The sequence below is a fragment of the Bacillus sp. K7 genome (assembly GCF_053903245.1).
Map to the genome: position 1 here is coordinate 3,565,254 of NZ_CP096406.1, position 57,296 is coordinate 3,622,549.

At 45.8% G+C, this 57,296-nt stretch carries 60 protein-coding genes and 2 pseudogenes (2 of these 62 cut by a window edge); 14 read left to right on the forward strand and 48 right to left on the reverse strand.

Translation table 11 applies throughout. The features are described from left to right. The 16 genes and pseudogenes from bacD to spsA form a co-directional block, all read right to left on the reverse strand. Positions 1-1,093: the 5' portion of an alanine--anticapsin ligase gene (gene bacD, locus M1D98_RS18230; RefSeq protein WP_268534612.1), read on the reverse strand. Its footprint begins 326 nt before the window's first position; the window shows 1,093 of its 1,419 coding nt (coding positions 1-1,093); the start codon lies at positions 1,091-1,093; its stop codon lies beyond the left edge, outside the window. An 18-nt stretch (positions 1,094-1,111) separates the two neighbouring features. Beyond that, complete coding sequence (gene bacC / locus M1D98_RS18235) at positions 1,112-1,873, reverse strand: dihydroanticapsin 7-dehydrogenase (RefSeq protein WP_010328996.1); 762 nt, start codon at positions 1,871-1,873, stop codon at positions 1,112-1,114. After that, positions 1,870-2,583 carry a 3-((4R)-4-hydroxycyclohexa-1,5-dien-1-yl)-2-oxopropanoate isomerase gene (bacB, locus tag M1D98_RS18240; RefSeq protein ID WP_456279817.1) on the reverse strand — a complete coding sequence of 238 codons (714 nt, stop codon included), beginning with the start codon at positions 2,581-2,583 and terminating at the stop codon, positions 1,870-1,872. The genes bacC and bacB overlap by 4 nt, the downstream gene beginning before the upstream one ends. Then, a complete protein-coding gene (gene bacA / locus M1D98_RS18245; RefSeq protein ID WP_456279818.1) occupies positions 2,573-3,187 on the reverse strand; it encodes a prephenate decarboxylase in 615 nt (204 codons plus the stop codon). Before bacA ends, bacB begins: the two co-directional genes overlap by 11 nt. 407 nt (positions 3,188-3,594) lie before the next feature. Next, positions 3,595-4,833, reverse strand: coding sequence for an MFS transporter (locus M1D98_RS18250; protein WP_456279819.1), 1,239 nt, complete (start codon positions 4,831-4,833; stop codon positions 3,595-3,597). A 427-nt stretch (positions 4,834-5,260) separates the two neighbouring features. Beyond that, positions 5,261-6,808 (reverse strand): L-glutamate gamma-semialdehyde dehydrogenase, encoded by a 1,548-nt coding sequence (pruA, locus tag M1D98_RS18255; RefSeq protein ID WP_456279820.1) that lies wholly within the window; start codon positions 6,806-6,808, stop codon positions 5,261-5,263. Positions 6,809-7,047: 239 nt separating this feature from the next. Then, a complete protein-coding gene (rocG, locus tag M1D98_RS18260) occupies positions 7,048-8,319 on the reverse strand; it encodes a glutamate dehydrogenase (RefSeq protein ID WP_456279821.1) in 1,272 nt (423 codons plus the stop codon). Between the two features lie 171 nt (positions 8,320-8,490). Beyond that, positions 8,491-8,955, reverse strand: coding sequence for a biofilm surface layer hydrophobin BslB (gene bslB / locus M1D98_RS18265; protein ID WP_003222098.1), 465 nt, complete (start codon positions 8,953-8,955; stop codon positions 8,491-8,493). Positions 8,956-9,278: 323 nt separating this feature from the next. Continuing rightward, positions 9,279-9,734 carry a dTDP-4-dehydrorhamnose 3,5-epimerase family protein gene (locus M1D98_RS18270; protein WP_456279822.1) on the reverse strand — a complete coding sequence of 152 codons (456 nt, stop codon included), beginning with the start codon at positions 9,732-9,734 and terminating at the stop codon, positions 9,279-9,281. Then, positions 9,727-10,578 carry a dTDP-4-dehydrorhamnose reductase gene (gene rfbD, locus M1D98_RS18275; RefSeq protein WP_456279823.1) on the reverse strand — a complete coding sequence of 284 codons (852 nt, stop codon included), beginning with the start codon at positions 10,576-10,578 and terminating at the stop codon, positions 9,727-9,729. Before rfbD ends, M1D98_RS18270 begins: the two co-directional genes overlap by 8 nt. Before the next feature lie 12 nt (positions 10,579-10,590). Continuing rightward, the gene (gene rfbB / locus M1D98_RS18280) at positions 10,591-11,538 is read right to left on the reverse strand and encodes a dTDP-glucose 4,6-dehydratase (protein ID WP_456279824.1); all 948 of its coding nucleotides are present in this window, start codon (positions 11,536-11,538) and stop codon (positions 10,591-10,593) included. After that, positions 11,538-12,278: a sugar phosphate nucleotidyltransferase gene (locus M1D98_RS18285; protein WP_010329005.1), complete on the reverse strand. Its 741-nt coding sequence runs from the start codon at positions 12,276-12,278 to the stop codon at positions 11,538-11,540. The genes rfbB and M1D98_RS18285 overlap by 1 nt, the downstream gene beginning before the upstream one ends. A 471-nt stretch (positions 12,279-12,749) precedes the next feature. Further along, positions 12,750-13,619: a GNAT family N-acetyltransferase gene (locus M1D98_RS18290; RefSeq protein ID WP_456279825.1), complete on the reverse strand. Its 870-nt coding sequence runs from the start codon at positions 13,617-13,619 to the stop codon at positions 12,750-12,752. A gap of 93 nt (positions 13,620-13,712) precedes the next feature. Continuing rightward, positions 13,713-13,817: pseudogene (locus M1D98_RS18295) on the reverse strand (hypothetical protein); the annotation flags it as partial. Positions 13,818-13,839: 22 nt separating this feature from the next. Beyond that, positions 13,840-15,264, reverse strand: a complete 1,425-nt coding sequence (locus M1D98_RS18300) for a CDP-glycerol glycerophosphotransferase family protein (protein ID WP_456279826.1) — start codon at positions 15,262-15,264, stop codon at positions 13,840-13,842. Between the two features lie 4 nt (positions 15,265-15,268). Beyond that, complete coding sequence (spsA, locus tag M1D98_RS18305) at positions 15,269-16,039, reverse strand: spore coat dTDP-glycosyltransferase SpsA (protein ID WP_456279827.1); 771 nt, start codon at positions 16,037-16,039, stop codon at positions 15,269-15,271. 319 nt (positions 16,040-16,358) lie between these two features. Here spsA and gerQ point away from each other — a divergent pair, with 319 nt between their 5' ends. After that, a complete protein-coding gene (gene gerQ / locus M1D98_RS18310; RefSeq protein WP_010329010.1) occupies positions 16,359-16,892 on the forward strand; it encodes a spore coat protein GerQ in 534 nt (177 codons plus the stop codon). Positions 16,893-16,934: 42 nt separating this feature from the next. Here the strand turns inward: gerQ and M1D98_RS18315 are convergent, their stop codons facing one another. The 3 genes from M1D98_RS18315 to M1D98_RS18325 form a co-directional block, all read right to left on the reverse strand. After that, the gene (locus tag M1D98_RS18315) at positions 16,935-17,306 is read right to left on the reverse strand and encodes a DUF423 domain-containing protein (protein ID WP_456279828.1); all 372 of its coding nucleotides are present in this window, start codon (positions 17,304-17,306) and stop codon (positions 16,935-16,937) included. Between the two features lie 61 nt (positions 17,307-17,367). Then, positions 17,368-18,693 (reverse strand): purine/pyrimidine permease, encoded by a 1,326-nt coding sequence (locus M1D98_RS18320; protein ID WP_456279829.1) that lies wholly within the window; start codon positions 18,691-18,693, stop codon positions 17,368-17,370. A gap of 20 nt (positions 18,694-18,713) precedes the next feature. Next, positions 18,714-19,031 carry a YwdI family protein gene (locus M1D98_RS18325; RefSeq protein ID WP_010329013.1) on the reverse strand — a complete coding sequence of 106 codons (318 nt, stop codon included), beginning with the start codon at positions 19,029-19,031 and terminating at the stop codon, positions 18,714-18,716. A 167-nt stretch (positions 19,032-19,198) separates the two neighbouring features. Here M1D98_RS18325 and M1D98_RS18330 point away from each other — a divergent pair, with 167 nt between their 5' ends. After that, a complete protein-coding gene (locus M1D98_RS18330; protein ID WP_268523832.1) occupies positions 19,199-20,569 on the forward strand; it encodes an aldehyde dehydrogenase in 1,371 nt (456 codons plus the stop codon). A 25-nt stretch (positions 20,570-20,594) separates the two neighbouring features. On the opposite strand, the gene M1D98_RS18335 is transcribed toward M1D98_RS18330, so the two are convergent. From M1D98_RS18335 to M1D98_RS18355, 5 genes are all read right to left on the reverse strand, one after another. Next, a complete protein-coding gene (locus M1D98_RS18335) occupies positions 20,595-21,272 on the reverse strand; it encodes a uracil-DNA glycosylase (protein ID WP_010329016.1) in 678 nt (225 codons plus the stop codon). 14 nt (positions 21,273-21,286) lie between these two features. Continuing rightward, on the reverse strand, positions 21,287-22,093 hold the full coding sequence (locus M1D98_RS18340; RefSeq protein ID WP_010329017.1) for a glycosyltransferase family 2 protein: 807 nt from the start codon (positions 22,091-22,093) through the stop codon (positions 21,287-21,289). Between the two features lie 89 nt (positions 22,094-22,182). Then, the gene (locus M1D98_RS18345) at positions 22,183-22,716 is read right to left on the reverse strand and encodes a hypothetical protein (RefSeq protein ID WP_010329018.1); all 534 of its coding nucleotides are present in this window, start codon (positions 22,714-22,716) and stop codon (positions 22,183-22,185) included. A 47-nt stretch (positions 22,717-22,763) separates the two neighbouring features. Further along, on the reverse strand, positions 22,764-23,399 hold the full coding sequence (locus M1D98_RS18350; RefSeq protein ID WP_010329019.1) for a permease prefix domain 1-containing protein: 636 nt from the start codon (positions 23,397-23,399) through the stop codon (positions 22,764-22,766). Next, complete coding sequence (locus tag M1D98_RS18355) at positions 23,392-23,730, reverse strand: PadR family transcriptional regulator (RefSeq protein ID WP_010329020.1); 339 nt, start codon at positions 23,728-23,730, stop codon at positions 23,392-23,394. Before M1D98_RS18355 ends, M1D98_RS18350 begins: the two co-directional genes overlap by 8 nt. Before the next feature lie 143 nt (positions 23,731-23,873). On the opposite strand from M1D98_RS18355, the gene M1D98_RS18360 reads away from it, so the two are divergent. Next, the gene (locus M1D98_RS18360) at positions 23,874-24,689 is read left to right on the forward strand and encodes a bifunctional hydroxymethylpyrimidine kinase/phosphomethylpyrimidine kinase (RefSeq protein WP_010329021.1); all 816 of its coding nucleotides are present in this window, start codon (positions 23,874-23,876) and stop codon (positions 24,687-24,689) included. Between the two features lie 90 nt (positions 24,690-24,779). Here the strand turns inward: M1D98_RS18360 and M1D98_RS18365 are convergent, their stop codons facing one another. From M1D98_RS18365 to scrA, 3 genes are all read right to left on the reverse strand, one after another. Then, a complete protein-coding gene (locus M1D98_RS18365) occupies positions 24,780-25,028 on the reverse strand; it encodes a hypothetical protein (protein WP_010329022.1) in 249 nt (82 codons plus the stop codon). A gap of 93 nt (positions 25,029-25,121) precedes the next feature. Further along, positions 25,122-26,561: a sucrose-6-phosphate hydrolase gene (gene sacA, locus M1D98_RS18370; protein WP_268558840.1), complete on the reverse strand. Its 1,440-nt coding sequence runs from the start codon at positions 26,559-26,561 to the stop codon at positions 25,122-25,124. Further along, positions 26,558-27,943, reverse strand: a complete 1,386-nt coding sequence (gene scrA, locus M1D98_RS18375; protein WP_268526335.1) for a PTS system sucrose transporter subunit IIBC — start codon at positions 27,941-27,943, stop codon at positions 26,558-26,560. The genes sacA and scrA overlap by 4 nt, the downstream gene beginning before the upstream one ends. A 301-nt stretch (positions 27,944-28,244) precedes the next feature. Here scrA and M1D98_RS18380 point away from each other — a divergent pair, with 301 nt between their 5' ends. Continuing rightward, complete coding sequence (locus M1D98_RS18380) at positions 28,245-29,015, forward strand: formate/nitrite transporter family protein (RefSeq protein ID WP_121643533.1); 771 nt, start codon at positions 28,245-28,247, stop codon at positions 29,013-29,015. Between the two features lie 38 nt (positions 29,016-29,053). On the opposite strand, the gene sacT is transcribed toward M1D98_RS18380, so the two are convergent. Beyond that, entirely contained in the window at positions 29,054-29,884 is an 831-nt protein-coding gene (gene sacT / locus M1D98_RS18385) for a sac operon transcriptional antiterminator SacT (RefSeq protein WP_121643534.1), read from the reverse strand. A gap of 39 nt (positions 29,885-29,923) precedes the next feature. Beyond that, positions 29,924-30,226 carry a hypothetical protein gene (locus M1D98_RS18390; protein ID WP_010329027.1) on the reverse strand — a complete coding sequence of 101 codons (303 nt, stop codon included), beginning with the start codon at positions 30,224-30,226 and terminating at the stop codon, positions 29,924-29,926. Positions 30,227-30,754: 528 nt separating this feature from the next. Here M1D98_RS18390 and vpr point away from each other — a divergent pair. Next, the gene (gene vpr / locus M1D98_RS18395; RefSeq protein ID WP_456279830.1) at positions 30,755-33,175 is read left to right on the forward strand and encodes a serine protease Vpr; all 2,421 of its coding nucleotides are present in this window, start codon (positions 30,755-30,757) and stop codon (positions 33,173-33,175) included. A gap of 34 nt (positions 33,176-33,209) precedes the next feature. Here vpr and M1D98_RS18400 read toward each other — a convergent pair whose 3' ends face one another. The 3 genes from M1D98_RS18400 to rodA all read right to left on the reverse strand — a co-directional run bounded on the left by M1D98_RS18400 (position 33,210) and on the right by rodA (position 36,419). Continuing rightward, positions 33,210-34,211: an LLM class flavin-dependent oxidoreductase gene (locus tag M1D98_RS18400; protein ID WP_268558838.1), complete on the reverse strand. Its 1,002-nt coding sequence runs from the start codon at positions 34,209-34,211 to the stop codon at positions 33,210-33,212. Positions 34,212-34,385: 174 nt separating this feature from the next. Beyond that, entirely contained in the window at positions 34,386-35,135 is a 750-nt protein-coding gene (nfsA, locus tag M1D98_RS18405) for an oxygen-insensitive NADPH nitroreductase (protein ID WP_010329030.1), read from the reverse strand. Positions 35,136-35,240: 105 nt separating this feature from the next. Beyond that, complete coding sequence (gene rodA / locus M1D98_RS18410; RefSeq protein WP_268558837.1) at positions 35,241-36,419, reverse strand: cell shape-determining peptidoglycan glycosyltransferase RodA; 1,179 nt, start codon at positions 36,417-36,419, stop codon at positions 35,241-35,243. A gap of 494 nt (positions 36,420-36,913) precedes the next feature. Here rodA and ywcE point away from each other — a divergent pair, with 494 nt between their 5' ends. Then, on the forward strand, positions 36,914-37,180 hold the full coding sequence (gene ywcE, locus M1D98_RS18415; RefSeq protein ID WP_081638379.1) for a spore morphogenesis/germination protein YwcE: 267 nt from the start codon (positions 36,914-36,916) through the stop codon (positions 37,178-37,180). A 301-nt stretch (positions 37,181-37,481) separates the two neighbouring features. Here the strand turns inward: ywcE and qoxD are convergent, their stop codons facing one another. From qoxD to qoxA, 4 genes are read right to left on the reverse strand one after another with little or no spacing between them, the layout of a single operon-like run. Next, positions 37,482-37,856: a cytochrome aa3 quinol oxidase subunit IV gene (gene qoxD / locus M1D98_RS18420; protein ID WP_121643540.1), complete on the reverse strand. Its 375-nt coding sequence runs from the start codon at positions 37,854-37,856 to the stop codon at positions 37,482-37,484. 1 nt (position 37,857) lies between these two features. Continuing rightward, a complete protein-coding gene (gene qoxC, locus M1D98_RS18425) occupies positions 37,858-38,472 on the reverse strand; it encodes a cytochrome aa3 quinol oxidase subunit III (protein ID WP_010329034.1) in 615 nt (204 codons plus the stop codon). Positions 38,473-38,485: 13 nt separating this feature from the next. Beyond that, a complete protein-coding gene (gene qoxB / locus M1D98_RS18430) occupies positions 38,486-40,435 on the reverse strand; it encodes a cytochrome aa3 quinol oxidase subunit I (RefSeq protein WP_010329035.1) in 1,950 nt (649 codons plus the stop codon). Between the two features lie 27 nt (positions 40,436-40,462). Next, positions 40,463-41,428: a cytochrome aa3 quinol oxidase subunit II gene (qoxA, locus tag M1D98_RS18435; protein ID WP_082246315.1), complete on the reverse strand. Its 966-nt coding sequence runs from the start codon at positions 41,426-41,428 to the stop codon at positions 40,463-40,465. Positions 41,429-41,940: 512 nt separating this feature from the next. On the opposite strand from qoxA, the gene M1D98_RS18440 reads away from it, so the two are divergent. Next, positions 41,941-42,186: a GlsB/YeaQ/YmgE family stress response membrane protein gene (locus tag M1D98_RS18440; protein WP_003222176.1), complete on the forward strand. Its 246-nt coding sequence runs from the start codon at positions 41,941-41,943 to the stop codon at positions 42,184-42,186. Between the two features lie 69 nt (positions 42,187-42,255). On the opposite strand, the gene galT is transcribed toward M1D98_RS18440, so the two are convergent. The 4 genes from galT to M1D98_RS18460 all read right to left on the reverse strand — a co-directional run bounded on the left by galT (position 42,256) and on the right by M1D98_RS18460 (position 46,113). Beyond that, a complete protein-coding gene (gene galT, locus M1D98_RS18445; RefSeq protein ID WP_456279831.1) occupies positions 42,256-43,797 on the reverse strand; it encodes a UDP-glucose--hexose-1-phosphate uridylyltransferase in 1,542 nt (513 codons plus the stop codon). Positions 43,798-43,800: 3 nt separating this feature from the next. Next, positions 43,801-44,973 carry a galactokinase gene (locus M1D98_RS18450; protein WP_456279832.1) on the reverse strand — a complete coding sequence of 391 codons (1,173 nt, stop codon included), beginning with the start codon at positions 44,971-44,973 and terminating at the stop codon, positions 43,801-43,803. Positions 44,974-45,040: 67 nt separating this feature from the next. Beyond that, positions 45,041-45,424, reverse strand: a complete 384-nt coding sequence (locus M1D98_RS18455; RefSeq protein ID WP_100739933.1) for a GtrA family protein — start codon at positions 45,422-45,424, stop codon at positions 45,041-45,043. A gap of 17 nt (positions 45,425-45,441) precedes the next feature. Further along, positions 45,442-46,113 carry a TetR/AcrR family transcriptional regulator gene (locus tag M1D98_RS18460; RefSeq protein ID WP_121643542.1) on the reverse strand — a complete coding sequence of 224 codons (672 nt, stop codon included), beginning with the start codon at positions 46,111-46,113 and terminating at the stop codon, positions 45,442-45,444. A 351-nt stretch (positions 46,114-46,464) separates the two neighbouring features. Here M1D98_RS18460 and slrA point away from each other — a divergent pair, with 351 nt between their 5' ends. After that, positions 46,465-46,623 carry a transcriptional regulator SlrA gene (gene slrA, locus M1D98_RS18465; RefSeq protein WP_121643543.1) on the forward strand — a complete coding sequence of 53 codons (159 nt, stop codon included), beginning with the start codon at positions 46,465-46,467 and terminating at the stop codon, positions 46,621-46,623. Between the two features lie 170 nt (positions 46,624-46,793). Here slrA and M1D98_RS18470 read toward each other — a convergent pair whose 3' ends face one another. Then, entirely contained in the window at positions 46,794-46,934 is a 141-nt protein-coding gene (locus tag M1D98_RS18470) for a hypothetical protein (protein WP_162985568.1), read from the reverse strand. Between the two features lie 129 nt (positions 46,935-47,063). On the opposite strand from M1D98_RS18470, the gene M1D98_RS18475 reads away from it, so the two are divergent. Beyond that, positions 47,064-47,372: a DUF485 domain-containing protein gene (locus M1D98_RS18475; protein ID WP_268558836.1), complete on the forward strand. Its 309-nt coding sequence runs from the start codon at positions 47,064-47,066 to the stop codon at positions 47,370-47,372. Next, positions 47,369-48,910 carry a solute symporter family protein gene (locus tag M1D98_RS18480; protein WP_456279833.1) on the forward strand — a complete coding sequence of 514 codons (1,542 nt, stop codon included), beginning with the start codon at positions 47,369-47,371 and terminating at the stop codon, positions 48,908-48,910. The genes M1D98_RS18475 and M1D98_RS18480 overlap by 4 nt, the downstream gene beginning before the upstream one ends. An 87-nt stretch (positions 48,911-48,997) precedes the next feature. Here M1D98_RS18480 and M1D98_RS18485 read toward each other — a convergent pair whose 3' ends face one another. The 6 genes and pseudogenes from M1D98_RS18485 to cidR form a co-directional block, all read right to left on the reverse strand. Next, on the reverse strand, positions 48,998-49,600 hold the full coding sequence (locus M1D98_RS18485) for a DsbA family oxidoreductase (protein ID WP_121643546.1): 603 nt from the start codon (positions 49,598-49,600) through the stop codon (positions 48,998-49,000). Between the two features lie 91 nt (positions 49,601-49,691). After that, positions 49,692-50,942: an iron uptake transporter deferrochelatase/peroxidase subunit gene (gene efeB, locus M1D98_RS18490; RefSeq protein WP_456279834.1), complete on the reverse strand. Its 1,251-nt coding sequence runs from the start codon at positions 50,940-50,942 to the stop codon at positions 49,692-49,694. Positions 50,943-50,960: 18 nt separating this feature from the next. Next, positions 50,961-51,311, reverse strand: a pseudogene (locus M1D98_RS18495) (Efem/EfeO family lipoprotein); the annotation flags it as partial. A 179-nt stretch (positions 51,312-51,490) separates the two neighbouring features. Continuing rightward, positions 51,491-52,159, reverse strand: a complete 669-nt coding sequence (thiE, locus tag M1D98_RS18500) for a thiamine phosphate synthase (protein WP_039075100.1) — start codon at positions 52,157-52,159, stop codon at positions 51,491-51,493. Continuing rightward, the gene (thiM, locus tag M1D98_RS18505; RefSeq protein ID WP_456279835.1) at positions 52,159-52,974 is read right to left on the reverse strand and encodes a hydroxyethylthiazole kinase; all 816 of its coding nucleotides are present in this window, start codon (positions 52,972-52,974) and stop codon (positions 52,159-52,161) included. The genes thiE and thiM overlap by 1 nt, the downstream gene beginning before the upstream one ends. A gap of 7 nt (positions 52,975-52,981) precedes the next feature. Further along, positions 52,982-53,887 (reverse strand): cidABC operon transcriptional activator CidR, encoded by a 906-nt coding sequence (gene cidR, locus M1D98_RS18510; protein ID WP_039075098.1) that lies wholly within the window; start codon positions 53,885-53,887, stop codon positions 52,982-52,984. A gap of 105 nt (positions 53,888-53,992) precedes the next feature. On the opposite strand from cidR, the gene M1D98_RS18515 reads away from it, so the two are divergent. The 4 genes from M1D98_RS18515 (at position 53,993) to M1D98_RS18530 (ending at position 56,575) form a co-directional block, all read left to right on the forward strand. After that, positions 53,993-54,379, forward strand: coding sequence for a CidA/LrgA family holin-like protein (locus M1D98_RS18515; protein WP_015714922.1), 387 nt, complete (start codon positions 53,993-53,995; stop codon positions 54,377-54,379). Further along, positions 54,361-55,038, forward strand: a complete 678-nt coding sequence (locus M1D98_RS18520; RefSeq protein ID WP_039075097.1) for a CidB/LrgB family autolysis modulator — start codon at positions 54,361-54,363, stop codon at positions 55,036-55,038. The genes M1D98_RS18515 and M1D98_RS18520 overlap by 19 nt, the downstream gene beginning before the upstream one ends. A gap of 102 nt (positions 55,039-55,140) precedes the next feature. Next, a complete protein-coding gene (locus tag M1D98_RS18525) occupies positions 55,141-56,343 on the forward strand; it encodes an MFS transporter (protein WP_456279836.1) in 1,203 nt (400 codons plus the stop codon). Between the two features lie 34 nt (positions 56,344-56,377). After that, positions 56,378-56,575, forward strand: coding sequence for a YwbE family protein (locus M1D98_RS18530; protein ID WP_039075095.1), 198 nt, complete (start codon positions 56,378-56,380; stop codon positions 56,573-56,575). Between the two features lie 34 nt (positions 56,576-56,609). On the opposite strand, the gene M1D98_RS18535 is transcribed toward M1D98_RS18530, so the two are convergent. After that, positions 56,610-57,296 carry the 3' portion of a class I SAM-dependent rRNA methyltransferase gene (locus tag M1D98_RS18535; protein ID WP_268522678.1) on the reverse strand. Its footprint extends 501 nt past the window's final position, so 687 of the gene's 1,188 nt are visible here — the last part of the coding sequence; its start codon lies beyond the right edge, outside the window; the stop codon is at positions 56,610-56,612.

Consider the following 57,296-nt stretch of genomic DNA (forward strand, 5'->3'; position numbering starts at 1 on the left):
CGTTCGGGAGATCAGCGTCTTTCCCGAAACAAAGAACATCTAATAATAGTTGCGCCATATCAACGCCGAAGACTTTTTTAATATTAGGAATCATATTCCAGCCGGCGAATCTGGCTGCCGACTCTATTAAACCCGGTTCTCTGTTTTTCATTAGCTTGATTTCTGTATGTGTTGCGCAATTTTCCAGTCCAAGCCCTTCATTTGCCTTTTTGGCGGCTTCGACAATTTTCTTTTTCGCCTCTTCATCCAATATGGACGGCGTAATATGTGAGGTCTCTGTAAATCCGATTTGCGGCGTTTTGTCATGAATGGCAATCGGAAAATACTCCCCGTCCGCCATGATACCTTCTATACTGATATAGTCGGAGTAGCCTCCGGTTTGATACCAGTCTCCGTATTCACCCTGTAAAAATTCTTCAGCAATAAACGGCGCTTCAAACGTGACCGCCTTCGGCACGTTAATCGATTTTAGGTAGTCATTGACTCTGTTAAATTCAGATTCTGCCGTCTCAATGTCCGTAATCAGCGTGACGCCTATTGAACTCGCTAAGTATGTAGGCTTTAAGATTAGAGGTGTGCCGATTTCTTCAAGTGCGGCACGGAAATCTTCGAGAGTTGTGACCCGTTTGTTTTTGATCGATTTCACTCCCGCTTTATTAAAAGCGTCTCTCATTTTATTTTTATCTCTTGCATTTTCGGCAGCTTGCACTCCGGCACCCCTCAGGCCAAGGCGTTCACAGGCTTTCGCCATCGGGGCAATGAATAATTCATTGTTTGTGGTGATGGCGTCTGCTCCAAACATTTCGGCAACCTTAACAATTTGCTCGACGACCTCTTCTTCAGGCTTGTCATGATCCTCATGAGCCCAATAAATGGAATCAGGGTGCTCAAAATCAGCTAAGCTTTGAAAATAGTCCTTATCCTTTATGACCGCTACCGAGTATTTTTCAATCAGTGCTGCATGGGAGGCTGTAATTGCGAAAGGTCTTGGAATAAAGCTGACCAGGTTATATTTTTCAGCAGCGCTTTTATAAAACATATGCGGCGGGCAGCCTCCAAGATCAGCGATGACCAATACTGTTTTTCTCTCCATATGTAAAACACTCCTTCTCTATTGTGCGGTGTATCCTCCGTCTGCGGTGATGGCGCTTCCGGTCATATAGCTTGATAAATCTGAGGCTAAAAACAGCATTACGTTTGCGATTTCTTCCGGTTTCCCGAGCCTCAGCAGCGGATTTACCTTTGCCTTTTCTTTTTTGATCTCTTCAAGTGTGCCTTCGTTATTTTCAAGGAATGATTTTTCATTTAGCGGTGTGTCGATAATCCCCGGACATACGCAGTTGACGCGTATTTGATGTTTCGCATAATCAACGGCCATTGACCGCGTCAGCTGCAAAACGCCGCCTTTGCTGGCGTTATAGGCAGGAATGTCAGGCCATGCCACGACTCCGCCGACTGAGCACGTATTAATGATGTTGCCCTTGCCGGCAGCCAGCATATGTTTAAGTGCGTACTTGCTCATTAAAAACGTGCCGGTCAAATTGACTTGCAGCACCTTGTTCCAATCGCTGAGCTCCATCTCGTGAATGGGAGCCACGATTTCAATGCCCGCGTTATTAATCAATACATCCAATCCTCCAAATGTATCGACCGCCGATTGAACAGCTTGCTGACAGGCAGCTTCGTCTGTGATGTCCGTTTGCACAAAGTGCAGCCCGTCATGATTTTCTTTCCTGACCATTTCTTCTCCCTGCGCCTCGTCAATATCCGCCACAACCACGTTGGCCTTCTGTTTCAAAAAAGCCTGAACCGCCGCATAACCAATGCCAGATGCGCCTCCTGTTATGAGGACGGTTTTACCGATGAGGTTCATGATGACTCATCCGCCTTTATTTTTTTTGCTTTTACTCTGTTGTAGCGCGGCGGGAAGAAGATGTTAATGGATTTTGATTCTTTTTCTGAACGGTTGATGGCGCCGTGATCTTCTCGAGGCTCACAGAAATAGGCTGTACCGAATTTCATGTCTACCGTGCAGCCTTCGACCGTCATGTCGTAACCGCCGCCGATGCAGATGCCGATTTGTTCATTCCGATGTTTATGGAAGGGCATTTCACCGCCGTTTCCAGGGATTTTGGCCAGCATGATTTCCACCCAGTCCTCAACAAAGAACGTGACTTCCATGCCAGGCAATAGGTCTCTTGTTTTAAAAATAGTCAAAAAATAGTCCTCAGGACTTGTATAGGTTTCATCAGCTTTCAACCTCTTGATGTCAATCGCAATGACTTCTTGGTCTGTATCGTTTCTTGCCCCGTGAGGCACATGCGGCGGCGCGATATAGGCAGATTCCAAGGCCGTCATTTTTCTCGTCACATCTCCGACAGTCATCATCAGCTCGCCTGAAACGACCATACCGATTTGGACTTCCTTATGCTGATGGGGTTCTACATTGGTATGCGGGGGAACGTAAGACATTAATACCTCAGTGTCACCGCGTACGGTTGAATACTGTCTCACTCCGTTTTCCCATTCGATTACTTTCGGTGTCGGGAAATAAAGCTCCTGCATATCTTCTTTAGTTTTCATTATCAACGTCTCCTTTTCCGAATAATGACCAGCTCATAGGAATTGTTTTAAATGTTTTCACAAATGCAAGCCCGTACTTTTGCCGCGCAAGCTCATTGGTTAAGGCAATGTCATACAAGCCTTCTTTTACTTTTCTTGCAGCTTGGCTGGTCGAATTGACGAGTTTGAAACGTACATCTTTGCGGGTAAAATATTTGATTAAATTAATGGGTGAAGGATGTGAAACGATAACAGATGAATCAAGCATATCGTCGCTAAATTCAAAATTAGGACGAACAGCCAGGCCGTACATTGGTGTATCGCACCTGAAGATCTGCAAAAGCTGCAAATCCGGCCTCATGTAGAAATGCTTAATGCCGTCATAAGCATGTGGGACGATGGTATATTCCAGAGGGCTTTGAAGCGTCCTTTCGATGCACGATTCAAATGTATCATGCAAGGACAATTTACTGTTTAGCCCCTGTAGAAGAGTAAAATTGGAGATGAAATGTTTTGCTGCGTACTCACTGCTTGTCCCCTCAGGGCCGAGCGTGTTGACTGTAATGAGTTTGGATATCGAATCAGTTCTTTTTTTTGTCTGAATGCTATTATCCAATATGATCATGAGCACCAACCAATCTTTTAAATTTTAAGTAAATTTTATCCAGCGTTAATCAAACTGTCAACATTTTTTTGAAAATATTGATAATTATTCCCATACAAACAACAAAACCCCTTAAGAAAGGGTTTTGTTGTTTGTAGACAAAGTCCTAAAACGGTTTTTGTTTTAGGACTTTGTCATCTATTCAGCGTGATTGAAAACCCTTGAAGTCTAGGAAGGACGAGCATTGGAGCAGACTTTCACAGGATGTGATGACGGCTGTGTTTAGGCAGGACGCCTAAGCATTTAGCCGCCGTTCCTTTCGTAAGCCGTGAGCACAACGCGCAAAGCTGACAACGAATGCGAGAGTTTGTCGACACGCTGAAAAACCCTTAAGAAAGGGTTTTTGTTATAGGCATTTAGACTTTTATTTATTGAAATAAGGAATGATCTGCTTTCTGCTCATGCTTGCCGTACTTTTTATACGCGAATACACTGAGCACAAATCCGAGCACTGTGATGGCGGCGCAAATCAATCCTACGGCTGCATACCCGTATCCCACATATACAGGTCCCATTAAAGCAGATCCTAATGTCACAGCCAAATTCGAGGCGAGGCTGTAAAACACCATGATTTTCCCGCGATGATGCTCTGAACAGTCACTCAAAATGGTGCTAAGCAGCGTCACCGTCAAGCTTTGCATTAATCCCCAAATAAACAGGCTGGCCATTAATAGAAACATTGAAGCCGGCGCATATGCTAAACATGCCAGCAGCACGCTGATGACCCCCAGTGCAATAAATAGGGAACGCATTTTTCCGATGCGGTCGGCTATCTTTCCTGTAATGACACTCATGGAAAACCCAATGCCGTAAATCATGATAAATAAACCCGCAGCTGTATTTCCTCCGGTAAAAACGTCCTGAAGATAGGAGCCTAAAAATGAATACATACCGTAAAAACCAATCATATTACAAAAGGTGATCGTGATATAAACGGGTACGCGCGGAACTTTCAGCGCGTCCCGGAATGTTCCGGCCGGCTCTTCTTTTTCTTCCTTGCCGCTGTTCTTCTGTTTGGCGTGGCGGCGCATTTCAAGCAGGATCAGCAGAACAACCAGAACGCCCATCAAGGCGAAAATCCAAAATGTCCATCTCCAATGCAGGACGCCGCCGATAAATGATCCGAGCGGCACACCGAAGATCAGTGCCAGCGACCAGCTAGAAACGATCAGTCCCATCACCTTGCCCCGGTATGTATAAGGAACACGATCCCCGACAACTGCATAAGCGGTCGGCACAAATGCTCCCGCAGCCAATCCCGACAGCGCCCGGCCTAAAAAGAAGAAAAAGATATTTTGAGCTAAAGCGCAAATTACTGTTCCTATGATAAAGATCATAAGCCCCGCCATTACACTTAGTTCTCTGGAGTATTTATCGCCTAAAGGAACCAAGAGCGGCGCACCGATAAAAATCATCACGCCGTAAATACTGATAGATAACGCAAGGACACTGACATCTGAGTTGAAGGCTTTTGCTAAATCCGGCAGCAGCGGCGAGATGACAAGTTCTTCAGAGCCAGCCGCAAACACCCCCATTGTTAAAGCCAGTGCCAACAATAGCGGAAAATGATGTTTTGTTTTGATGTCATTGTTTTGTTTGCCATTCATTCTCCTACAAACACCTCTTCCATATTCTTCATAAAGTTGAATTCATTTTAGCATTGTTTTTACAACATTTACAATCCGAACGAAACCTTTATTATTTTTATTATTTTCATTTAAACATTAATATAAATTTAAATATTTCATTTAAAAATGCGGAAAAACTTTAATGCTACTAGGGGAAAGCAGAAGGCACTTAAGCGTATTCGGATGATCAGACGAATACGCAAAAAGCTCTCCGGTTCTCCGGAGAGCTTCAGATTGTTGACAAAGTCATAAAACGGTTTTTGTTTTATGACTTTGTCATCTTTTCAGCGTGATTGAAAACCCTTGAAGTCTAGGAAGGGGCCGAGCATCGGAGCACAGCGAATGTAGATATTCGTGAGCACCGACGTGCGGGCCGCTACAGAATCGCACGGTTTTGTTTCTTATATCAAAAAGCTTCGGACGTTGTTTTGGCTTGCATATGAAGAATTAAATAATCCGGGCCGCCTGCTTTAGAATCAGTTCCTGACATATTAAAACCGCCGAACGGCTGATAGCCGACAATCGCTCCGGTACAGCCTCTGTTGAAGTATAGGTTTCCGACATGAAAATCCTCTCGCGCCCGTTCAATATGCGCGCGGTTTTTCGTCAGCAGAGCGCCTGTTAATCCATATTCCGTGTTATTTGCAATCTCCAGCATATGATCGAAATCACGCGCTTTGCAGACCGCAACAACCGGGCCGAAAATTTCTTCTTGCATCAGGCGCGCGTTTTCATCAACATCTGCAAAGATCGTCGGCTGGATAAAGTAGCCTTTTGAATCATCACCTTCCCCGCCGGTCAACAGTTTGCCTTCTGAATTGCCGATTTCAATATATGACATGACTTTGTTATAGGACGCTTCATGAATGACTGGGCCCATATACGTATCAGGATCTTCCGGATTGCCGACAGTCAGGTTTTTGGTCAGCGCCACAGCTTTTTCCACCACTTCATCATAAACATCCTGATGGATGACCGCTCGGGAGCCTGCTGAACACTTCTGTCCTGAGAATCCAAACGCTGAATACACGATAGAGGATGCAGCAAGGTCGAGATCAGCGTCCTTGTCGACGAGCACCGTATCTTTGCCGCCCATCTCTGCAATGACCCGTTTCAGCCATTTTTGGCCCGGCTGCACTTTGGCGGCACGCTCATAAATCCGGCAGCCGACCGCTCGGGAACCTGTAAATGAGACAAAGCGCGTTTTCGGATGCTCTACTAAGAAATCACCGATTTCCGCCCCATCTCCGGGAATGTAATTCAGAACGCCGTTCGGCAAGCCCGCTTCCTCCATGACCTCGACAAACTTCGCAGCGACTACCGGGGCCGCGTCAGCCGGTTTTAAGAGAATCGTATTCCCTGTCACAATGGCAGCAGCCGCTGTACCTGCCATAATCGCAAGCGGGAAATTAAATGGAGAAATGACGATGCCGACGCCAAGCGCTTCATAATGGTATTGATTAAACTCGCCTGACCGGCTCTTCACCGGAGCCCCTTCCTTAAGGTGTAACATTTGGCGCGCGTAGAACTCCAAAAAATCTATCGCCTCAGCCGTGTCCGCATCTGCTTCCTTCCACGGTTTTCCCGCTTCCTTTACAAGATAGCTTGAAAATTCATGCTTTCTTCTGCGCAAAATAGCCGCTGCTTTAAAGAGGATATTCGCGCGGTGCTCCGGTCTTTGTTTTTTCCAAGATTGAAATGCCTGCAATGCGGCTTGCATCGCTTTTTCGGCAAGCGCTTGATCAGCTGCAGACGCATACCCAATGATCTCTTCTTTATTTGCCGGGTTAACGGAAACGATTTTGCGGTCCGTTTCTATTTTTTCTCCATTGATGACAAGCGGATAATGCTTGCTAAGCTGCGTGTTTACAAAGGCCAATGACTCTTGAAATGCTGTTTTATTCTTTGCTTCCGTAAAATCAGTAAATGGTTCGTGTGCGTATGAAACTGTCATATGTAATCCCCCTCATGTCATGAAAAATGTCTTCAATTGAATGAAAATGCAAGAACCATACCAATATCCTGTCTTTTGCTGAAAAAACTTGTTGAATCCTACAGAAATTTGTCAAGCAGGAGAGCACTTTTCTCTTTTTTCGATCACGAAACGCAAATTTCTTTTGCAGGTTTCGTTTTTACGAAAAGGTTAAACGCAAAATTTTTTTGCACCGAAAAGGGATATCTCTCCTTCCGTAATCATACCCATCCGCGGAACCGCGACGCTTCCGCCGATTTTCTGATGCCTGTCATGTAAGCCGCCAAGCGCATATCGACTTTATGTGTCGCTGCTGTCTGATAAATGGTTTCGAACGAATGGACCATGACGTTTCTCAGTTTTTCTGCGACCTCTTCCTCTGACCAATAATATCCTTGGTTGTTCTGCACCCATTCAAAATAAGAAACCGTGACGCCGCCGGCACTCGCCAGGATATCAGGCACGAGGAGCACGCCTCTTTCATTCAGGATTTTCGTGGCATCAATGGTTGTCGGGCCATTCGCTGCTTCGACGACGATTGACGCCTGAATGTTGTGTGCGTTTTTGGCTGTGATTTGATTGGCAATCGCCGCCGGCACTAAAATATCGCAATCCTTTTCAAGCAGCTCCTCATTCGTGATGACGTCTGTAAATAAGTTGGTAACCATGCCGAAGCTGTCACGCTTATCGAGCAAGTAAGGGATATCAAGACCGTCCGGATTGTAGAGCCCGCCATGGGCATCCGAGATCCCGATCACCTTCGCGCCCGCATCGTGCATAAATTTGGCCAGAAAGCTTCCCGCGTTTCCAAATCCCTGTATGATGATCCGTGCGTTTTGCAGCTTGATCCCTTTTTTCTTCACGGCCTCTTCAATACAAATCGTGACGCCCTGTGCCGTTGCCGTTTCCCGGCCTTGCGATCCGCCTAAAACGAGCGGTTTTCCTGTGATAAAGCCCGGAGAATCGAATTCACGCAGCCGGCTGTACTCATCCATCATCCACGCCATAATTTGCGAGTTGGTGTACACATCAGGAGCCGGAATATCCTTTGTCGGGCCGACGATCTGGCTGATGGCACGAACATATCCCCTGCTCAGCCTTTCCAGCTCTCCAAATGACATGGTCCGCGGATCACAAATAATACCGCCCTTTCCGCCGCCGTAAGGAAGATTGGCAATCCCGCATTTGAGCGTCATCCAAATGGATAATGCCTTGACTTCTTCTTCGTTGACTTCAGGATGGAAACGCACGCCTCCCTTAGTCGGACCGACCGCATCATTGTGCTGGGACCTGTAGCCTGTAAACACGTTGACACTCCCGTTATCCATTTTTACTGGAATGCGGACAGCAAGCATTCTCTGCGGCTCTTTCATGAGTTCATACATATCTTCCGGATAGCCAAGCTTCCGAATTGCTTCCTTAATGATCGTTTGGGTAGACAGAAATAAGTTAAGAGCTTCTTTTTCCTCGTCTTTCGTAACCTTTGCTGACATCATTTTTCACCTCATTGTTTGACCGTTTGAATTGTAAGCGCTTTAAAAAATGCGGACGGCCAATTTTTATCTGTTGGATTCCACCCTTATCATCATGCAAGATCCGTACCAGTTTTTTAAAACGACAAAAAAGAGACTGAAAACATCTCAGTCTCTGGTCATATCTATTGATTAACGAGGGTCAATCACCAGCTGCGTTTCAGCGTAAAAACTGCCGATTCCCAAACCGTTTACCACATCGCCTTTAATCGTGTAAGTGCCTGCGCGCGGAAGGGTTTTGCGCACCATGACGAGGTCAAATTCAGTTGCGCCTAATAAATCAAGCGTAAGCGGGAGTCTGACTGTTTTTCCATCGTTTAAAATCTGTGTTTCTTTCAGTGTTCTTCCATTCACTGAATCTCTTGTCGTGGCATGGAACCCGTCAGGAAATCGGAATTCTACCGCTCCTAGAGAAAGCACCGCGTTTGGTTTATACGTCACTTCAATATCGGAAGTGGTCCACTCTTTTGTGCTATTGATCGTTTTAGCTTCAATTGATGCAGACTGCGCATGAGCTTGGCCTGAAGGAAGCAAGATTGATAGTAAAACAGCTGAACTGATGAATAGTGAAGATACGAATGAAGTTCTTTTTAACATGACATTTCCCCCTCAAATCACAGTTAATATTTGGCCAGAGCGTCCTCTGCAGAAAAAGTGTTTTGCCCTAATTCGCGAATTATCTAACTTTTTCTTAGGAATTAATCTATCATCATTTTCCATGGAAGTAAATGCTTTTTTAGGAATATTAACACTCAAAATACTTTGAGAATTTCATCCTGCTTATACAAGGTTCTAATAGCCGATTTTTCTCTTTTTTTCTAGTCACACCCGCCTGTTGATCTCTATCTTTTATCCTATTTTGAAAAAGGCCAAAAAAAAGCGAAGATGCCTCCGCTCTTCGATTGATCATGTTCCTATCTTTATCTGAATTCGGTATTCCAGTCAAAACCGATCGTCTCATCATTCCACGGAATTCTTTTTTCATCCGGCTGATCCGGATTATACGACATGGTCGTGAAATAGATAATCGTCAGCGGTGTTTCTCCCAGCACTCTGTATCCGTGGGCAACCCCTTTAGGGATCAATAACAGCATCGGGTTGTCTTCGCCCATGTAATACACGTCGGTTTCTCCTTTTGTCTTTGAGCCCTCGCGCAGATCGTAAAGGACAACCTGAGCATGGCCTGTTGGGAAGAACCAAAGATCATCCTGTTTCTCATGATAATGAAATGCCTTAATCACACCCGGATAGCTTTTTGACCAAGAGGCCTGCCCAAAATGCTCAAGAAGGTTCTCATCATCCCGAACCAGCTCAGCAAAAAAGCCTCTGTCATCACTATGTTTCGTCAATTTTTTCACCTTGACTCCATCAAACACGTGCACTGCTCCTTTCCCCCAAATACTCCCGTAACGCTTCCCGCCAGTGGCGGGGGCGGATGCCGGCTTCTTCAATGGCCTGATGGCTCAGCACAGAATAAGCCGGACGGGGCGTTTTGTTCCCGTATGCTTCTGTTGTGACAGGCAAAATGACTGTGGCCAGCCCGCTTTCTTCCATAATGGCCTTCGCAAATTCATACCAGCTGCATATGCCTGAATTGCTGACATGATAGACGCCCGGCGAATGGCTGAACAGCGTGATGACCGCTTCTGCTAAATCCTTTGTGAATGTCGGCGATCCAATTTGATCACTTACAACCCGCAGCTCCTGTTTCGTTTCAGCAAGCTTTAACATCGTTTCAACGAAGTTGCTGCCGCCGTGTCCGTACACCCACGACGTTCTGATGATCGTGCTGTCTTTTGTCGCTAATCGAATCAGTTCTTCTCCGAGCTTTTTGCTTTTGCCGTAGATGGTGTTCGGATCGAGAGGATCGTCTTCCCTGTAAGGCTGGGTCCCTTTCCCGTCAAAAACGTAATCCGTACTGATATGAACATATTGAGCGCCGATGCGGGTTGCCTCCAGCGCCGTATAGTAAGCGCCGATTCCGTTAATCAAGTACGCTTTATCAAGTTCTGTCTCGCATTTATCAACCGATGTAAACGCGGCCGTATTGACTACGATATCCGGCTGATAATGGTCAAACGAATGCCGGACTGAGCGCTGATCAGCAATGTTCATCATCTTCTTTGTTAACGCAATGACCTCATATCCGGTTTGTTTCAGCTGGCGGCACAGTTCCCGGCCAAGCTGTCCTCCAGCACCAGTCACCAATACCTTTGTCATCGGATCACCTTCTCATCGGTCATTATCTATATACCAGCGAATCGTATGCGCAATGCCTTCTTCAAACGGCACTTCCTGCCGCCAGCCCAGTTCGTTTTTCAGCTTTGATGCATTGATCGCATAGCGCCGGTCATGCCCTTTTCTGTCTTCCACGTGAGCGAACAATTCCTCACAGCCCAGATGCTTCATGATGGTGCTCGCCAGCTCTTTGTTCGTGCGTTCATTTCCGCCGCCGATGTTATATACCTCACCGTCGGTTCCTTTTTCTAAAATCAGCTTGATGGCGCGGCAGTGGTCCTCCGCAAACAGCCAGTCTCGGATTTGAAGCCCATCGCCGTACAGCGGAACCGGAAGCCCTTGCTTCGCATGGCGGATAATCGTCGGAATCATTTTTTCGCTGTGCTGGTAAGGGCCGTAATTGTTGCTGCATCGTGTAATAATGGCCGGAAGCTTGTGGGTTTTGATATACGACAACACGAGCAAATCAGAGCTTGCCTTGCTGGCTGAATAAGGGTTATTAGGAGAAAGCGGCGTCGCTTCAGTAAACGCGGGATCATCCGCTTCTAAATCTCCGTACACCTCATCTGTTGAAATGTGAATCAGCTTCTTGGCTTTTCCCTGTAATACCGCTTCCGCCAAACGATATGTCCCCATGACATTTGTGGTGATAAACGGCTCCGCTTGGGAAATGCTTCTATCTACATGCGATTCCGCAGCGAAGTGAATCACGCAGTCATACATCTCATCAAACGCGCGGTCGATATCCTCCTGAACGCTGATATCCCCTTTCACAAAGCGAAATCGGCTGTTTTCCTTTAGTTTTTCTATTTCCTGCGGGTGGCTGGCGTACGTCAGTTTATCTAAAACGGTTATGCGCGCATCCGTTTCCTGTAGCATGAGCTTTGTAAATGTGAGCCCGATGAAGCCGGCCCCGCCCGTAATTAAATATGATTTTGCCATCACTTTTCGTCCTGTCCTTTCTGTAAAGCCTGGTGTACAAGCTGAGAGGCGAGATGAAGCGATTCGTGAGTTCCGGCATCGACCCACCAGCCTGATAACACATCATACGTAAGCTGGCTGTTTTCGATGTATAGATTATTCACATCGGTGATTTCCAGCTCGCCGCGCTTTGACGGTGAGATTTGTTCAATATACGAAAATACCTCCGCATCATACATATAAATACCGGTTACACAAAGGTTGGTCGGCGGATGTGCGGGCTTCTCGATGATAGAACGAATCCGCTTGTTTTTCTCATCAATCTCAGCAATCCCGAAGCGCTCCGGATCATCAACTTCTTTCAGCAGCACCTTTGCTCCTTTTCCCTGCTGTTCAAAGCGTTCCGTATAAGGCTTTAATGAATCTTCGAATATATTATCACCTAATAATAAAATGAAAGGCTCTTTTTTCGTAAAGCGTTTTGCATAGGACAGCCCATCCGAAATGCCCGATGCGGCCGGCTGGACCTGATAAGTGATTGTGACGCCTAGCTCTTCCCCGTTCCCAAGCAGTTTAAAAAATAGTGGCATATGCTCTTTTTGGCTGATGAGCAAAACGTCTTTTATACCGGCTTCCTCCAGCTTCATCATCGACCAGTAAATCATCGGATACGGTCCTACAGGAAGCAAATGCTTGTTGACGGCTTTCGTTAAGGGCATAAGGCGTGAGCCGTTTCCTCCGGCTAAAATAACACCTTTCACAGTAACACTTCCTTCACTGCATTTTTATAGCTTTTGATCATATAATGCTAGAAGAATAGCTGATACCCGCTTGAGGAATTCCACGGGCGCCAGCACTTACATTTGCATTGAATCGTTTCCCCCCTGCGAACTCAGGGAGTATTGCCGTTTATCATCCTCCTGCAGCCTCGAAAGCAGGGTGAGTTTAAGTGATTCTGCCTTTCATCGATAAGGATGTTTTCTGATCATGCCCCCTGCTTCGGGTATCCTGTAATTTCCGTTCACTATGTCTCTTCAAAAAGTCCGATTCTTGCATCTGTTTCCGCTTTTATTTTCCTTCATAGATCATCGGGCACACCGAGAACTCAAACAACAACAGATCAGGATTCTAGCTTTATTTCCCAGAAAATAAATACATGCTGCTGCATTCATCAGCGCAAAGCCCTGGCCATTCACTTTTGCCAAGGTTTTATTCGCAATCTAAAACACTCATTATTTCGCTTCCTTGTTCGGCCAAATATGATAATCGTAATAAGATTGCTCAGCTGTAAAGCCCATTCTCTCGAAAAGGCGAATCGCCCTTACATTGTGAAGCTGCGTCCCCACTGTTACCGTTTTATGCTTCTGGGTTTCAAGGTGTTCTATGACATTCGCCAATAAATGAAACCCGATTCGCCTACCTTCAAACCCTGGCTTCACCGCCATCAGATCGAGAATACATTCATCACCTTTTGACAAGCCTTGAATATAGCCGATGATCTCTCCATTGTACTTAGCGGCAACATTGACAGCCGCCCTTCCATTGAGATTGTTTCTTGTCCACTCCTGATAGATCTTGTTTGCTGCTTCGCGGCTGAGAAGAGGATCTTGAAAATATTTGCTTTTTGCAAACGAGTCTCTGGCCAGCTCACATATCGCTTCTGTGTCTTCAGGCTCAGGCGGGCCAAGTTCAAAAAATGGCGGTGTTTTGTCATAAAAAGACGGGGGTTTCTCCATCTTAAGAAAACTGCCGACAAAGTAAGAGGATGGTTGCTGCTGTATCACATGCACGGCACCGATATCTTCAGCTGGAACACGAACAGAGATCAAATCGGTTTCATCCATTTGGCGTACAGAATAAAAGGATCGAAAAAGCTTCTTCAATTGCCCGGTGCTGTTTGCCGCAAGAAGTTTGACATTCATCACTTTCTTCTGAAGCATCTGGCTTTCCCACAGAGAATCTTCGTAAAGCAAGACGCCTTGGAGCCTGCTGTTTTCAAAAAGGCCGAGCGAAAATTGATATGGAACGTCCAGAGTCAGCTTCCTGCTTTGAAGAAATTCGCCAATCACTTCTTGGGAGATATTCTCTTTTATCGTATACACTTAACCAGCCCCTTTTACGATATCCCGCGCAGTTTCAAGGACATCCTGTGCACCTTCGCCTGAGAGCGGGAGTGACAGAAACTTGAATGGCTTGCCTATGAAGAGCCATCCCGATTCAAGCATTTCTGTAATCTCCTGATTTTCTTCCTTGCCGATAAACGTCAATGAGTAAGGAAGAAAAAGATGTCTCTTTTTCATAATTCTTTGTGCTCCTATCATTTTATTCAGTATCTTCCCGCCTGTAATCAACTCCCGTTTTGGCTTTCAATTGCGCAAATAAAGCGTTTGTTGATTCTGCCACCGGGTAATTAGCCGCTATGAATGCCTGACGCGCCTCTTCTGCTTTTTGATGCACGGTGGGACTTTGCAGAACCGCCACCAAGGTCCGCACCAGTTTATCCGGCTGATCTAAGATAAAATTTCCAAGAGACTCATAATACGGGTATGTGCGGTTTCCGGATGATTTCCCGATCAGCGCAGGCTTTTGAAACAGCATGGCTTCAAGTCCGACCGTTGAGGTTTGCGTCACCGCGGCGTCAGCATACGGCAGCAAATCATACAGGTCCAGCTCCTTTTTTATAACTCTGCATGCTTTATGTTTTTTCGCCGCAGCATGATACAGATCGAGTTTGTTTTTTCCGATTTCCCAAGGATGTGGTTTGATGATGATTTGCAGCTGCTTCTGATCGGCAAGCCCTTCTAACACACCGGAATAAAAATCTTCCGAAAAAGGCTGAGTCGCAATGAGCACGATTTTTTTAGTCGGATGAAAAGCAAGTTTTCGATAAAATGTGGACATGTCGATAGGGGTTCTGTTAAAAATCTGATCGAAGCGGGGGTGTCCCGTGACGAGAATCTGCTCAGGTTTGCAGCCTTTTCGTTTGAACCACTCCGCTTCATAAGCGCCAAAAACAGCCTGATAGGTTGTAAAAACAGGAATGAAGGCTTCATCTCCCATCAATGCGCCATGCTGAAGACAAATGCTGACGGCTCCTCTCCTGTGACACATAAGAGCGAGCACCCTGCTGTAAATATCTTCTGCCGTTCCAACGACAACGGCTGAAATCTCCTCCTGCTCAAACAGCGCATCAACCGTATCAATGGCTTCCATAAATAAAGGTATATCTTTGAAAAGCCGGTCGCGAAACGCTTGATCACCGAATGCCGGGTGGTCATCAAAAGGTGCGAGAATCGAACAGGCTGTTTCGAGATATTGCTTCGGATCGCCTTTTTTGCATGATTCCGCAATCTCACGCTTGCTTATCACAGGCAGATCACAATAATCAGGCAAACTCCACCGGGCCAAAATAGCTGTTTTTTCAGGATCAAACTGATAGTAATTTTCGTTTGTAAAACGCAGATAATCATAGTGCAAAATGACTTTTCCCTTACCTGGTTTGTTATTTGTTTTGGCTATACTGCGTATTTTTTCTTCAAAAAACGGCTGAATCTGCCCTTCGTCGATATGCTGATCCACCGGCCCGAATAACTCTGGTTCTTCTTCCATCATCACTCGCAGCTCAGGGCTGATGTATTGATAAAAGTTACTGATAAGCCCTAGTGGAATCCCCTTATAGCACAGTCTGTCAAAAAGCTCCACATACTTCCGGTACAGCACCCAATAATTGCTTAAATAGGCCGACAAGCTCTCACCCCATTCCAAGCTTTTTTAATGATTCACGCAGCTCGCGGCAATTGCGCTGCGGAGGAAGATTCCGTACAAATTCATTTTTTTCTGATTCAAACAGCTGAAAGTGAATTGATTGGTCGGTAATATAGTTCAGATCCAGCTCCTCAGCCAGCGGGTAAAACGGATAAAAATGGTTGACTCTCCAAAAGAACCGGGCATCCCCGATCCGGTAAAACGCCGGGCTTTCATCCCAATAGGAGCCAAATTTCTCCTTTACCTTTTCAAGCACAGAATACCTGTGCATCACCGAGCAATGGTCGATGGCGCACGGCGCATTCCACGTCACGTGAACGGCCGGCCTGACAGTTTCTTTTACAATGTCCCGATCCTCGTTTAAGTGATAGGTTTTAGAGGCTGAGTAAATCACAGCCTTTTCAGGATGAGCATTGAGCTCGCGAACCATTTTGAGGAGCCGGTCCGGCATATAAATGTTGTCATCCGTCGCATAGGTGATATATTCACCTTCCGCCATCTCAATGGCCTGATTGATCAGCGCCGCGTATCTCGTTTTTTCCGTTCTTTCTTTTACTTCAGATACATCGCTTTGATAAAAACGCACTCGGTTATCATTCAAAAAAGGACGGATTGCATTTAGCGTCTCTTCATTGGAGTTGTCATCCATAATAAACAGTTCAAAATCTGTAAACGTTTGTGAGAGTATGCTGGAAATGGACTTTGCCACATAATCGCTTTTGTTATAACTCGTCATAATGACAGATACTTTCGGCAAATCCTACACCTCCTTGTTGAAACTTCACACCTGAAACTAACGTTATCTTATGTTGCTTATACGCAAGTTGCGCTAGGGATACAAACCAATATGCGAAAAGTTTGTGTATTTCTATGAAAAACAGCGGCCGCCCAGACTGAAATCCGGCCCGTCTGCTGTTCTTTTTCAGCATATTCCAAGCATCAGCCTCATAAGGTGAAAGAGATAAAAATCGCACCAGCGACTAAGATCGTTTTCCATCGGAGGTGAGTCATCGCGGAGCGTTCATCTATACATCCCGAACTTGTTTTGAGTGGTTTTCATAAAAAGGAGGAACGATATGAAACCGAAAAAAAATCAATATCAGCAAATGCAGGGATTTGATAACATGCAGGGGTATCAGCCTCAGTACGGCGCAAATCCGTACCCGCAGCAAGGCCAAGGCGGACAAATGCAGACGATGGGAATGCAGCCCATGATGCCAATGCAGCAAGGACAGCAAGGACAGCAGGGCTTCGGATTCCCGGGCCAGCAGGGCGGCGGGTTCCAAATCCCATCGGGCCCGACACCATCGGCGCCGGGCCAAAGCATTCCCGGCATGCTGCCTGTTGAGGAATCATACATTGAAAACATTTTGCGGCTAAACCGGGGAAAAACGGCCACCATTTATATGACATTTGAAAACAGCAAGGAATGGGGCTCAAAGATCTTTCGCGGCGTTATCGAGGCAGCGGGCCGGGATCACATTATCCTTAGCGACCCGAAATCAGGAACACGCTACCTGCTTCTGACCATCTATCTCGATTACATCACATTTGACGAAGAAATTGCGTATACGTATCCGTATTCCATGGCATCCTATTCTCCTAGATAAAGTAAAAGCCAATCACTCATATGATGAGGATTGGCTTTTTTATTATAGATATTTAACGGCTGTGACAACGATCATAATCCAAGAAATAATAAACGCCACACCGCCGAGCGGGGTAATCGCCCCTAGAATGGAGACTTGCGTTAAACAGAGAATATATAAGCTTCCGGAAAACAGCACAATTCCCGCGAACATCAGCCAGCCGGCTGCCGTGACACTGCCGATGCCGGATAATTTATCAGCCAGGAAGGCAACAACGAAAAGCCCAAGGGCGTGATACATATGATACTGCACGCCTGTGTGCCAAACCTGAAGATATTTATCAGGAATTTTCCCTTCTAAACCGTGAGCGCCAAATGCCCCGAGCCCCACGGCAAGCAGGGCATTAATGGCACCTAATATGATAAACAATTTCATCTATCTCTCCCGCCTTTTCGTTAATCTCATATCCTTAATCTTATCGCACCTATACTAAAATTCAATGCTTGTTCTCCGATGACACGAGATTGTCGGATTTTCTCCTGCGCCGCCAAAGCTGGAACTGGTCTGCCGCTATTGCTGCAAGCGTTCCTAATACAAGCCCGTTGCTTAACAGCGAAATAAATACCGGGTGCAAACCTTTTAAGGCCGTTTCAGGAACAAACATGATACCGACCCCTGTCAGCAGTGAGGTGCCGATCACAGACCGCACCCTTTTCAGTTCCGCTTTCTCATACGAATCAAATTCTGCAAGGGCCAGACCGCCCATCGCGGAAAACACGACAAAGTTTACCGCAAAGCCAACGGGTGACGGCAGGCTCGCAAACGCATTCATAAAAAACGGGATCACGCTGATGAAGACAACAAGAATACTGCCGAGCATAAACGGTTTTTTAGACGGCATTTTCGTCGTCTCAATAAAACCTGCTGCTCCCGAAATCGGGACTGGGGCAATAGCTCCCGTCAAACCGCTCAGCAGATGGCTGAATGAGGCGGCAAAACCGGCATGGCGTTCATGATGGTGTCCATTCGGCTGTTTGCCGAATTTCCTCACAGCAATGTCCACAACCTTCATGCTCGCCAGCATATTTACGATCAGCAGGATGGTAATAAAAATGGAGGTGATAATCAGACCGCTATTAAATAATGGTTTGCCAAAAGGAAACAAGGAAGGTAGCTGAAACAGCCGATCCGGCATTTCCATCGGCTTTGCCGCTCCGGCAGCCGCAAAAAGCAGCCACCCGCCGAACAGGGCCAATAAAATCGAATATTGCTTAAAAAACGAAATGGTTGAATTGGTCATCATAAAGGCGGCGGCAACGACTACAAGGGCCAGACCAAATACTAAGCCGTCCACACCGTCCTTTCGGTAGCCGATTCCGAGAATTCCTTTTATAATGGGCTGGCTCAGCTGCATGACTAGCAGCAATAAATAGACACCTGTTACAACCGGGGTAAATAATGCTGCAAGCCGGTCAATGACCTTGAAGATGCTTAACAAAAAGAAACATACAGCGCTTACAAGAAGAGCTCCCTGCAAACCGCGCAGTGTATCCCCATATGTTGCAAAAACAGTTCCCGTCAGCCCGCCGTAGATCGTATACACTCCCCACCACAAGCCGGCGGGGCTCTCATTGATCGGCAGTCTGTGGCCTTTCACACACTGAATGACGGCGGCAATTCCCAATACAAAAAAGGTGCTTTGGATCAACCTCGCAGAAGCTGAGTGATCCAGATGAAACGACTGGGCAACCGCCACCGGAACAACAATCGCCGCAGCAATGATAAACGCTGTCCATTGCAGCGCGCCAAGAATCAACTTCACATGAGCTCAACCTTTCTCAATTAAAAATCAAATAAAGACTCTCCGTTTCCGTCCTCTTCCTGCTTCTCTTTTTCCTGCTTTCGATATTTGTTTAATCCCGCGCTTCCCATCATTTTTTCCATCATCAGCTGATCTGTCGATGGCGGTGCGGCAGGGCTCGGCGTGCTGCTCGGCTGGATGCGGGGCGCACTCGCTGTCTCCGGCTGATCCAGCACGACATCACACAAAGAACGGACAACCGCTACCGAGCGCTTCAGCTCCTCATCTAGCTCAGCCGTCTTCGCTTTTTTGAGCTCCTCTTCCATTTTTTGAATCAAAGCAGATATATGAATGTTCATCAAGAACCCTCCAAGAAATATTTATCGTCTTCCTGCATTTTATCAAATTCCCGCCATAAACGCAGATATGAGTTTGTGATTTTTTCTGACAACATTACGTATTTGACAAGCAAAAGAGATTTTTCACATAATAAGTCACCATACCTAATAAAAAAAGGAGAAACGGAATGAACAGCATCCCCTCTATCGTCAGCAAGCAGAAAGCCTACTTTGCGGCAGGGCATACGAGACCTCTCGAATCGAGACTGGACATGTTGCAGAAGCTGAAACAAGCCATCAAAACACATGAAGCCGATCTCATAGCCGCTCTCTATCAGGATCTCCACAAAAACGAACAAGAAGCATACACAACAGAAATCGGAATCGTGTTGAAGGAAATCAGCTTTGTGATGAAACGGCTCAGAAAATGGGCCAAGCCGAAACGAGTCAAAACGCCGCTGACTCATCTAGGCTCGAAAAGCATCATCATCCCTGAATCGTACGGTACCGTGTTGGTGATTGCGCCTTGGAACTATCCGCTGCAGCTCGCGCTTTCACCCTTGATTGGAGCTATTGCCGCCGGGAACACGGCTGTTCTCAAACCGTCGGAGTATACGCCGGCTGTTTCCGCTGTTCTTTCCAACCTCATCAGCAGCGTTTTTCCGTGTGATTATGTCGCGATGGCAGAAGGCGGGCCCGACGTCAGCACAGCGTTATTACAGCAGCCCTTTGACTATATTTTCTTTACCGGCAGTGTTGCCGTTGGAAAAATCGTCATGGAAGCCGCCTCCAAACAATTAATTCCGGTTACCTTGGAGCTCGGCGGCAAAAGCCCCTGCATTGTCCATAAGGATGCTGATATACAGCTTGCCGCCAAACGCATTGTCTTCGGGAAATTCACAAATGCGGGACAAACCTGTATCGCACCGGATTATGTAGTTGTCCATGAAGACATCAAAACAAAGCTCACAGAAGAAATGAAGCGTGTGATCAGTGAATTTTTTGGCACTCAGCCTGAACAAAATCCGCAGTACGGCAAAATCGTCAGTGAACGCCACTATCAGCGGCTGCTCGATTTTCTGAATGATGGCGTCCCGCTCACAGGCGGACAGTCTGATCCTGTCCATCACAAAATAGCGCCGACGATTCTTGATCAAGTGAAGGATGACTCTCCAGTGATGCAGGAGGAAATTTTCGGGCCGATTCTTCCGCTGTTTACTTATGGCGATATCGATGAAGCCATTGAGAAAGTCCAATCACGCCCAAAGCCGCTCGCTCTGTATGTTTTCACCACAAACAAAGAAATCGAGCGGGCTGTTTTAGAAAACCTGTCGTTTGGCGGCGGCTGTGTCAATGATACATTAATGCACGTCGCGACACCGTATTTGCCTTTCGGAGGCGTCGGGGAAAGCGGCATCGGCAGCTATCACGGCTTTGACAGCTTCAACACATTTACGCACAAAAAAAGCGTCGTCAAACAAACGAACCGCTTTGACTTCGCTTTCCGTTATCCTTCTTCCAAAAACGGGCTGCGGATGATTCGGAAAATACTCAAGTAAAAAAGCGCAGATGATCTGCGCTTTTTTATAAGTCCTTTATACACCAATCAATCGGAGCCTCTCCCATTTTCTCCAAGCACGCATTCGCCCGAGAAAACGGCCTGCTTCCGAAAAATCCGTTTCTTGCCGAAAACGGGCTCGGATGCGTCGATTCAATGATAACATGCTTGGACGTGTCGATCCGTTCTTTTTTCATTTGGGCATGCCGGCCCCACAACATAAAGACAACCGGGCGCTCTCTTTCATTCAGTACATCAATCACCCGGTCAGTCAGACGCTCCCAGCCTTTTCCTTTATGGGAATTCGCCTGTCCGCGCCTGACGGTCAGCACAGTATTCAGCAAGAGAACCCCTTGCTTTGCCCAGCTGACGAGCGACCCGTGATTTGGAATGCTGCATCCGATGTCCTCCTGCAGCTCAAGAAAGATATTTCTTAATGAAGGCGGCTGCTTCACACCCGGCTTTACGGAGAAGCTTAAACCTTGAGCCTGTCCTGGCCCGTGATACGGATCTTGGCCGAGAATGACCACCTTGACATCATCATATGGCGTATAATGCAACGCATTAAAAATATCCCCGCTGTCCGGATAAACTGTTTGCTCCGCGTATTCCCGCTTCAGCATGTCTCTAAGCTCTTGATAATACGGTTTCTCAAACTCTTCCTTCAGCTGATCCCACCAGCTGTCTTCTAACATCTGTTTCAAGATTCAGGCCTCCCTTACGAACGATGAAGTCTGGAATAGACAGGCTTGCCATCCCACACAATTTCACTTTGTGCTTCCCGTCTTTTCATCTCAGGCTCTTCAAGCAAGACGGCAAAGTTTTTCGTCGGCAGTTCCCCGAGTCCGTGCTTTTCACTTAAACGATCCAAATATTGTTTCCGCTTGGCGCCAAGGTCCGCGGACTGATTGTCTCCCGCGTCACTGAAGGCATAAATCACACTGGCGCAAGGGACACGCTTCACCCGGTATTCCTTGGCCGCGCGCAAATAAAAATCCCAGTCCCAATAATTGTGCACATCAGCATCGAAATACCCGATTTCATCATGGAGAAAACGTCTGTACATGCTGCCCGACGGCACGTATGTAGAAAACACTCTCATATCCTCAAAGTCCGCGGTATAAGCAAACAGCTTCCGCGACACTGGATATCTTGTTCCGTTTTTCTCTTCAAACGAGACAATTTCCGCATCGGAATGAACGAAATCTGCCGTTTCTATTTCCTTCGCCATTCTCTCCACATGCCCCGGCGTAAAGAAATCATCGTCATCACAAAGCATAATGCAATCGCCAGACACCTCTTTTACCCCGGCATTTCTCGCAGCCACATGCCCCGAGTTCTTTTCTAAATTGATGACAGCAATCGGCAGCTCCGGATACAGTGCTTTGACCGGCACGACCGATTCCCCGGCATCATTCACAATAATCACTTCATACGGCTTCAAGGTCTGCTGCGAAATCGACTCCAGAAGCTCACACAAAGCCGGAATCCGATTATAGGTCACAATTACGATAGAAATCTTCATGATGCTCTCCTTCTCATTTTCATAGTCATGTACTATTAAAACATATATTGGACGGGAGATCAGTGGGAATATCCTACTGAAACAGCAAATTAGAATGAGAGAAACAGTAATGTGGCACCGATCAAAAGCATCAAGATCAGTACCAAATCTCCTAATACATGAAAGAGATCTTTTAGGCGGACACCATTCGGAAGGATCAGATGCCATAGCTTAGATTGATAGACCGGCAGCAGCATAAGCGCATAAGAAAGACACAAAAATGTAAAAGCCGGCGGAACAAAAGCACAGCCTGTATCGTCCCAATTCAACACAATGTCTTTCATACTGGATCCATCCAAGAAAAACAAAGATATCATGAAGGCCAGCAACACAAAGGAGCCCAATTGAACCTCAAACAGGCGCATTTTCTGGTTATATGCAAAACGGATTGCCAAAAACCAAATATAAGCATATGAACATAACAGCATAAGAATGGCACCGGCTGTAAAGACGACATCAGGCAGCCAATCAAGCAAAAAAACAAAAGGCAAGCTGGCTAACATAGCCAAGAGCATGCAGCAGCCAGTAAACAAAAATACTGCCCCATGAATGACAAAACCATATAAACAAGAACTAATCCTCACGACATAACCTCCTACTACATAGAAATTCTATGTATACACCTAAAAAATCAGGCAAGCTGACGCCTGCCAATATAACAGCCCATTCGTCCAAATAACGGAAATAACAGCGTTGCACAAGCACAAGTTCCGACAAACCAAGGTGTCAGTAAGGATTGAAACAGCGCAGCAGGGATCACATGAAATAGAAAAACAAGCATAAAAATGACGTTTGGCACCATGCAGATCAAAATCGTATGTAAAACAAGCTGTTCTCCGCGTTTTCCAAACTCCCTCACCCCTTGATACCCAATCAGCACCCAGTAGATCATATACCCAGCTAAGATTAGCCACATAGAAACAGAAATGCCTTTCCATATAGCATGAACAATAGGCGATTCAAAACAGACATACATCATTGTAATGGCGATACCGACAGCGAATAGTGCGCTGTTACAGAAAAGATGGAACATCAAAAATGCACGGAACGTTACCGGCTGTTCTTTTTTAAACGAAGAAACAATGTCAGATGGTGTACCAAACGACTGCATTAAAGTCTGCATCGCCTCCTCCTCACTCTTCCCTTGCTGAAAAGAGTGGAACATATGATATTCAATATGGCTCTCCATTTCTTCTATGATCGTCTCGCCTTCAGGAAGCCCTTTAAGCCCATTTTTCATTTCAGATAAATATGTTTCTTTATCCATTCTGCCCGCCCCGCTTCAGCATTCGGTTCATCATAGCGGAAAATATACTCCATTCCTTCGTGCGTTCCGCAAGCACCTCTTTGCCTTCATCTGTAATCCGGTAATATTTACGGTCCGGCCCTTTCTCCTGCTTCTCCCAATAGGAAGAAATAAACCCTTGACGTTCAAGCTTGTGAAGAGAAGGATACAAGGTCCCTTCTTTCATCTGCAGTTCATTTCCGCTGCGGCTTCCCATTTCTTTTACAAGCTCATAGCCGTACATCGGCCGATCGTTCAGAAGCGTCAATATCAAAATCACAGTACTGCCCTTCACCAGCTCACGATTTAACATCACAAAACCCCTACCTAGTTTTCTTATGTAGCATTTTACGAAAGCTCATTGGTATTGTCAAATGATTCCTATAGGTCTTCTATATTGTGATACAGAGAAAATCTAACTATAATGAAAGATAAAACATGATGGAGGTTCAAGACATGTCTATGCATAAAGCACTCACCATTGCCGGCTCAGATTCCAGCGGCGGTGCTGGGATTCAAGCTGATTTAAAAACATTTCAAGAGAAAAACGTATACGGGATGACTGCCTTAACGGTGATCGTTGCGATGGACCCGAACAACAGCTGGGACCATCAGGTATTCCCGATCGATATTGATACAATCCGCGCCCAGCTTGCAACGATTACGGACGGCATCGGAGTGGACGCCATGAAAACAGGAATGCTGCCAACCGTTGATATTATCGAGCTTGCGGCAAAAACGATCAAAGAAAAACAATTAAAAAATGTGGTCATTGACCCCGTTATGGTTTGCAAAGGAGCAAATGAAGTCCTTTATCCGGAGCACGCCCAAGCCCTGCGCGAGCAATTAGCGCCGCTAGCCACTGTCATTACACCGAATTTGTTTGAAGCCAGCCAGCTCAGCGGCATGGATGAATTAAAAACAGTTGACGATATGATCGAAGCCGCGAAAAAAATTCACGCACTCGGCGCTCAATATGTCGTGATTACAGGCGGAGGCAAACTCAAACACGAAAAAGCCGTTGATGTTCTCTATGACGGAGAAAAAGCGGAGGTTCTTGAAAGCGATATGATCGATACACCTTATACACATGGCGCAGGCTGTACCTTCTCAGCTGCCGTGACAGCGGAGCTCGCCAAAGGTGCGGAAGTCAAAGAAGCCATTTACGCAGCGAAAGAATTCATTACCGCTGCCATTAAAGAATCCTTCCCGCTCAACCAGTATGTTGGACCTACGAAGCATTCCGCACATCGTATGGATCAATCATCATAAACAACATCGGCTGCCTTCCAGAGAGGCAGCCTTTTTTATATGATCGATCACTTTTCACAGAAAAAACTGCCGATACCATCGGCAGCCTGTTTATTTGATTTTTAAGTTGTTCGCTGATTTCCTCAAAAACGTTTCTATCGACTGAACAAAAAGTGCATATTCCTTCATTTGCTCATATGCCCGTGAAAGAACTTCCGCCGTTTCACTGTGCGGTGAGGTCCCGCCAAGCATTTTTTTCAGCTGCAGCAGCACATCCTTATATTCTTCCCGCTTATCTTCAACTTGGTCCGCAGCCTTTTCCAAACATTCCGGTGTTATCTTCTGTTCATGTATATTCAAGAAAACAACTCCTTTTACAGAAAAAAATAGTAGGTTATCGTTGAAGAATAGCACAGATGGCTCAGATTTCACATAAGAAAATAGAAGGATTTTCTACATAAGTGTCCAGATTCCGACGTTCATAGCAGATTTTCCCGCCGAGCTGGCTTTCACTTCATGATTTCCCGGGAAAGGAAAATATCTCGCACTGAAGACCTCTTCTCCCTCATTGATAAAGATTTCTATAGAAGACGCATCGATAAACATGTGCACGGCATGCACATCCTTGATGCGGCAATGTCTCTCTTCTGTTCGTGTTCCGTCGAAGCTCGTCCGCTCCAGCGTAACAACTCCCTTCTCCTTATCAAAGGAGAACGCAGCCGCTCCGCGGATACGGATTGAAAAACCGGACTCCGTATCAATGTCTTTCATGAGGATCTCAGCTCTTGCAGGGTTTTCAACCGGAATCGTACCAGATGACCCGTGCATGTTGATTTGTATATTTTTCTCATTCCTGCGCATGGCTTTCAGCTCAGGCAGCGGCTGCTGAATCAGCTTCTCTCCTGATAGCGTCAGCTGTCTCGGCAGCGTCATACAGTGAATCCAGTGATAGTCAATCGTCGGATGAGACCCTTCATCCTGGTCAGGCACAGCCATCCACGCAAACAAAATCCGCCTTCCCTGATCGTCTTCAAGTGTTTGCGGAGCGTAAAAATCAAAACCTTGATCAAGTTCTAAAAAATGGCCGTGCTTTAGTTCAGGCTTGTTATAATCAAGACGCCCGACAAAATAACCTGATTGATACACGTTCTGATAACGAAAACCATCAGCCTCAAGACCCTGAGGAGAGACAATCAGCACGTCGGACTCCTGAAGAGAAAACAAGTCAGGGCATTCCCACATGTACCCGAAATCGTCCAGCCCGTTGAAACCCGCACCGGTTATCGGGCCGAGAAATCTCCACTCCGTCAGGTTATCCGAAGCAAACAACACAGCGTGTCCTTTCAAATTCTCCGTTTGCGCGCCGATCACCATATACCATGTGCCTTCATGCTCCCATACCTTCGGGTCGCGAAAATGTGCGGTGTATCCTTCCGGGAGGCGGGCGACGACACCCTTTTTCTCAAAAGTCAGCCCGTCGTCAGATACAGCAAGGCATTGATATGTTTCTCGATTGCCATCCTGATCCTTGACATTTCCAGTGTACAACAGATAAAGACGACCGTCTTTGGTGACAGCGCTGCCCGAGTAGCAGCCGTTTTTATCGAACCAATCACTCGGTGCCAGCGCAATCTCTTCCCGCTTCCAATTCACAGCATCCGGACTCGTATAATGGCCCCAGAATTTCGCGCCATGCCCTGTCTGAAACGGCTGCCACTGAAAAAACACATGATAGCTGCCCTTCCAATATATCACGCCATTCGGATCATTCAGCAGCCCAACCGGCGGCATGATATGAAAATGCTGGCGATGCGGATCGCTGTTAGCGATCCGCTCTTTTTTCTCCACTTCTTCATATGCCCGGCGACGAAGCTCCTGATCATGTGATGTCATTTTTTTCTCCCCTCATCTTCATTAATCTTCATGATAAACGCTGCGATGAATGCTGACACTCCCGCAATGGCCATTCCAATCAGATAGTTGATCAAGTTGCCAACACCAAACGGCGCAGCAATGGCGATCATCGGAATACCCGTTAACCCGTAAGCGTTTGCAGCAACCTGAGTAAATACGACATATGCACCGCCTAATGCGCCACCGATCATCGCGGCGATAAATGGCTTACGGTAGCGAAGATTGACTCCGAATATGACTGGTTCAGTAATGCCCAGAAAAGCAGAGAATGCAGCCGGAAGCGCGATTTCTTTTGTCTTTGCCTTTTTTGCCATAAAGAAGACGGCAAGGCCGGCCCCGCCCTGTGCGACATTCGCCATTGACCAAATCGGCAGCAAGTAGTTTTTGCCGATGTCCGCAATAAGTCCTGCCTCAATCGCATGGAAACTGTGATGGACGCCTGTCAAAACAATAAGTGAATACGTGCCCCCGAAAATCAGACCCGCGACAAAACCGGCATGATCATATACATACGTTAAAGCAACCGTAATGCCGGAGCCAAGCGCTCTGCCTAAAGGACCAATCGCGATAAAAGCGACAAACCCGGTGACAATCACTGTGATAAAAGGTGTAACAAGCAAATCTACGGAATGAGGAACCACTTTTCTTGTCCATTTCTCAATCTTGCTCATCACATAAACCGCTAGCAGGACAGGGATGACAGTTCCCTGATAGCCAAGAAGCGCGATATCAACTCCAAAAAGATGCATAAAATCCGGTGTTGCTTCCGCCAATCCCCAAGGATTCAAAAGCGTCGGATGAATCATGATTCCCCCGATAACCGCTCCCAAGTAAGGGTTGCTGCCAAACTCTTTTGAAGCACTGACCCCGATTAAAATCGGCAAGAAAATAAAGGCCGCGCTTGAAAACATATCAAGCAGCTGCAGCAAAGCAGAATCCTTGCTCATCCATTGAAACGCATTGATCATTCCCAACAATCCCATTAATAGACCGCTGGCGACAATAGCCGGAATGATTGGAACAAAAATATTTGAAAGCGTTTTCGCAAATCTCGCAGCTGGATTCAGTTTGTCTTTTGCCGCATCCTGGTGATTTACAGGTTCGTCACGTTCGACATCAACTTCCTTCGAAAAAGCATCGTACACCTTATTGACAAGGCCTGTTCCGAAAATGATCTGGTACTGGCCCGAGCTGCTGAAAGCGCCTTTGACGCCATCAAGCTCTTCTACTTGTGTTTGATCTATCTTTGATTCATCTTTCATCACTAAACGCAGTCTTGTTGCACAATGAGCCGCGCTGATAATGTTTTCTTTGCCCCCGAGAAGCTCGATGAGTCGTTTTGCAGTCTCTTTGTAATCCATTTTGTCTTTCCTCCTTTTATTTAAACAAAAAAGACCTAAAATTCGGCAATGAATAAAGGACACAGCGATCCTTTTTCATTTACGCAAATTTTAGGTCTTGCCTGCTTTACCAGTCACAATCCCGCTTATTCAGATTAAGAATACGCTTTCATCATAAAACATGATAGCGTTTTCGTCAACTGTTTTTTAGTTAAAAAGTTTGATAAAACATTTAGACATAAATTCGTAAAATTTAATTGTGAAATATTTCACAATATCATGCTATACTATGCTCAACCATCAAAGAAAGCAGGAAAAGAACATGGAAACTCAAGCATTGCAAAAGGTTGAACAGTACGCTTTACAAAAACAAAATATATTTGTTTCCAGCAAAATGCGTTATGTGCTCAGATCTATTTTGGCCAGCATGTTTATCGGTTTCGGCATTACAGCCGCAAGCAAAACAGGCAGCTATTTCTTCATCGCTGATTCTCCGTTTGCCTTTCCGGCAGCCGCTGTCACATTCGGGGCAGCTATTCTGCTGATTGCTTACGGCGGCGGGGATTTATTTACCGGCAATACCTTTTATTTCACCTATACCGCGCTTCGAAAAAAACTTCGCTGGCGGGACACCCTGTACTTGTGGATGACAAGCTATGCCGGCAATTTAATTGGCGCCATCCTATTTGCCATTCTGATTAGCGCGACAGGACTTTTTAAGGAGGCTTCTGTTCACTCCTTTTTGATTCATCTGGCAGCGCACAAAATGGAGCCGTCCGCTTCCGAACTGTTTTTCAGAGGAATGCTGTGCAATTGGCTTGTGTGCCTCGCCTTTTTCATCCCGATGTCTCTCAAAGGAGAAGGAGCCAAGCTGTTTACCATGATGCTTTTTGTTTTCTGCTTCTTTATTTCCGGTTTTGAGCACAGCATTGCCAATATGTGCACATTCGCCATCTCACTTTTGATCGAGCACCCTGATACAGTGACACTGACGGGAGCGATCAGAAACTTAATTCCTGTTACACTCGGAAATCTGGCCGCTGGAATGGTCATGATGGGATGGATGTACTACAAGCTCAATCCCGATAAATAAAAAAACTTCCAGAGATCACTCTCTGCAAGTCAAAGCGGTTATTCCGAGAGATCTTGAAGACGCTGGACATGCAGCGTGATATAGCCGGCCTCGGACTCCGGCAAATGCAATTGATATTCATTTTTCAAAAACTCCGCCAGCTCCAGCGCACATTGATAGGCAAATGAATACTTTTTTTGGATGAAATAAAGCATCTCCTCGTCCATATGATGGAGTGCTTCATTTGATTCCAACCGGCTGACCGCGTATCGCAAATGCGTGACAAGGCGTTGATAGGAAATGCTGTTTTCATCCACCTTTCGATTAAAGTAGTTTTCTATTTTTTCTATCATTTCTTTAATCATGGTCGTATGCTTCAGCGCTGAATACATGCTCTCCGCATCCATCTTCGCCGTATGGATGTGGAGGGCAATATAACCCGCTTCATCTTCAGGCAGGGACACGCCCAATGTCTCTTTTACATGTCTGATCGCCCACAGGCCGATCCCATATTCTTTTTTATAGAGCGCCTTTATCTCATGCAGCAATTTATTCTGCACAAGCAGCCCATTTTGAACCCTTTCGATCGCAAAGGACAAATGGTCAGAAAGCGCGATATGAATGTGGTCGCTCAGCGGCGCCGCTAGCTCCCCTTCTGCATGGCTGATGATATCCTCAGCGATTTCAATATGCTCCTCCGGCAGCGTTTGCAGGATTTGCTTAAACTTTTCATTCTCGTCGTGCACGACAAAGATCTTTTCCACTTTATTCATAGGAATGAGATCATTTTTCTTTTTTTGAAATGCGATTCCCGGTCCCATGACGATTTTTTCCTGATCATCCTCTTTTATTAAAGCCGCATTGTTGTTTAACACCTTATAGATTTTCAAGAGGCTATCTCTCCCGCCAATTTGCTTTTGACTGGGATTTTACCTCCTTTTGACCGCCATGTAAAGATGCGGGCCAGCTCTCTCCTGCTTTGGCGATTCCTTGAAGGCTTGCAAACACCTTCTTTTATAAAGTGCGGAGGCTTTCGCTTTCTGCTTTTCTTCTTCATTCACAGCCATCCGCCACTCATAAAACGAAACAAGTCCTGCGGCCTGCACCGCCGCTTTTCTTTGGTATGTACGCTGAGCCGAATAGACCGCGGCAGCCGCAGTTTTTCTGTCCGGCGTCACCCAATTCATCAAAAAGACCATCCACACCCGTAAAGATACAAGCAAACGTTTCATAGAAAAACATCCCTCCGCTTCTTTTTGGCAGGCAGCCTTTTAGCAGCCCGTTTTCTCAGCAGCAGCCCGCGGGAAAAGACGGCCGATTTCTTTTCTCGCAAACTAGCGGCTCTAGCAAAACTCATGACTCTATGATAGACCGTTGAAAGAGAATTCTTTGTCACAATATGAGTGAAAAAACCAACTAGTTTTTAGAAGTTTTGTTGAAAGCTGAAAGAAATGAAATGAAAATTGGAGAACCGTTTCAAAAACTTTATACACAAGTTATCCCAAAGTTAAGAACAACTTAATCACAAGAGATATCCACATGTCCACAATCACCATCAATATTTTGTATAGGAACATATATTCCCACCAACATATATACACAGGTTTATTCACTTATACACAAGGTTCTGTGTATAACTCCTTCCTTATACACAAAAGAAATTCAATAAATGGTTCAAATGACACAAGGATTTTTTTGAATTTTCAAGAAATATATACTAGATCTTCATATTTTTTTTAAAACACAAAGGGGGAAACACATTGAAGAATGGGATCATTCGCTTTCTGCTACTAAGTTTCATTTTATTTTTTACGTTATCCACAGGCTTGACAGGCGTACAGGCAGCTCCAGCTGCTTCAAAAACGTCGGCTGACCTGGAAAAAGCCGAGATATTCGGTGATATTGACATGACAACAAGCAAAAAAACAACCGTAATCGTGGAGTTAAAAGAAAAATCCTTGGCAGAGGCGAAGGAAGCGGGCGAAAGCCAAACGAAAAGCAAGCTGAAAACCGCTCGCAGCAAAGCAAAAAACAAAGCCGTTAAAGCGGTGAAAAACGGGAAAGTAAACCGGGAATATGAGCAGGTATTCTCAGGCTTTTCTATGAAGCTCCCAGCTAATGAAATTCCAAAACTTCTCGCGGTAAAAGACGTAAAGGCCGTATATCCGAACGTCACATATCAAACAGACAATCTAAAAGATAAAGACGTCACAATCTCCGAGGATGCCGTATCTCCGCAAATGGATGACAGCGCGCCGTATATCGGAGCAAACGAGGCATGGGATTTAGGCTACACAGGAAAAGGCGTCAAGGTAGCCATTATTGATACCGGGGTTGAATACAATCACCCTGATCTGAAGAAAAACTTCGGACAATATAAAGGATACGATTTTGTAGACAATGATTACGATCCAAGGGAAACACCAACTGGCGATCCAAGGGGCGGTGCCACGGAACACGGAACACATGTAGCCGGTACTGTGGCCGCAAACGGAACGATTAAAGGGGTTGCCCCTGATGCCACACTTCTCGCTTACCGCGTGTTAGGCCCTGGCGGAAGCGGCACAACGGAAAACGTCATTGCCGGCGTGGAACGTGCAGTCCAAGACGGTGCGGATGTGATGAACCTGTCTCTCGGAAACTCTATAAACAATCCGGACTGGGCGACAAGCACAGCGCTTGACTGGGCCATGTCAGAAGGCGTTGTCGCGGTTACATCGAACGGCAACAGCGGACCGAACAGCTGGACAGTCGGATCGCCGGGCACATCAAGAGAAGCGATTTCTGTCGGTGCGACTCAACTCCCGATCAATGAATACGCCGTCACATTCGGCTCCTACTCTTCAGCAAAAGTGATGGGCTATGACAAAGAGAATGACGTTAAAGCGCTCAATAACAAAGAAGTTGAGCTTGTCGAAGCGGGAATCGGCGAAGCAAAGGACTTTGAAGGAAAAGATCTGACAGGCAAAGTCGCCGTTGTCAAACGGGGCAGCATTGCGTTTGTGGAAAAAGCGGACAATGCGAAAAAAGCCGGCGCCATCGGCATGGTTGTGTATAACAACCTCTCTGGAGAAATTGAAGCCGACGTGCCAGGCATGTCTGTGCCAACGATTAAACTGTCATTAGAAGACGGTGAAAAACTCGTCAGTGCCATGAAAGCTGGTGAAACAAAAGCAACATTCAGGTTAAGTGTTTCAAAAGCGCTCGGTGAGCAAATCGCTGATTTCTCATCACGCGGCCCTGTTATGGATACGTGGATGATCAAGCCTGATATTTCCGCACCAGGCGTCAATATCGTCAGCACCATCCCGACACACGATCCTAACAACCCATACGGGTACGGATCAAAACAAGGAACAAGCATGGCTTCACCTCATATTGCCGGAGCGGTTGCCGTTATCAAACAAGCCAAACCAAAGTGGAGCGTTGAACAGATCAAAGCCGCGATCATGAATACCGCTGTCACCTTAAAGGACGGCGATGGAGAAGTGTATCCGCATAACGCACAAGGTGCAGGGAGCGCGAGAATCATGAGCGCGATCAAAGCCGACTCACTCGTCTCACCTGGAAGCTATTCATACGGCACATTCTTGAAGGAAAACGGAAAAGAAACGAAAAAAGAAACGTTTACGATTGAAAACCAATCTTCCATTAGAAAGTCATACACACTTGAATACTCATTTAACGGCAGCGGCATCTCCACATCCGGCACAAGCCGGGTTGTGATTCCGGCACATAAAACTGGAAAAGCCACTGCAAAAGTAAAGGTCAATACAAAGAAAACAAAAGCTGGCACCTATGAAGGAACCGTTATTGTCAGAGAAGGCGGAAAAACCGTCGCTAAAGTGCCTACATTGCTGGTCGTCAAAGAGCCGGATTATCCGAGAGTCACCTCTGTCTCCGTCAGCGAAGGAACAGCACAAGGCACCTATCAAATTGAAACCTACCTTCCAGCGGGAGCAGAAGAGTTGGCGTTCCTCGTTTATGACAGCAACCTTAATTTTGCAGGCCAAGCCGGCATCTATAAAAACCAAGGGAAGGGCTATCAGTACTTTGACTGGGACGGCACGATCAATGACGGAACAAAGCTTCCAGCCGGAGAATACTATTTGCTCGCCTATGCCGCAAACAAAGGGAAATCAAGCCAGGTTCTGACCGAAGAGCCTTTTACCGTGGAATAAGAAGAAGCCCTGCCGATTGGCGGGGCTTTTCAGATTAATTCGCAAATGCTTCCTGTAATAGCCGATAAGAATGGAGCTTATCTTCAAAATGATGCGTAATGGTCACCGCCATGATTTCCTCTGTTCCATACGTCTTACTCAAAGCTAACAACTGCTCCTTCACCTGTTCTTTCGTGCCGACAATCATTCGATTTCGATTATCAGCAATTCGCCTCTGTTCATACGGTGAGTACGTATTTTCCCGAACAGCTTCATACGAAGGAACTCCTTCTAAAGGGATGCCCTGCTCCCCCGCCAAAATCGTGAAATCTAGCACTGCCGCAAGCTTCTCTGCCTTCTCCTCAGTGTCAGCACAAAGAACAAATACAGCAACTGCAGCTCGAGGCATGTCTCCTAACACAGACGGCTTGAATCGTCTCTTATACTGTCTGACCGTCTCTTCTCCGCCCTCTCCATTGATAAAGTGGGCAAACATATAGCCAGCGCCTGACTCAGCGGCGAGCAGCGCGCTTTCTCCAGATGAGCCGAGCAGCCACACATCCGGCGCGGTCGAAACATGCGGCGCCGCCGTCAGATTCGGAAAACGGTGTTTATCATCCGCCAAATCATGCAAATACATCGTCAGCTCCTTGATTTGCTGCGGATATTGATTAGCATTGCGCTTCCCGCCGTCATTCAACGCCCATGAGGCAATCGGCATGCCCCCCGGTGCTCTTCCAAGCCCAAGATCAATTCTTCCCGGTGTCAGCCCCTCCAGCACACGGAAATTCTCAGCTACTTTGTATGCGCTGTAATGGGGCAACATGACACCGCCTGACCCCACACGGATTCGTTTCGTCTTCGCCGCTATATGACTGATCAGCACCTCTGGGCTTGACCCAGCCAGCCGCTTTGAAAAATGATGCTCAGAAACCCAGAATCTCTTATATCCAAAATCCTCAGCAGCCTGTGCAAGCGCAACAGTTTGCTGTAATGCTGTTTCTGCAGAGCTGCCCTCTGATACTGGAGATTGATCTAATATACTTAATGAAATCATCCCTACCACCTCATCCTCATCGTATCACTGATCCCTTATTTTTTCTCAAAAACCGCTCACACCGCCTATCAGTGTCTCCCGATCATTCGCCATTTATTTGTGACAGCGTGTCTGTATTTGTCGGAATATGTTACACGTGAAACATAAAAACCCCTCCGAACGGAGAGGTTTGCTTTAGTTTTTATTAAAGCCTTTTTCTTTCACATAGTCATTTAAATACGTGCGCGGCTTCTGCTTCATAAAGTTCAAAATTTGATCAGACCATGTTTCTTCCCGCTGACCGTTGGTTCTTTCTCTATAATAATCAGAAATCGTTTTGTCATACGCGTTCATGGATTCGCGGAAATCGTCTGCGTTTACATTGTACGTATTCTCATGGTAGACAGCTTGTTTCGGCAGTCTCGGTTTTTTGCCGGAAAGGTTCGCAGGATGGCCTACTGCCAAACCAAAAAGCGGAAGCACATGGTCAGGCGTTTGCAGCACCTCTGCCACTTTGTCCAGATCATTTCGAATGCCGCCGATATAACAAATGCCAAGCCCCATTGATTCTGCGGCAATGCTCATATTTTGCGCTGCCAGCGCCGCGTCAATCAAACTGACCATAAACATTTCCGTATTTTCAAGCAGCTCAGAAATATGTTCGCCCTTTTCCTCAGCAAGTTGTTGATGGCGATACAAGTCCGCGCAAAATACAAAAAAGTGCCCGTTCTTCTCTACGTAAGGCTGAGGCCCTGCAAGCACAGACAGCTCACGTTTCTTCTCAGGATCGGAAACACCGATAATGGAATACGCCTGCACGTAGCTGGACGTAGACGCAGCCTGCGCACTTTTCACTAATATATCAATTTCTTCAGCTGTCAAAAGCTGATCAGTAAAAGACCGGATCGACCGATGATTCAAAATGGTTTCAATTGTGTTATTCATCACAAGAACCTCCTTATCTCTTTTTATCATATCCGAAAAAAAGTGAACTCAAAAGCAAAATGCTCTACAACAAAAAAGACAGCCTCTGCCAAGGCTGTCTACATATTAAGAATTAAAGAGATAACTTCTGTATTTCGTCAGCTGTACACTTGCGTTATACACAATCCCAAAGCCAATTAAGGTGGATAGCGTGGAGCTTCCCCCGTAGCTGACAAACAGCAGCGGAATCCCGGTAACAGGCATAATGCCGATGTTCATACCGATATTCTGGAACGTGTGAATCACGATTAACGCCGTATAACCCACGCAAAAGAAAGAAGCAAAACGGTTAAACGGATGTATCTTGTCAATCAGAACGACAAGCCTGTAGATTAAGAAGAAGAACATGATGACGACAAAGGCGCAGCCTATAAATCCAAAGGATTCACCTATTATAGAAAAGATGAAGTCAGTCGTACTTTCTGGAACATAAACCTTTAAATCAGAAATACCATTACCTAAAATGCCACCAGATCCTATAGCCATGATAGCTTGATCAACTTGCCACCCGCTATCGTCATTCTGGGTTTCATTTGAATTAGAAACCCAAGAAGTAACCCTCTTAATTTGATATTCTTGTATTCCCACTGATTTAGCAGCGTCAGGAAAGTTTATCATTACTAATAAAATTAATGATATGAGTAAGATACCTGAGCCAGCAATGATTGTTATCAGTTTCCAATTGATCCCCGACATAAAAACCATGACAAGAACGATAAACATACATATTCCTGCTGTTCCCGCATCTTGCATCAGGATAAGGATAACAGGGATAAATGCGACACCCGCAATCTTTAACAAGAGGTGAATATCATCCCTAAACGTCCGAACTCCTTTAGGATTAGCTTTTCCGATGACTGAAGCAAGCATCATAATCAAACCGACCTTCATGAATTCTGAGGGTTGTATTGTTATTCTCCCAATCCTAAACCAGCTTTTTGCTCCTTTAATGACCGGTGCAATGGACTCAGGACTGATCTTAAGAATAATCAAAGATAAAATACCTATGATAAAAATATATAAGCTTAACTTTTCAAGTTGCTCTAAATCAAAGTACAACAGAACTGTTATCGCAATAGCTCCCAAAAGATAAAAGACAATTTGCTGTATCCAATCCGTGTTCCCATACTGCCCAAATTGGCCGGCAGCATAAATCGCCACAACGCTAATGATAAAAAACACACCAAATATAAAAATCAAATCCCCCTGGTAAAAGGGGTTTTGCTGTTTCTTATATCGACTCATTCTATCCCGCCTTACATTTTCATCGGAAAATCACTAATGTTTATTATACATGAACCACGTTCAAGATGACACGTGAAGCTCGTTTCCATTTATGTTTTTTGTGCGCACAACGGCGCTTTTTCAGCTACACGAGATAAGACGTATCATAAACCGAAATGTTTCGATTGGTATCAAACTTTCCAAATAAAAAAACCATTTCAATGGGTTAGGTTAACGTACTAATATAAAAGTGCGTGCTTTAATCTCAAATCGTTTGATCAACTCGGTGTTCCTAAAATAGAATCTGAGTTACGTGTCCATACATTCTCCTAGCGAATGAATCTAAAAAATAAGACGATGGGTCCAGACCATTTCCGCAAAAACATGTATCAATTTCTGGAAAACATGGTATAATAATTGTAACAGAATGTTCACAAAACAACCATAAAACAGACACAACTCAGTTCCTCTATTTCATTTTTGTAAACGTTATCACAAAATGAAAGGAGATGGGTATGATGGACATGTTTTTTGCTTATTTATTGGTTGCCAGCGCAACGCCTCTCTTTATTTGGCTTGATAACAAAAAAGTCGCACTCTCAGCAATTCCGCCAATTATCTTAATGTGGGTATTCTTCTTCTTTTACGCAACTGAAAGCCTTTCTCCACTAGGACACACTCTCATGATTATCTTGTTTGCCGTCAATGTCATTGTCGCTCATATCGCCGCATTTATCATTTACGGTCTTCCGTATCTTCGAAGAAAGCGAAGCAGCAGCTAAAGACAGCAAAAAACCCTCTTCTAACGAAGAGGGTTTCAGCGTGTCGACAAACCCTCGCATTCGTTGTCAGTCCTGCGCGTTGGTGCTCACGGCTTACGAAAGGAACGGCGGCTAAATACTTAGGCGTCCTGCCTAAACGCCGCCGTCATCACGTCCTATGAAAGTCTGCTCCAATGCTCGTCCTTCCTAGACTTCAAGGGTTTTCAATCACGCTGAAAAGATGACAAAATCCTAAAACGAAAACCGTTTTAGGATTTTGTCAACAATCTGAAACCCTCTTCTAACGAAGAGGGTTTTTGTATTATTCGTGGTGGCCTGAATGCTCTGAGTGTTCAGCGCCTCCAGGAGGATTTCCATCCATATGGTCACCATGATTATAGTGAGCCGCGAAAATCCAGATGGATCCAAGAACGATAACGATCGCGCCAAAGAATCCGAACAGCGTGTTTCCGACTTGGATACCGCCGTTTTCGCTCTCTGTCATGTGCATGAACATGAGAAGCTGCAGCGCCGCCTGAATGAAGGCGAAACCGAAAATGATCCAAAGTTTAGCAGATGGACTCAATTCAGTATACACCGCAACCCATAGAGCCAGCAGGGTCAAAACGATAGACAGGGCAAATCCTACAATGTGCTTCCATGGAAAGTGACTGTGTTCAGCAGATTTGTTTGCCATTTTACAGACCCCCCAATCCCATGAGATAGACACCCGTAAAGATGAAAATCCATACAACATCTAAGAAGTGCCAGTATAAGCTTGAGATAAAGATTTTAGATGAAGTTTGCGGAGTTAAGCCGCGTTTCTTCAACTGAATCAGAATCCCTATAATCCAGAAAATACCGATTGTTACGTGAGTTCCGTGAGTTCCAAGTAAAACAAAGAATCCAGACCAGAACGCACTTGTACCGAGAGATGCTCCTTCATGTACATAGTGGACAAACTCGGTAATCTCAAAACCGACGAAGCCGGCACCGAGAAGAAGAGTGATAATTGTCCAAATGACGACGCCTTTTAAACTTCCACGGCGCATTTCATGAACAGCGATCCCGCAGGTAAAGCTGCTGATAAGCAGCAAGAACGTCATAATCATTACCAGATTCACTTCAAACAGTTCGTCCGGTAAGACACCTCCTGCTGTTCTGTTTTGAAGAACGAAGAAGGTTGCAAATAGTGTTGAGAACAACACAATTTCTGCCCCTAAAAAGATCCAAAACCCGAGAATATTAAGTCTGCCGGTTTCAGATTGATATTCCATAGGCGCGTTAGAATTGCCGTGTTCTGCATGTTCCATAACTCACGCCTCCTTATTCGGAAATCTTTCTTTCCGTCTCTTTTATTTCATCAACACTAACGTAGTAGCCGTTGTCGTATTCGAATGAACGCAGAACCATGCAGAGCAAGACTCCGATCAATCCGACTACGCCCATCCAGTACCATTCAAAGACAAGTCCAAAGCCGGCGATACCGAAGGCAACAGACATAAGGAACGGTCTGCCTGAGTTGCTTGGCATATGGATTTTCTTGAATTTGCTTTCAGGGTATAACTCTATTTTTTCTTCTTTCATCTGATGGAACGCATCCTTAGATTTGACTTCAGGAAGCACCGCAAAGTTGTAATGCGGCGGAATCGCAGAAGAAGTCGCCCAATCAAGCGTACGTCCCACACCCCATGAATCCCCGCTGATTTCACGAGTGGAGTAGCGGAAGCTGTAGTAGATGTTATAGCAAAGGATTAAGAATCCTACACCCATCATGAAAGCTCCGACAGTTGAGATAAAGTTCAATGCAGTCCAGCCGTCATTCGGTCCGTATGTGTAAATACGGCGAGGCATGCCTTGAAGCCCCAAGAAATATTGCGGGAAGAAACATACATTGAAACCGATCATAAAGATCCAGAAGAACCATTTTCCGATTCTTTCGTTCAGCTTGTGGCCGAACATTTTTGGATACCAGAAAATAAATCCGGCGAAACAAGCAAATACAGTACCCGCGATCAGCACATAGTGGAAGTGAGATACAAGGAAGTACGTATTGTGATATTGATAATCCGCTGCTGCCATCGCAAGCATAACCCCTGTCACCCCGCCGATGACGAAGTTAGGAATGAACGCAAGCGCCCACAGCATAGGCGTTGTAAAGCTGATTCGGCCTTTATACATCGTAAAGAGCCAGTTAAAGATTTTGACCCCGGTCGGGATTGAGATGGCCATTGTCGTAATTGAGAAGAATGAGTTAACGGACGCACTGTTCCCCATTGTGAAGAAGTGGTGAGTCCAAACTAGGAAACTCAATACGGAGATGGCGATAATAGATCCGACCATCGCTGTGTAACCAAACAATTGTTTTCTCGCAAAGCTTGCGATAATCTCAGAGAAAATACCGAACGCCGGAAGAATAACGATATATACTTCAGGATGTCCCCAAATCCAGAACAAGTTAGCCCAAAGCATCGGCATACCGCCTGCTTCCAGTGTGAAAAAGTGAGCGCCGAACAAACGATCAAATGATAAAAGTGCTAAAGCTACTGTAAGCACAGGGAACGCAAACACGATAATAACCATTGTGATCAGTGTTGTCCATGTGAACATTGGCATACGCATTAATGTCATGCCTTTTGTTCTCATTTTTAAGATTGTGACCATAAAGTTGATCCCTGTCATCAGGGTACCGATACCGGCAATCTGAAGTCCGAGGAGGTAGTAGTTCTCACCCGGCCCAGGGCTCATCTCGTTACTTGCAAGCGGCATGTAACTCGTCCAGCCTGCATTCGGAGAACCTCCGATAACGAAAGAAATATTGAAAAGCATCGCCCCTACGAAGAACGTCCAGAAGCTCAGGTTGTTCAAGTAAGGGAACGCAACGTCGCGCGCACCGATTTGAAGAGGCACAACAACGTTGATAAGACCGATTAAGAACGGCATCGCCATGAAAATGATCATGATCGTACCGTGCGTTGTAAAAATCTCATTATAGTGGTTTGAGTCTAAAAAACTGTTATTCGGAAGCGCTAGCTGGGCACGCATCATCAGACCGTCGACACCGCCGCGGAATAACATGATTACAGCAGCTATAATATACATGATTCCGAGTTTTTTATGGTCAACAGTAGTTATCCATTCAGACCAGAGCCATTTCCACTTTTTGAAGTAAGTCAGTACAAAAATGATGGCAATGGTTGAAAGCGCAATGGAAACTTGTGCGCCCAGGATTAATGGGTCACCAGTTACGAAAAATTCGTCCCATTTGAATTTCATGCGGGCTTCCTCCTTTCCTGATCAATATCATTCTTCTGTATCATCAGACTTCTTAAATTCATTTTCTTTTACGTTTTCAAACGGATCTGTTTTAGAGTGCGGTGAAACGGCTTGGTAGCCAAGGCGTTTGCGCGCCTCCATCGCGTATTCTGCGTCTTGTCCGTGATCAACGTATTTTAAGTGAGTAGAAGAGAACGTTAATTCATCTACATTTTCTGGAAGCATCAATTGATCATACTTCTCTTTTGTCAGCTTAGGCGCCTCATCCTGAGTCTTTTTCACCCAGCTGTCAAAGTCTTCTTCTGTGACTGCATTCACATCAAACTCTTGGTCTGCAAAATGTTCACCTGTGAAGTTCGCATTGCGGCCTTCATAAGTTCCCACTTCATCAGCCTGTAAGTATTGGTCCATCAGCATTCCCGCCATCGCGTACTTTTGTCCTCCAAGCTGAGGAATCCATAGCGAAGCCATTGAATCTGCAGATGAAATTTTGAACAAGATCGGGCGGTCTACAGGAATGTTTAAGTAGTTGACCGTCTCAATATCCTGCTCAGGGTAGCTGAATACCCATTTCCAATCTACCGAAGTAGCATGAACAACAAGAGGCTCTTTGTCCTTTGTTGCTTCAGGAGCTTTTTCTAACGAATATATCGTCTGTACGGTTGGCACAGAAAGTGCAATGACGATTAAAATTGGGATCACTGTCCAGACTACTTCTAAGAACGTGTTACCATGAATTTCTGGGTTATAAGATCCATTATCTTTGCCTTTACGGTCGCGGTATTTTACTAAAATAATGGTAAATAGAACAAAGACGACCCCGACGATAAACAGCATAAATCCGATAGATAACAGGATTAAATCAGTTTGCTGTTGAGCTACAGGCCCTTTCGGATCTAGTACTGAAGCATTGCTGCATCCCCCAAGGACGAAAATCACAGTTAACATCGCTAATACAAGCAACGGTTTTAATGCTCTGAACAAGAAGATCACCATCCTTCCTATTGATGTAATAAATCTGAGTGCATACTTCCTCAAAATCTTTTCTCTACTTTGTTATGCTATCAAAAAGTTCACTTATTAGCTTTATTTTTTTCTAAACTTCATCCCATTTTCGCTTAAATGTCATAAAATCGACAAAAATTGCTCCAACTTTATTCACATCTATCGCTTAAGATGAAAAGTTTCTAGTTATTTCCGCATATAAGTAAGAAAAGATGATGATAAACTGATTCTGACAAATAAAGGTTTACCACAATAAAAAACTTAGGTCAATCAAAAACTTCATTTTGTTAAACTTTCTAGTTAGGAATTAATTTTTCCTTGTCTAGCAGCTTTTCACACGATTACCATTTTAACGCACGGATTTTTGAAAGGAAAGGCTTAATCATGCGGCGATATGCTCTAAACTGTTCCCATTTATTAAGAGAGCATCCAATGGTTTAGCTTACACCAAACAGAGGTATGTTATAAGCAAATAAATTCAAAATAGGATGTGTTGCACGATGAGTTTTATCATTTCACTTATTGTCGCTATTATTATCGGATGGCTTGGCAGCCTGTTTGTGAAAGGAGATATGCCAGGAGGAATTATCGGGTCTATGATCGCGGGTCTTATCGGCGCCTGGATCGGACACGGACTGCTTGGCACATGGGGGCCGAACCTAGCCGGATTTGCCATTATCCCAGCGGTGATCGGCGCTGCCATTGTTGTATTCCTAGTAAGCCTGTTAGCGAGAAAAAGAGGATAAGAGTGACAACGCCCAAAGCGTCAGTGCTTTGGGCGTTTGTTCTGCGATAAAATTGAAAAAGCCTCAACCCTAGCGGTTGAGGCTTTTGATTGGTTTCACGCCTAAATGATCAATAAACCTTTTGAAGGCCTGTTTTCCTTCCGGAGCTTGTTTAAATACACCGGCGTGTTCAAGAATCCGAGCGAATACATGTCCAAGCTCTTCTTTTATCACTTGATCGGCATTCTCTCTTGTTATCGTTCTTTTTTCCATCAGCCGAAGCGCCCAGTCCTTATGCTTTGCCGTTAGCGGATTTTGTTTTAAGGCTGTTTCCGGATCAGCAGAGCACAGCGCCGCTGCCGTTTCTTTCATTTCTTCCTGTAAACGGCCCGGCAATATCGCCAATCCCATGACTTCAATCAGGCCGATATTTTCTTTTTTAATATGGTGAACGTCCTGATGAGGATGAAAGATTCCTAACGGATGCTCCTCATCCGTCCGGTTGTTTCTTAGCACGATATCGAGTTCGTACAAGCCACCCCTGCGCCGCGCAATCGGCGTAACCGTATTATGGGGCGTACTGTCTGTATAAGCGGCTATGCCGGCTTTTTCATCTGAATACGTTTGCCATGTGCGGAATATATGATCAGCGGCTCCAACGACATGATCCGGTTTGTCTCCTTGGAGCCTGAGAACCGACATCGGCCACTTCACTAAGCCCAACGACACACCGGGATGATCATGTAATTCATATACATCCTCCGCTTCCGCACGCGCCATCGGAAAATCGTGTGCCCCGCCTTGGAAATGGTCATGGCTCAGGATGCTGCCGCCGACAATCGGCAGATCCGCATTTGATCCGATAAAGTAATGCGGATATTGCCCGAGAAATGACAGCAGCCTTTCAAATGTTTTTCTGCTGATCTCCATCGGTTCATGTTCACCCTTTAAGACGATGCAATGCTCAGGATAATAGACGTATGGCGAAAACTGCAAATACCATTCTTCGCCTTTCAGGATAACCGGAATGATTCTGTGATTTTGGCGGGCTGGATGATTCACGCTGCCCTCAAATCCGACATTTTCTTTACACAGCAAACACATCGGGTAATTCGTCTGCGTTTGCTCTTTTGCAGCGGCAATCGCTTTTGGGTCTTTTTCAGGCTTTGATAGATTAATGGTCATTTCCAGTTCGCCATATTCGGTCGGCACCGTCCAATGCACATTTTTGGCGATCCTGTCAGACCGGATATAGTAGACATCCTCTGAATATTGATAGAATTCCTTTGTCGCCTGTTTTGGGCCGTATAATGCTTTTGTCTCTTCAAACTTGCGAATGACCTCGGATGGAGCAGGTACGAAACATCCCATCAGCTTGGCGCTGAGCAAGTCGCGGTACGTGTCTGTATCCGCTTCCATTCGGCCGGTTTCCTCCGCCCATTTGTTAATGGGAGCAAGCAAGTCCGGCAGGCTTTCGGCCTCCTTGATGCATGTGCGGGAGACCTGCTCGGGTTGTTTGATGTCCAACGCTTCATATAGACGGTTTCTCGTATATTCCCGATCCCAGATCGAAATCAGTTTTCGTTCCAGGCCATACTCTAGCAGCCGTTCCAGATGTTCAATGATACTCATGTGTCACTCCCCCTTTAGTTCTCTCGCTCCCTCTCCGATATCAGCGACATAAAATTCCGCTTTGAGACCTGTTTTTTCTTGATATCTGTCTCCAACCTTTTGGATAAAATCATCAACAAACGCATCCTTTACAATGCTGATGGTGCAGCCTCCGAAGCCCGCTCCCGTCATTCTTGATCCGATGACTCCTTCGTGGTCCCACGCCGCAAACACAAGCTCATCAAGTTCAGGGCAAGTTACTTCATAATTATCCTTCAATGAAAGGTGGGATTCCTTCATTAACCGCCCGATTTCATCTACATTGTTTTCTTTGAACATCTCGGCCGTCTTGATGGCCCGGTGGTTTTCATATACGGCGTGCTTTGCCCGGCGTCTGTTCGTTTCATTTCGAATCAGGCTGGAATGCGCGTCGAATTCAGCGGGCTTGATGTCGCCCAGCGAGGCAATATCAAGCACTTTTTGCAGATCAATCAACGCGTCATTGCACTCTTGGCGTCTCGTATTATAGCTTGAGTCTGCCAATGTCCTTTTTTTGTTCGTGTTCGCAATGACAAGCGCGAGGCCTGAGACATCGAGTTTGCTATATTCATAATCCAGCGTGTCGCAGTTCAGCAGCATCGCATGATGTTTTTTGCCCATTCCGATCGCGAATTGGTCCATAATCCCGCAATTGACACCGATAAATGTGTTTTCCGCATGCTGCGCCATTTTTACAAGCTCAAGCGCCTCCACTTCAGGGTGAAAATAGCTTTGAAGCACGACTCCCATCAGCAGCTCAATCGAAGCGGAGGACGAGAGCCCCGCCCCGTTTGGGATATTCCCTGAAAACACGATGTCAAAGCCATGGGGAATTGAATAGCCCCTTTGCTGAAATTCATAAATGACGCCTTTCGGGTAGTTGGCCCAGTCGTCTTCTTTTTGATAGCGAATGTCGTCAAGGCTGCATTCCTTGATGCCTGCCTCTTTAAAGTTGTCAGAATACATCCGGACAAGACCGTCTTTTCTTTCTGCTACAGCAGCATATGTACCCATTGTCAGCGCGCATGGAAACACATGCCCGCCGTTATAGTCTGTATGTTCTCCAATCAGATTCACTCTTCCAGGTGCGAAAAAAAACCGTATCCCCTCTTTTTCTCCGAATACACTTGCATATATCCCCTTTAGCTCTTCCCGCATGTGCAATCACCTTTCATGGTTTTATTTTTTTATTTCCCCTTATCTTTTAAGTGAAACGATGTCCCTGTCACACGCCTTCTTCTTTTGCCTTTTTAAAGACGAGCCATTTGCTTGCAGCATAGTTGACGACAACAATGACCGCGTTATCGAGTATTTTGGCCAAGGTTTCATTTGTATTGAACTGGCCGACAAGAATGATCATCATGCCTAAATCAATGCCGAGAGACAGAACCCGAACGCTGAAAAAAGCTGTGAGCTCCTTCAGCAAGCTCTGCAGGTCATGTGTTTTTTGCTGAAACACATATAATTTATTCGTGATGTAAGCAAACAGCACGGACAAAATCCAAGCGGCGACAGTGGCGGCTTTATAATCGATATTCATGATCTCTACCAATATATAAAAGCTGGCGATGTTCACAATGGTGGTGAAAATCCCCATAATGATATACATAATCATTTCTCTATACTTCATTGATGTTCCTCGCTTTCTGAAAAACTTTTTAACATTTTTGGCCTCACATGTTCTCTGTCCAGAGTAAAAAAAACAGAGAGTGCGTCTAAAAAGCTGCGGAATGTGGCGGGCTGTCCCAATACATATGCTTGTTTAATGATTCCGTCGAGCACTGCACATATTATTTTAGCCGTATATCCCGGATCAATACAGGCGTCAATCAGCTTTCTCTCTTTCAGCCACTTAATATATAACGCATTTTCCTCGACCCACAATTCGTACAGCCGGACATAGGCCTTGCATCTCTGAACGACTTTATACGTCGGCATATTCATGGCAAATGAGGTAATATCCCACGACGGCTTATTTATGTAATAGGAATAAAGCAGTTCTGCGGCATGTTTTGCAGCCTCGTCCAATGTCAGCGGTTTCACTGAAACCCGCTCCATTTGATCAAGATACCCGATGATGATCTTTTTTTTCATCTGGCGTTTTTCGAGAAGATGCTGCAGAAAATCCTCCTTGCTGACAAAGTGGACATAAAACGCTCCTTTGCTGTACCCGGCTGCTCTGCTGATATCCTCTACAGAAACCGGATCATACGCTCGGTCAATCAACAAGTTCAAGCCAGCGTCTATAAAACTTTCAAATGTTGCTTCTCTTTTCATTTTAAATTTGTTTTTTTTCATATTTTTCTCCAGGCGGCATGATTACCCTTATCTTACAACGGATCAATCTTTAGCGGTATTTATTTCTTTGAACGCCTATGCTATTCGGTTTCTCTGGGGTCATTTTTAATAGGCTAAATGATTTATTTTCATTTACATACTATCCAGTCAGTATTTAATTGTTTATTATTATAAATAAGATTCATTGGTTATATTAGTAATTTTTTTAGGGAATAGGTAGGTGGTTTTTCCTTCAGTTTGTGAACACCGAGCAACTATGTGTGAAATTTGTTGTACTCGCCTCATCATTGCGCCGGCTGGTGTTATTGCCCGCATGTTGCAGGAAAACATTTTATACAATTGGAGGTTACTATGAAAACTCATGTTAAAAAAGATTTGGACAAAGATTGGCATATGTTAATGCAAGAAGCTAGATCCATAGGGTTAGGCATTCATGATGTGAGGCAGTTTTTAGAATCTGAGACAGCATTGAGAAAGAACAATCACAAAAAAACCGTCCGCCAAGACTAATCCGAACAGGCGGATCTATTACCTCTGGCTTTTCTATCATCTGACCTGAGTTTTCACCATATCCTCTATTCGAAAGCGATTGCTGCGCCGAGCTTGAGGACAAACGGTGTGTCAGCTACCATACGACAGACAGCCGGTGATGCAATCACCTCTTGGCACATGCATTGCTATTAAGAGGTGATGCGAACCTCCATAACCAGGCTCTGGTAAACAGCAGCTTCGCCGAGAACAAGCGTTATTCGGTGAGGTTTTGAAAGCAAATTCGTATATACGCGGCCGAGCTGGAAAACTTTCGCTTGTCTTTCTGCCATTGCGTATACCTTCACGGCTTCCTTCTTTTTTCATCCTCCAGATATTCTTCAACGCATAAACCAGACTTTCAGTACATACCTATTGGTGTACCTTTTTGCTTACGTTTAACCACTAAAAGGAGGATAGCCATGTACAAAGCTGATTACAAACAGATTGCTGCAACGCCGTCTTTCCAAGCCTTTTTAAAGCAGAAACGCGCCTTTATTGTTCCTTCTGCGATTTTCTTTTTCGTCTTTTATTTTTCACTTCCTGTTTTGACGTCTTACTTCACTTTTTTGAATGCGCCAGCCATTGGAGCTGTTTCATGGGCTTGGCTGTTTGCCATCGCCCAATTCGCCATGACCTGGATCCTGAGTACGATGTATTCCCGTAGGGCAGCCCATTTCGATCGATATGTAAGCGCTTTAAAGGTGGACCTGAGGGGTGAACAGACATGAACATGACTGCTTTTCTATTATTTTTAGCCATCGTCGGCCTGACGCTTGTCATCACATATTTTGCCGCGAGGAAGACGAAAACGACGAGTGAGTTTTATACGGCTGGCGGCGGGCTCACCGGTGTTCAGAATGGACTGGCAATTGCCGGCGACTACATGTCTGCAGCTTCGTTTCTGGGGATTGCCGGAATGATTGCGTTATATGGATTTGACGGATTCTTTTACAGCATCGGTTTTCTGGTCGCTTATCTCGTAGTCTTGTACATCGTGGCGGAACCGCTACGGAATCTTGGGAAGTATACGATGGCGGACATGATTGCGGCCCGTTTTAAAGAAAAGAAGATCCGCGGCGTCGCGGCGCTGAATACCATCGCCATCTCTACTTTTTATATGATCGCCCAGCTCGTGGGGGCGGGTGCGCTGATCAAACTGCTGCTTGGGCTGGATTATACCGTAGCGGTTCTCATCGTCGGGGTGCTGATGACCATTTATGTCGTGTTTGGCGGCATGATCGCGACAAGCTGGGTGCAAATTATTAAAGCCGTTTTGCTGATGGCCGGCACACTCGTGATTTCTATCATCGTGTTTTCGAAATTCGGCTTCAACCTCAATACCATGTTTGAGCAGATGAAAACGGCCACTCCGCTTGGCGCTGATTTTTTAAACCCAGGAAATAAATACAAGGTGCCGCTTGAGACTCTGTCGTTAAATTTGGCACTCGTGCTGGGAACCGCCGGCCTTCCGCATATTTTGATCCGGTTTTATACCGTTAAAGATGCTAAGACGGCCCGGACATCTGTTGTGTCAGCGACATGGATTATCGGTGTCTTTTACATTATGACGGTGTTTCTCGGTTTTGGCGCCGCTGCGTTTGTCGGTTTTGACGCGATTACGGCGGCCGATTCAGCGGGAAATATGGCGGCTCCGCTTCTAGCGAAAGCGCTCGGGGGAGATTTTCTGTTTGCATTTGTGTCAGCCATCGCCTTCGCTACCATTTTAGCTGTCGTGACAGGGTTGGTGCTGTCTGCCGCCTCGGCGTTTGCCCATGATATTTACAGCCAGATCATCAGAAAGGGAGAAGCAACTGAAAAAGAACAGATGAAAGCGGCCAGATGGGCTTCTATCGCCGTGTCAGTGCTCTCCATTCTCCTCGCGATTTTTGCACAGTCCTTAAATGTGGCGTTCCTTGTCGCACTTGCATTTGCGGTGGCGGCAAGCGCAAACCTCCCGCTGATTGTGTTTACGGTCTTCTGGAAGAGATTCAATGCCTCAGGCGCATTATGGGGCAGCCTGACAGGCCTGATTAGCGCGCTAGTGCTCGTGTCGATGAGCCCTAGTGTGTGGGACCCGTCCGGAGGTGCTATATTGACCGGCGATCCGCTCATTCCGCTTTCTAATCCGGGCATTATTTCCATCCCGCTCGGCTTCCTTGGCGCGTGGCTTGGAACGCTGCTGTCGTCGGATAAAACAGTCGATGATGATACGTTTGCGGAAATTCAGGTGAAGGCGCATACCGGCATTCATATGGAACGGGAGTAAATGAAAAACCGCTTGTGTGGTTGACATTCAAAAAAGGCTGTCGAGGTACTCTCGACAGCCTCAGCTCTCTTGTATAGGGAGCTTCCCTTACTTTTTCTGCTGTTCCTCAGAAATCACTTTTTCAAATACGTCCTTGCCGGCAGCACCCGGGATCACAGTGTCGCCAATGATAAAGGTTGGGACGGCTGTGATGTCAGCTTCTTCGTAGGCGTGCTTTAAGGCTTGGCTCTGCACGTCTTGATATGTTCTGACTTCCAGCGCGGATTTGAATGAGTCTCCGTCCAGCCCAACTTCCTCGGCAAGCTTCGTCAAGATATCAATGTCTCCGATATTTTGGCCCTCTTGAAAAAACGCCTGAAAGACACGGGTGTTATATTCATGTCCTTTTTCGTATTCCTTTGCAAAGTGAAAACCTTCAAACGCCAGATGTGTATATGGATGAGGCGAGATATTTGGAAAATTGATCTCGACTCCTAATTTGTCCGCCATTGGCTGGATGGATGTCCGCCACATGTACTGTTTGGAAGGATCATTGACCGGGTCAAGCTGGGGAGATGGGCTTGGGCGCAGTTCAAATGGCATCCACTCAACGTCAACATCCTTGCCTTTTATCGCTTCTTCAAAAGCGGCTTTTCCAATGAAACAAAATGGGCAGACGTAATCTGAATAAACTTTAATGTGTACTGTCATAATACGCTCCTCTCGTAATAGGTTGATTGTAACCTGTAACAATAAAAGTTACAAATATTTTTTTGAAAAAAGAAGCCGATAAAGGCTACTTTTATGATTCCAGCAAACGCTGGGCAATATATTCTCCTTTTTTGCAGCCGCCTGGGCATGCATATAATGCAGAACCGATTGTTTGCGTATATTCATTTAATGCATCCTTTGCCGATAGAACCTTCAGCATGGGGATAAACTGATTGTCGGGATTTTTTTGAAAACAGATAAACAGGAGACCCGCATCCATATTGCCGGTTTTCGGATCAAGTCCTTCTGTGTAAGAGAAAGCTCTGCGCAATATTTGTTTTCCCGTAGACTTCGAAAGGCTGACGTGTGAATGTGGCGGGATTTGATTCAGCTTCACGGGATCTGTTTCCTTTTTCTGGCCGAAAGGCGCCCCCGAGCTTTTTATGCGCCCGAAGGTATCCTCTTGTTCCTTGAGGGAAGAGCGGTCCCATTTCTCAAGGAACATTTTGATTTTCCGAAAGGCCATATAGGTGCCGCCCGTCATCCAGTCAGGCTCACCGGACTGAATCCACACGATCGAGTTCATCAAGGTGTCATCTTTCGTGCTCTGGTTGCCTGTTCCATCTTTAAACCCAAAGAGATTTCGCGGCGTTTCTCCATTTTTTCCTCCGCTTAAAAAGCCTTTATTCACAAAGCGGACCTCACAGGTGCCGGTCGCTTGATTCAACAGATTTCTCAGCGCGTGAAACGCCACTTGTTCATCGTCCGCGCATACTTGGATGCAGATGTCCCCGCCTCCCTGCTTTTGATCAAGATTGTCATTCGGCATCGCGGGAAGAGCGGCAAGGTGATTCGGCTTTATGCTTTTCAGCCCGAAGCGGTCCTTTCCGTCTTTTTCAAAAAAGCCAGGCCCGAATCCGAATGTAACCGTTAAGTTGGAAGGGGATAAATCAGCAGATTCACCTGTATCCTGCGGCGGCAGAGATTGATTTTTCTGCTCAGCCGACATTTTATTTCCAGACATTAGCATTTGTGTCAGACTTGTCCAATTTTTGAATAATGTAATGATGTCGCTCTTCTTTTTTGCTGTTACATCCAGCGCGGCAAAATAGACATACGTCTGATGGGCAGTTGTGATACCGGCCTGATGGTTTCCGTAAAACGGGACAACCTGCTCCTCCTCTTGTTCATCCTTTTTTGATGACTTAGCAGCAGTTTGAACTAGCGGAGCAAAACCGCCGAGTCCGCTGGCGCCGATTGCAACTGCCGCGCCTGCCATCGCTCCCCATTTTAAAAAGTCCCTTCTCTGAATTTGTTCTGGCTTTTTTTGTTCATCGCTCATGCTGTGACAAAACTCCTTTTATAGCACATTCGCAATCTCCGACATCGTTTCAGGAAGAGTCGTCAGCTTTGTGCTCAGCTCTCTGATTGGATCTTCACTTAATGTATCATAAGACGTATAGAACTGATCATTTGTTTTGTATTTTGCCATTAAAACTTCAAATTCGCTGAATTCCGTATCCAGTTTTCCCGTCAGGTCAGAGTGATCTTTCACAAGCGCGCTTGTTACTGTTTGATATACAGCTTGGGAGCCTTCAAGATTCGCCATCGCCATCAGCTCAACTCATATCATTCCTGAGTTGCGCTCCTTTTCTCTAGTGATATTCGAAATGCCGGCTCCGTTCGCGCCTGCTCCATGTTGTTCTGGTACTGCCATTGATTCAATGAAACGGTCAGTTCTTTTTCAGCTGTTCCCTTTTCGATCCTCCCGAAATGGCTATCTGCATCGACTTCACGGTCGTATTTACGGACCAAAACCACCGCGGCGGAAAATTTGAAACAACAGCAAAAAGCTGCCCTTTATCGGACAGCCTTCAGATGGGATCATGCTTATTTGCCCTTTTTATACGTTTGAATGTCCTCATAAAACTGGCGCGCGGCACCCTCTGGATCCTCCGCCTGACTGATGGCGCTGATCATACTGACACCGTCAGCCCCCGCTTGGATAACAGATGCGGCATTTTCGATTGTGATGCCGCCGATGCCGACAATCGGAATGCCGATGCCTTGGCGGCGAACCGCTTCGATGAGAGATACGCCTTGCACAGCTCTCGTATCCTTTTTCGTTTCTGTCGGATAAACGGGCCCGAGTCCGACATAGTCCGCCCCATCTTCTTCAGCCTGCTTCACCTCAGGCATTGTATGGGTGGAAACGCCAAGAATCATATCGCCTATGGCGTCTCTCACCTCTTTTGCGTTAGCGTCTTCCTGGCCGATGTGGATTCCGTCAGCCTTCAGTTTCAGAGCCAGCTCTACGTCATCATTGACAATGAAAGGAACACCGGCTTCACGACAAGCTTCCTGCACGCTTTTAGCGAATGTAAGCCGCGCCTCCCCTGTCAGCGCGTCCCCTCCCTTTTCACGAAACTGGAACAGCGTGGCGCCGCCTTTTAACGCTTTTTGTACAACAGTGACAGGATCGGCATTCGTATTGTTTGATCCCATAATGAAGTAAACAGACAATAACTCTTTCATCATTTCCCGAGAAATACGTGTCATCAGAGAATCACCCTTTCTATTGTCGCCAATTCTTGGACGTCTTGTTCAGTAACAGATGAAAGCTTGTTTAGCAATTCAATCTGAAAGCTCCCCGGACCTTTGTCAGCTGTCTCTTGTGCGGCAAGCTGGGCTGCGACCCCGTATGAAGAAATGGCAGCGATAGCGGCAAACAATGGATTTTCTTCCACAGCGCAAAACGCTCCGACAACAGAAGTCAGCAGACACCCGGCGCCTGTCACTTTCGTCAGCAGCTTATGGCCGTTATGGAGGGTATATACGGTTGATGAGTCGGCTATGACATCGACTGCACCAGTAATCGCAATGACCGTGTTGAGCTTTTGCGCCACCTGCTGGGCCAGCCGGATGGCATCGCCTCCCCCGTCTCCCGCATCAACACCTTTGATCAGCCAATCGGTCACGCCAACGGTATGGGCAATTTCCGCCGCGTTTCCTCTGATCGCTGAGAGGCGTACCTCACGAATGATGTCACGCGCTGATTCCGTGCGGAATGGTGTTGCTCCAGCGCCGACAGGATCAAGAATGACAGGGACGCCATGTTCATTGGCTGATTTTCCCGCAATGATCATCGCTTCGACTGATTCCTTGCTCAGCGTTCCGATATTTAAAACAAGCGCACCCGCCATCTTCGCCATGTCGGCCACCTCTTCTTTCGCGTACGCCATCACAGGTGATGCGCCGAGGGCGAGCAGGCCGTTTGCTGTAAAATTCGTTACGACATTATTGGTTATGCTATGCACCAGAGGGCTCTGCTGGCGGACAGCGGTTAGACATTTTGCTGCTGATTGTGCATCCATGTTTGCATCATCCTTTACTCTCTTTTTTCGGGTCCCATAAATACGATTTCGTATGTTCAAGCCAGGCTCTGGCCGCAAAGGACAAGTAGCGGTCCTTTCTCCAAATAATAGCGAGGTGCCAGGGGATGACCGGATCGACAAGCGGAATGACCTTCACTTTTTCCGGGTCAAGCCCGCGGCAGATTCGTTCCGGCAAAAGCCCGATCCCAAGGTTAGCTGACACCATCTCACTGATAAAATCCCATTGTGAGGTTTCATAAATGATATGAGGCCGAAATCCGGCCCGGATACATTCCGTCATAATTCGATTATGCAGGACAAAATCCTCCCTGAAGAAAATAAAAGGCTCGTCCTTCAGTTCAAGCAGCCCGCACTCTTTTTCATCTGCCAGCCGATGGGAAGGGTGAACGACAAGCATTAAGGTTTCTTTTACGATTGTAAACGAATGAAAGATGTCTTCATTTGCGGGAAGAACCACAACGCCGATATCAAGTGAACCGTCCCCTACACCTTCTTGGACTTTTATAGAACCGTCTTCCACCAGCTGAAAGGTGACATTCGGATAGTTTTCACGGAAATCGCCGAGCACTCTCGGGAAAAATCCCGATCCAATCATCGGGGGCAGTCCAATTCGTACGTGCCCTTTCTTGACCTCCATAATATCATTTAATTCTGACGTCAGATTTTGAAATGATTTAATAATTTCCTGCGCCTGCACATACATGCTATGGCCGGCGTCAGTCAGTTCCACCTGCCTGCCGTTACGGTAAAACAGTTCAATCCCGAGCTCCTCTTCTAAATTTTTGATCATTTTTGATATCGTCGGCTGCGACACATAGAGAGATTGAGAAGCCTTCGTAAAGCTTTTTAAACGGGCGACTTCCAGAAAATATGTTAAATGGCGGATGTCCATGTGCTTCCTCCTTTCTATAGACAAAAGGAATACTTATTATTCTTTATATATATTTTACCTATAGCGAGACCTTATGTACAATATGAATATAAGGGAGGCATCAATATGAAAAAACTGTTGCTAACCGTTATTCAAATCGCTCTGTTATTTATATTTGCTCGGCTGATTAATTGGGTGACAGCCCTTCTTCATATAAATATTCCCGGCAGTATAATTGGGATTGTGATTCTTTTCACATTATTACACTTTAACATTATCAAGCTTGAATGGATAGAGCTTGGCGCGGCGTGGCTTCTCGGGGAGCTGCTTTTATTTTTTATCCCATCTGCCGTCGGAGTGATTGAATACGGAGACATTATGTCGAAATTTGGTGTCAGCATTCTGCTTGTTGTCATCATCAGCACGTTTGTCGTGATGGTGTCTACAGGAACGCTTACACAAATCATTGCAAAAAGAAAGGAGAAAAAGCATACGTGTTCATCGGAATTGTAAGTTTGTTTTTAACGGTCTTGGTGTATATAGGAGCAAAAAAGGTATATCAACGCTTTCCGCGTGTCTATACGTCGCCGCTATTGGTAACGCCCGCTGTGTTAGTCGGTCTGCTGCTGCTCGTGAATGTCCCGTACGAGTCCTATAATCTCGGCGGCGAATTGCTGACCGATATGCTACAGCCGGCCACCGTAGCTTTTGCGATCCCGCTATATAAATATTTCCCTGTTTTGAAGAAATACGCAGTGGAAATTATTTTGAACGTAGCCGTCGGCTCATGCATTGCTATTATTTCAACTGCTCTTATTGCGAAATGGCTTCACCTCGGCACCGGCTTAATCGACAGCCTTGTTCCAAGATCAGTGACCACGCCGATCGCTATGAACGTATCTGAAATGATCGGCGGAATGCCTGCCGTCACAGCCGTGTTTGTGATTTTGACCGCGCTGTTAGGCACAGTGATCGGCCCGATGGTCATCCGCTATTTCCGCATTGATAACGAAATTGCGCGGGGCGTGCTGCTCGGCACAAGCGCGCACGGAGCGGGAACATCAAAAGCATTTGAGCTCAGCTCTGTGTCCGGCACGATTTCCAGCGTGTCGATGATCTTAGCTGCGATTATGACGCTTTGCGCGGCGCCGTTTTTACTATCATTTATGTAAGAAAACTGTCCTCTCAGGGCAGTTTTTTTATGTGCTGCTCCTTATTGAAAAGCTGGCAGATTACAATATAATGTAATTTGTGGATACTAAAGGAGGCACCCCATGCACAACTTGCAGGTGAGACGGCATTATGCCGCGTTAAAAGGATACTATTTGTTTGCTTTTCTCGGCACAGGCAGCATCATTCCCTTACTCAGCATGTATTTAACAAAAGAACAGCAGTTAAGCGGCTCACAGGTCGGCTTGATCATGTCACTCGGCCCGATTGTGATGATTTTCTTTCAGCCGTTTTGGGGCATGCTGAGCGACTATACGCAAAAAACAAAGGGTCTGCTGGCGATCTGCACAGCAATCACGGGCATCATTGGATTAGGCTATCTTGCATTTGACGGCTTTTCCCTGTTTATTTTGGTTGCGGCTTGTTTTGCAGCCTTTCAAAGCACGATTATTCCATTATCGGACAGCATTTCACTACGGTACACACTAAAAACAAACGGCAACTACGGCGGAATCCGCCTGTTTGGTTCTCTCGGCTTCGGCGTCGCGGTGTTTGTCATGGGCCAGGTGACGAATCAACTGTACCCCATTCACGTCATTTTTATTTTTGGATGTGCCTTTCTGTGCATTGCCGCCATATTGGCCTCACAAATGCCCGGCCAGCAGAAAACAAAAACAAAGGTCAATATCCGCAAAGGATGCCGGGAGCTTATCAGCAACAAAACGTTCCTCATCTTTATGATCATCACCTTTACGACATTTGCTCCAAATTTAGCGAACAATACGTATTTCAGTCTATTTCTGGACAAAAGCGGCGCGTCACTTTCCGCTATCGGCCTTTTATTTTTTATCGGCGTGATCTCGGAAATTCCATTTATGCGATTCGCCCAAACATTTATAGATAAAATGGGGCTGCTCAACGTCATTATGCTGTCAGGCGGGGTCTCTTTATTCAGGTGGGCGCTCTATTTCACAGCGCCTTCATTATGGATCATTTATGCGACGGTCTTTCTTCAGGGAGTGGCTATCGGTTTATTTATCCCGGCTGCGCTTCAATACGTGAAAAAAATCACCCCAAGCCACGTTGAAGCGACGGCGCTGACCATGTATGCGGCCATCGGCAACGGATTCGGCAACTGGTTTTGCACCTTTGCGGGCGGGTATATTTTTGATTACGTGTCGATCTTCGCAGTCTACTTGCTTTTTGGTATTCTGGGCATAGCAGGCTTTGGGCTGACATTCTATTTAATGAAGGCTGAAAAAAACAAACACACACTTCATCAGCCGGCTGTTACTTTTAAAACATAATGACGATAATGAATAAAAAGAAAGGATGAGCGTGATGAACGGACAACAACGAAGCAGCATTTCAAAAGGATTACAGGTAGATATTGTATTGAAAGCAGATCAAAAAACAGGAAAACTGACGAGAGGGACAGTGAAGGATATTTTGACGAAGTCGAGCTTTCATCCACACGGCATTAAGGTACGTCTTGAAGATGGCCGCATCGGCCGCGTCCAGCAGATCATTTCTACATAAAAAAGCTGCCCCCTGAACAGGGCAGCTTTTCGCTTTATTTTTTCTGCAGAAAGACCACTTTTAGGTAGTTGCCTTCCGGAAACGCCGAAATCGTTTTAAAATCCTCCGGCAGCGTAAATTCCTCAATGATTGTGTAGCGTTCATTGGTTTCTTTAAAGGCTGCGTCGATGAAGCTTTTGAATTTCTTCATGCCGAAGGCGCTGCTGTTTGTGGAAGCAACGATGACGCCCTTGTCAGCTGTAATGGCGATCGTTTCCTTCAGAAGATTTTTATAATCTTTGGCCGCGCTGAAGGTGCGTTTTTTTGTGCGCGCAAAGGAAGGCGGGTCTAGAATAATCAGATCAAAACGCAGATTCTTTTTCGCCGCATACGAAAAATAGTTAAATACGTCCATCACTTTTATGTCGTGTGCCTCGTAATCGAGCTTGTTCACGCTGAATTGCTCGATCGTTTTGGCCAGGCTCCGGTTTGCCACGTCCACGCTCGTTGTTTTCTCCGCTCCGCCAAGCGCCGCTGCCACGGAGAATGCACCCGTATAAGAAAACGTGTTTAAGACGGTTTTTCCGTTTGCGTATCGGTCTCTGATCGCCTTGCGCACATGTCTCTGATCCAAAAAGATTCCCGTCATGGCGCCTTCATTCAAATCGACCGCGTATTGGATGCCGTTTTCCTGAATGATGATCGGAAATTCGCCTCTTTTTCCTTTCACGAAGTCATCATC

What these genes read in the sequence shown, in the direction of transcription:
- bacC (WP_010328996.1), bottom strand. Translation starts at nt 1,873, where the DNA reads ATGAACCTCATCGGTAAAACCGTCCTCATAACAGGAGGCGCATCTGGC.
- bacB (WP_456279817.1), bottom strand. Translation starts at nt 2,583, where the DNA reads ATGAAAACTAAAGAAGATATGCAGGAGCTTTATTTCCCGACACCGAAA.
- bacA (WP_456279818.1), bottom strand. Translation starts at nt 3,187, where the DNA reads ATGATCATATTGGATAATAGCATTCAGACAAAAAAAAGAACTGATTCG.
- M1D98_RS18250 (WP_456279819.1), bottom strand. Translation starts at nt 4,833, where the DNA reads ATGAATGGCAAACAAAACAATGACATCAAAACAAAACATCATTTTCCG.
- pruA (WP_456279820.1), bottom strand. Translation starts at nt 6,808, where the DNA reads ATGACAGTTTCATACGCACACGAACCATTTACTGATTTTACGGAAGCA.
- rocG (WP_456279821.1), bottom strand. Translation starts at nt 8,319, where the DNA reads ATGTCAGCAAAGGTTACGAAAGACGAGGAAAAAGAAGCTCTTAACTTA.
- bslB (WP_003222098.1), bottom strand. Translation starts at nt 8,955, where the DNA reads ATGTTAAAAAGAACTTCATTCGTATCTTCACTATTCATCAGTTCAGCT.
- rfbD (WP_456279823.1), bottom strand. Translation starts at nt 10,578, where the DNA reads ATGACAAAGGTATTGGTGACTGGTGCTGGAGGACAGCTTGGCCGGGAA.
- rfbB (WP_456279824.1), bottom strand. Translation starts at nt 11,538, where the DNA reads ATGGCAAAATCATATTTAATTACGGGCGGGGCCGGCTTCATCGGGCTC.
- gerQ (WP_010329010.1), top strand. Translation starts at nt 16,359, where the DNA reads ATGAAACCGAAAAAAAATCAATATCAGCAAATGCAGGGATTTGATAAC.
- M1D98_RS18315 (WP_456279828.1), bottom strand. Translation starts at nt 17,306, where the DNA reads ATGAAATTGTTTATCATATTAGGTGCCATTAATGCCCTGCTTGCCGTG.
- M1D98_RS18325 (WP_010329013.1), bottom strand. Translation starts at nt 19,031, where the DNA reads ATGAACATTCATATATCTGCTTTGATTCAAAAAATGGAAGAGGAGCTC.
- M1D98_RS18330 (WP_268523832.1), top strand. Translation starts at nt 19,199, where the DNA reads ATGAACAGCATCCCCTCTATCGTCAGCAAGCAGAAAGCCTACTTTGCG.
- M1D98_RS18340 (WP_010329017.1), bottom strand. Translation starts at nt 22,093, where the DNA reads ATGAAGATTTCTATCGTAATTGTGACCTATAATCGGATTCCGGCTTTG.
- M1D98_RS18350 (WP_010329019.1), bottom strand. Translation starts at nt 23,399, where the DNA reads ATGGATAAAGAAACATATTTATCTGAAATGAAAAATGGGCTTAAAGGG.
- M1D98_RS18355 (WP_010329020.1), bottom strand. Translation starts at nt 23,730, where the DNA reads ATGTTAAATCGTGAGCTGGTGAAGGGCAGTACTGTGATTTTGATATTG.
- M1D98_RS18360 (WP_010329021.1), top strand. Translation starts at nt 23,874, where the DNA reads ATGTCTATGCATAAAGCACTCACCATTGCCGGCTCAGATTCCAGCGGC.
- sacA (WP_268558840.1), bottom strand. Translation starts at nt 26,561, where the DNA reads ATGACATCACATGATCAGGAGCTTCGTCGCCGGGCATATGAAGAAGTG.
- scrA (WP_268526335.1), bottom strand. Translation starts at nt 27,943, where the DNA reads ATGGATTACAAAGAGACTGCAAAACGACTCATCGAGCTTCTCGGGGGC.
- M1D98_RS18380 (WP_121643533.1), top strand. Translation starts at nt 28,245, where the DNA reads ATGGAAACTCAAGCATTGCAAAAGGTTGAACAGTACGCTTTACAAAAA.
- M1D98_RS18390 (WP_010329027.1), bottom strand. Translation starts at nt 30,226, where the DNA reads ATGAAACGTTTGCTTGTATCTTTACGGGTGTGGATGGTCTTTTTGATG.
- M1D98_RS18400 (WP_268558838.1), bottom strand. Translation starts at nt 34,211, where the DNA reads ATGATTTCATTAAGTATATTAGATCAATCTCCAGTATCAGAGGGCAGC.
- nfsA (WP_010329030.1), bottom strand. Translation starts at nt 35,135, where the DNA reads ATGAATAACACAATTGAAACCATTTTGAATCATCGGTCGATCCGGTCT.
- rodA (WP_268558837.1), bottom strand. Translation starts at nt 36,419, where the DNA reads ATGAGTCGATATAAGAAACAGCAAAACCCCTTTTACCAGGGGGATTTG.
- ywcE (WP_081638379.1), top strand. Translation starts at nt 36,914, where the DNA reads ATGATGGACATGTTTTTTGCTTATTTATTGGTTGCCAGCGCAACGCCT.
- qoxD (WP_121643540.1), bottom strand. Translation starts at nt 37,856, where the DNA reads ATGGCAAACAAATCTGCTGAACACAGTCACTTTCCATGGAAGCACATT.
- qoxC (WP_010329034.1), bottom strand. Translation starts at nt 38,472, where the DNA reads ATGGAACATGCAGAACACGGCAATTCTAACGCGCCTATGGAATATCAA.
- qoxB (WP_010329035.1), bottom strand. Translation starts at nt 40,435, where the DNA reads ATGAAATTCAAATGGGACGAATTTTTCGTAACTGGTGACCCATTAATC.
- M1D98_RS18440 (WP_003222176.1), top strand. Translation starts at nt 41,941, where the DNA reads ATGAGTTTTATCATTTCACTTATTGTCGCTATTATTATCGGATGGCTT.
- galT (WP_456279831.1), bottom strand. Translation starts at nt 43,797, where the DNA reads ATGAGTATCATTGAACATCTGGAACGGCTGCTAGAGTATGGCCTGGAA.
- M1D98_RS18450 (WP_456279832.1), bottom strand. Translation starts at nt 44,973, where the DNA reads ATGCGGGAAGAGCTAAAGGGGATATATGCAAGTGTATTCGGAGAAAAA.
- M1D98_RS18455 (WP_100739933.1), bottom strand. Translation starts at nt 45,424, where the DNA reads ATGTATATCATTATGGGGATTTTCACCACCATTGTGAACATCGCCAGC.
- M1D98_RS18460 (WP_121643542.1), bottom strand. Translation starts at nt 46,113, where the DNA reads ATGAAAAAAAACAAATTTAAAATGAAAAGAGAAGCAACATTTGAAAGT.
- slrA (WP_121643543.1), top strand. Translation starts at nt 46,465, where the DNA reads ATGAAAACTCATGTTAAAAAAGATTTGGACAAAGATTGGCATATGTTA.
- M1D98_RS18470 (WP_162985568.1), bottom strand. Translation starts at nt 46,934, where the DNA reads ATGGCAGAAAGACAAGCGAAAGTTTTCCAGCTCGGCCGCGTATATACG.
- M1D98_RS18475 (WP_268558836.1), top strand. Translation starts at nt 47,064, where the DNA reads ATGTACAAAGCTGATTACAAACAGATTGCTGCAACGCCGTCTTTCCAA.
- M1D98_RS18480 (WP_456279833.1), top strand. Translation starts at nt 47,369, where the DNA reads ATGAACATGACTGCTTTTCTATTATTTTTAGCCATCGTCGGCCTGACG.
- M1D98_RS18485 (WP_121643546.1), bottom strand. Translation starts at nt 49,600, where the DNA reads ATGACAGTACACATTAAAGTTTATTCAGATTACGTCTGCCCATTTTGT.
- efeB (WP_456279834.1), bottom strand. Translation starts at nt 50,942, where the DNA reads ATGAGCGATGAACAAAAAAAGCCAGAACAAATTCAGAGAAGGGACTTT.
- thiE (WP_039075100.1), bottom strand. Translation starts at nt 52,159, where the DNA reads ATGACACGTATTTCTCGGGAAATGATGAAAGAGTTATTGTCTGTTTAC.
- thiM (WP_456279835.1), bottom strand. Translation starts at nt 52,974, where the DNA reads ATGGATGCACAATCAGCAGCAAAATGTCTAACCGCTGTCCGCCAGCAG.
- cidR (WP_039075098.1), bottom strand. Translation starts at nt 53,887, where the DNA reads ATGGACATCCGCCATTTAACATATTTTCTGGAAGTCGCCCGTTTAAAA.
- M1D98_RS18515 (WP_015714922.1), top strand. Translation starts at nt 53,993, where the DNA reads ATGAAAAAACTGTTGCTAACCGTTATTCAAATCGCTCTGTTATTTATA.
- M1D98_RS18525 (WP_456279836.1), top strand. Translation starts at nt 55,141, where the DNA reads ATGCACAACTTGCAGGTGAGACGGCATTATGCCGCGTTAAAAGGATAC.
- M1D98_RS18530 (WP_039075095.1), top strand. Translation starts at nt 56,378, where the DNA reads ATGAACGGACAACAACGAAGCAGCATTTCAAAAGGATTACAGGTAGAT.